The sequence below is a fragment of the Streptomyces sp. A0958 genome (assembly GCF_004795035.1).
GTDB lineage: Bacteria > Actinomycetota > Actinomycetes > Streptomycetales > Streptomycetaceae > Streptomyces.
Window position 1 is genome coordinate 1 of the sequence record NZ_SSBK01000042.1, and the last position, 48086, is coordinate 48086.

Sequence of the window (48086 nt, forward strand, 5' to 3'; positions counted from 1 at the left end):
AACGCCCGGTTACATTCCGAACCCGGAAGCTAAGCCTTTCAGCGCCGATGGTACTGCAGGGGGGACCCTGTGGGAGAGTAGGACGCCGCCGAACTCCTTTTAGGAAGAGCCCCGTGCCCTTGTGGCATGGGGCTCTTCTGCGTTTCCGGACCGGTTGCGGTAGCGCCGGCGAGGAGTCGTGACGATGTGCCAGGTGGTTTTGCGCACCCCTCGAACCAGGGTATGCTTTAGCTCGTTGCCGCAGGGCAGCAAGGCCCCAATAGCTCAGTCGGTAGAGCGTCTCCATGGTAAGGAGAAGGTCTGCGGTTCGATTCCGCATTGGGGCTCGGACATGCGAAAGGCCCCCGCCGAACGGCGGGGGCCTTTCGCATGTGCGGAAGCGGACTACGGGGCCGGGTGAGGCTCCGGGACGCGCATCGTCAGGATGGCCATGTCGTCCGACGGCGGATCTGCGGCGAAGCGCTCGACGGCCCGGAGAATGCGTCCGGCCACCGCCCCGGCCGTGAGACCCGTGCAGTGGGCCAGCACCTCCGCCAGGCCGTCGTCGCCGAGCATGCGCGTACCCTCCCGGCGTTCCGTCACGCCGTCCGTGACACACAGCAGGACATCGCCCGGCTCCAGGGTCAACGTCTGCTCGTACAGCTCCAGATCCTCCAGGACGCCCAGCAGTGGCTGAGGGTCCGCCGCCGGCTCGACCGAGCCGTCCTGGCGCAGACGCAGCGGCAACGGGTGACCGGCGCAGACGACCTTCAGCAGGGCGCTGCCGTCCTCCTGCGGCCACAGCTCCCCGTAGAGAAGCGTGAGGAAGCGGCTGCGGGAACCCTCGTCCAGGATGGCCGCGTTGAGCCGCTCCAGGACCGCGGGGCCGGCGAAGCCCTCCCGGGCCAGCAGGCGCAGCGCATGGCGGGCCAGGCCCGTCACGGCCGCCGCCTCCGGCCCCGTACCGCAGACGTCGCCGATGGCGAAGCCGTAGGCGCCGTCCCGGATCGGGAAGACGTCGTAGAAGTCGCCGCCCACCTCGTTGCCCTCGCCGGCCGCACGGTAGATGACGTCGACCTCGACGTTGGGGATCTTGGGCAGGCCCGGCGGCAGGAGGCTGCGCTGGAGGGACTGGCTGATCGCCGTGCGCTCCGAGTAGAGGCGGGCGTTGTCCAGGGCCAGGGCCGCCCGGCGGGACAGGTCCTCGGCCAGTTCCAGGATCTCCTGGCGGAAGTGGTCGTCGGACGGCTTGCCGAGCGTGAGCATGCCGATGACCCGGTTGCGGGCGACGAGCGGCAGGACCACCGTCTCCCCGCCCACCGCGGCGGCCGTGGCCAGCGTCGTACGGGTGCCCGAGTTGAGGCCGCCCGGGTCGCCGATGCCGATACTGCGCATCGAGGTCCGCAGCGCGGCCTCGTGGGCGGCCTCCGAGGGTGCCGGCCAGACGCGGGCGCCCGGGGCCGGCACCGGTTCCGGCGGGTCGATCCGGGTGAGCAGCGCCTTGAGGCCGTCGATGCGGTCCTCGTCCTCGTGCAGCACGTAGGAGAGTTCCGGCTCCGACGACTGGTCGGCGATCGTGTAGACGGCGCACCACGTCGCCAGGGTCGGGACCGTCATCTGGGCCATCAGCGCCAGTGTCTGGTCCCGGTCCAGGGTGCCCGCCAGCAGGTCCGACGCCTCGACCAGGAAGGACAGCGAGCCGCGGCGCAGCCGCTCCAACTCTCCCAGGCGCGCCGACTCGACCGCCAGGGCGATCCGGTCAGCGGCGAACTGGAGACGCAGGGCCTCCTCGTTCGAATACCGGCCGGCGGCCTCGGCGGCGACGCCCAGCGAGCCCGTGAGGCGCCCCTCGACCTTCAGCGGGACCGTCACCACCGAACGCATGCCGGTGTTGCCGAGCAGCGGGACGGCGCCCGGCACGGCGTCCAGGTCCTCGTGGACGGCGGGCATCCGGGCGGAGCCGTACCGTCCGGTGCCGGCCTCGACGGGGACGCGGGCGAAGCGCTGGCGGGCGGAGGGCAGACCGGTCGTGGCCCGTACCTCCAGCTCGGTCTCGTCGTCCGTCGCCAGCAGCAGGAAGGCGGCGTCGGCGTCGAGCATGTCGCGCGCCCGTTCGACGGTGCGCTGGAGCAGGCCGTCGAGGTCGTCGGGGGCGGGGGAGCCGATGAACACCTCGAAGGGGTCCGTCTTGCGGCTCTCGGCGGCGTCCGAGACCGGGGCGCGTACCGGGGACTGGAGGACCGCGCGCTCGTAGTCGCGCACCAGCAGGCAGACCGTCGACGGCTCGCCCTGCGTATCGCGTACCCGCAGGTGGGAGCCGTAGACCGGGATGGTGCGGCCGTCGGCGCCCCGGATGCCGTAGCTGCCCTCCCAGCGGGAGAGGCGCAGGGCGTCGGCGATGCCCGTGTTGGTGCCGGGGGTCTGCGGCCAGGCGGTGAAGTCGGTGAGCTGCTTGCCGACGACCTGGTCCGCCGTGTACCCGAACAGGTATGCGGCGTCGTCGTTCCACGCGGCGACGGCGCCCGTGCTGTCGATCTGGACGACGGCGACCCGGACGCGTTCGTCGGCGACCGGGAGCAGACCGACGGGCAGGAGCGGGCCGGCGGAGCGGATGCCCACCGGGCGGTCGGGAAGGTCGAGCTGGAACCAGACATGTTTGCGGGCGGGGGAGTATTCGACGCCCCACCGGGAAGCCAGCGCCGCGCACAGCAGCAGTCCGCGGCCGTTCTCGCTGTCGGAGCTGCCGAAGTTCAGCCCGGCCGACTGGAGCGGGATCTCGCGTTCCGGATAGTGGTCGGAGATCTCCACCCGGACGCCGTCCTCCGTGCGCAGGCAAAGCACGTCGGCCGCCGTGCCGGCGTGGACCACCGCGTTGGTGACGAGTTCGCTGGTCAGGACGACGGCGTCATCCACGACGTCGGTGTATCCCCACCCCTGGAGCGTGTCGCGGACAAAGGCACGGGCCGTCGCGACGGAGCGCGCCACCGGGTCGAAGGTGGCAGCCGCACGCGCCGTGATCACAGCACTCCCCATATGGTGTCTCGTCGCTTCCCCGAGTCCTGTGCCCGTTTCTCGCCGCTTCGATTCGCCTGCCAGGCTAGACGCTCCCCGCGCGCACCGGATACACGAGGGCCGACTTCGGACAGGCACGGGCGGGAACGGAACGCCGGCCGACAAGGCCGGGCTTCCCTCGGGAGGGACGGGGGACAACCATGGGAGGTTGCACCCCGACCGGTTCCCGCCTGGTACGTTTCAACGATTTGACGTCCGCATGGTCACCCGTCGACGGTGGGCTGTGGCGGTGAGCCAGGGAAGTTCTGGGCAAGCTCTCGGACGAGGTCCTAGCTAGATGGTCAACCCCTGCGGGAGGGACACGGTGGAGTCTGACGTGGCGGCGCGGGGATCAGGCACGCGCAGTAGAGGCGGACAGTCCGTGAAGAAGCAGCGCAATGGAACCGTCGAGGTCGACGCCGCGGCGCTCCACAGACTGCTGGCCGGTCTGGTCGCCATGCGCGACGGAAACTTCCGCAGGCGGGTCACCGTCTCCGGTGAAGGCGTGATGGCGGAGCTCGCCGCGGTCTTCAACGAGGTCGCCGACCGCAATGTGCACCTCACGGGCGAGCTGGCGCGGGTGCGGCGCGTGGTCGGCCGGGAGGGCAAGCTCACCGAGCGGCTGGAGACGGGTGCCTGCGAGGGTTCCTGGGCGGCCGCCATCGACGCCTCCAACGAGCTGGTGGACGATCTCGCGCGGCCGGTCTCCGAGGTCGGGCGGGTGCTGTCGGCCGTGGCCGACGGCGACCTCGAACAGCGGATGGAGCTCCGTTCCCACACGGCGGACGAGACGGTACGGCCGCTGCGCGGCGAATTCCTGAAGGTCGCCCGTACCGTCAACAACCTGGTCGACCAGCTGTCGGCGTTCACCGAGCAGGTGACGCGGGTCGCGGTCGAGGTGGGGACCGAGGGCAAGCTCGGCGGCCAGGCGCAGGTGCGCGGGATGTCCGGGTCGTGGAAGGACCTCACGGACTCCGTCAACACCATGGCGTACCGGCTGACCGCGCAGGTGCGCGACATCGCCCTGGTGACGACGGCGGTCGCCAAGGGCGACCTGTCGCGGAAGGTCACCGTCCATGTCGCCGGCGAGATGCTCCAGCTGAAGAACACCGTCAACACGATGGTCGACCAGCTGTCGTCGTTCTCCTCCGAGGTGACCCGTGTCGCCCGCGAGGTGGGTACGGAGGGCGAGCTGGGCGGTCAGGCCACGGTGCCGGGCGTGGCCGGGGTGTGGAAGGACCTCACGGACTCCGTCAACACCATGGCCGGGAACCTCACCTCCCAGGTGCGCGGCATCGCGGAGGTGACGACGGCCGTCGCCAACGGTGACCTGTCGCAGAAGGTGCAGGTGAGTGCGCGCGGCGAGGTCGCCCAGCTCGCCGAGACGATCAACCAGATGACCGAGACGCTGCGCACCTTCGCGGACGAGGTCACCCGCGTGGCCAGCGAGGTCGGTGGCGAGGGCCTGCTCGGCGGCCAGGCGCAGGTGCCGGGCGCGGCCGGTACGTGGAAGGACCTCACCGACTCGGTGAACACGGTCTTCCGCAACCTGACGACCCAGGTGCGTGACATCGCCCAGGTGACCACGGCGGTCGCCAGCGGTGACATGACGCAGAAGGTCACCGTCAATGTGGCCGGCGAGATGCTGGAGCTGAAGAACACCGTCAACACGATGGTGGACCAGCTCCAGTCCTTCGGTTCGGAAGTGACGCGGGTGGCCCGGGAGGTCGGCGTCGAGGGCCGGCTCGGCGGCCAGGCCGAGGTGCCCGGCGCGGCGGGTACGTGGAAGGACCTCACGGACTCCGTGAACACGGCCTTCCGGAACCTGACCGGTCAGGTGCGTGACATCGCGCAGGTGACGACGGCGGTGGCCAACGGCGACCTGTCGCAGAAGGTCACCGTTGATGTCGCGGGCGAGATGCTGGAGCTGAAGAACACCGTCAACACGATGGTGGCTCAGCTGTCCTCGTTCGCCGACCAGGTGACGCGGATGGCGCGGGACGTGGGCACCGAGGGCCGCCTCGGCGGTCAGGCGCGGGTCGACGGCGTCTCCGGTACGTGGAAGGAGCTCACGGACTCCGTCAACTTCATGGCGGGGAACCTGACCTCCCAGGTGCGCCAGATCGCGCAGGTCACGACGGCGGTGGCGCGGGGCGACCTGTCGCAGAAGATCGACGTGGACGCGCGCGGTGAGATCCTGGAGCTGAAGAACACCATCAACACGATGGTCGACCAGCTCTCCGCCTTCGCCGAGCAGGTGACGCGGGTGGCCCGCGAGGTGGGTACGGACGGGCGCCTCGGCGGTCAGGCGCAGGTGCCCGGCGTGGCCGGTGTGTGGCGTGATCTGACGGACTCGGTGAACGGCATGGCGGGGAACCTCACCGCTCAGGTCCGTAACATCGCGCAGGTCGCCACCGCGGTGGCGCGCGGTGACCTGTCGCAGAAGATCGACGTGGACGCGCGCGGCGAGATCCTGGAGCTGAAGAACACCCTCAACACCATGGTCGACCAGCTCTCGAACTTCGCGGAGCAGGTGACGCGGGTGGCCCGGGAGGTGGGTACGGAGGGCATTCTCGGCGGTCAGGCCGAGGTGCAGGGGGTGTCCGGTACGTGGAAGGACCTCACGCAGTCCGTCAACGGCATGGCGAACAACCTCACCCTTCAGGTGCGCAACATCGCCGAGGTCACCACGGCGGTCGCCAACGGTGACCTCTCGAAGAAGATCACCGTCGACGCCAAGGGCGAGATCCTCGAACTGGTGACGACGGTCAACACGATGGTCGACCAGCTGCTCAACTTCGCGGACGAGGTGACCCGGGTCGCCCGCGAGGTGGGTACCGAGGGCATCCTCGGCGGTCAGGCGCGGGTGCGCGGCGCGACGGGCATCTGGAAGGACCTCAGCGACAACGTCAACCTGATGGCCAACAACCTGACCAGTCAGGTGCGCAACATCTCCCGGGTCTCGTCCGCGGTTGCCAACGGCGACCTGACGAAGAAGGTCACCGTGGAGGCGCGCGGTGAGGTGGCCGAGCTGGCCGACACCGTCAACACGATGGTGACGACGCTGTCCTCGTTCGCGGACGAGGTGACCCGCGTCGCCCGCGAGGTGGGTACGGAGGGCGAGCTGGGTGGCCAGGCGCGCGTCCCGGGCGTCTCGGGTACGTGGAAGGACCTCACCGAGTCCGTGAACTCGATGGCGTCCAATCTGACGGGCCAGGTGCGCCAGATCGCCACCGTCACCACCGCCATCGCCAAGGGCGACCTCACCAAGAAGATCGACATCGACGCGCGCGGTGAGATCCAGGAGCTGAAGAACACCATCAACACGATGGTCGACCAGCTGTCCTCGTTCGCGGAGCAGGTGACCCGGGTCGCCCGCGAGGTGGGCACCGAGGGCCAGCTCGGCGGCCAGGCGCGGGTGCGGGACGTGGACGGCACCTGGCGCGACCTCACCGAGTCGGTGAACGAGATGGCCGGAAACCTGACCCGTCAGGTGCGGGCCATCGCGGCCGTCGCCACGGCGGTGACCCGGGGCGATCTCAACCTCAAGATCGACGTGGACGCGGCGGGCGAGATCCAGGCCCTCCAGGACAACATCAACACGATGATCGCGAACCTGCGCGACACCACCGCCACCAACAAGGAGCAGGACTGGCTCAAGGGCAACCTCGCCCGGATCTCCGGTCTGATGCAGGGCCGGCGCGACCTCGACGACGTCGCCTCGCTGATCATGAGCGAGCTGACCCCGGTCGTCTCCGCGCAGCATGGCGCGTTCTTCCTGGCCACGGCCACCGGCGAGACCGACGCGCTGGGCGGCGAGGGTGACCGGGAGGGGGCGTACGAGCTGCGCATGCGGGGCAGCTACGGCTACTCGGCGGGCTCCATGCCCACGTCCTTCCGGCCGGGGGAGACGCTGATCGGCACGGCCGCCGAGGAGAAGCGGACGATCCAGGTGGACAACGTTCCGCCGGGCTACCTGAAGATCTCCTCCGGGCTCGGCGAGGCACCGCCCGCCCATGTGATCGTGCTGCCGGTGCTCTTCGAGGGCAAGGTGCTCGGCGTGATCGAACTGGCCTCGTTCCAGCCGTTCACGCACATCCAGCGGGACTTCCTCAACCAGCTCGCCGAAATGATCGCGACGAGCGTCAACACCATCAGCGTCAACACGACGACCGAGAAGCTGCTGGAGCAGTCCCAGGAACTGACCGAGCAATTGCGCGACCGCTCGCAGGAATTGGAGAACCGGCAGAAGGCCCTCCAGGCGTCCAACGCCGAACTGGAGGAGAAGGCCGAGCTGCTGGCCCGGCAGAACCGCGACATCGAGGTCAAGAACACCGAGATCGAGGAGGCGCGGCAGGTCTTGGAGGAGCGCGCCGAACAGCTGGCCGTCTCGATGCGCTACAAGTCCGAGTTCCTGGCGAACATGTCGCACGAGCTGCGCACGCCGCTGAACTCGCTGCTCATCCTGGCCAAGTTGCTGGCGGACAACGCCGAGGGCAATCTCTCGCCGAAGCAGGTGGAATTCGCCGAGACGATCCACGGGGCCGGTTCGGACCTGCTCCAGCTGATCAACGACATCCTCGACCTGTCGAAGGTCGAGGCGGGCAAGATGGACGTCAGCCCGACCCGGATCGCCCTGGTGCAGCTGGTCGACTACGTGGAGGCGACGTTCAGGCCGCTCACCGCGGAGAAGGGGCTGGATTTCTCCGTACGCGTGTCGCCGGAGCTGCCGGCCACGCTGCACACCGACGAGCAGCGGTTGCTCCAGGTGCTGCGCAACCTGCTTTCCAACGCGGTGAAGTTCACCGACAGCGGCGCCGTCGAGCTGGTGATCCGGCACGCCGGTCAGGAGGTGCCGGACGCCATCCGCGAGCAGTTGCTGGAGGCGGGTTCGCTGCGGGACGCGGACAGCGACCTGATCGCCTTCTCGGTGACCGACACGGGCATCGGGATCGCGGCGAGCAAGATGCGGGTGATCTTCGAGGCGTTCAAGCAGGCGGACGGTACGACCAGCCGCAAGTACGGCGGCACGGGCCTCGGCCTCTCCATCAGCCGCGAGATCGCACGGCTGCTGGGCGGTGAGATCCACGCGGCGAGCGAGCCGGGCCGCGGCTCGACGTTCACGCTGTACCTGCCGCTGCACCCGAGCGAACTCCCGCCGCAGGGCTACCCGCAGCTCGGCCCCGGGCCCGCCGAGGGCCAGACCGGCGCGGTCGAGGGCGGCCGGGCGCCGGAAGCCGGACAGGTGTACGTGCCGGGCACCCCGGACGTCGCACAGGCCGTGCCGGGGCCGGGCGGCGGGCAGGAGGCCGGTGGCGCGGCGGGGCTGCTGAGGCGCCGTCGCAAGGCGCTGGGCGGCGGGCAGCAGCCGCCTGCGCTGCCGCCGCGTCCCGCCGCTCCCGCTCCGCAGCAGGTGCCGGCCGCGGGACAGGAGTCGTGGGCGCTCGGCGGGCAGGACGAGCCGGAGGCGCGCAGGACGTTCCGGTTCAGCGGCGAGAAGGTGCTGATCGTCGACGACGACATCCGCAACGTCTTCGCGCTCACCAGCGTGCTGGAGCAGCACGGGCTGACGGTCCTCTACGCCGAGAACGGGCGTGAGGGCATCGAAGTCCTGGAGCAGCACGACGATGTGACGGTCGTGCTGATGGACATCATGATGCCGGAGATGGACGGTTACGCGACGACCTCGGCGATCCGCAGGATGCCGCAGTTCTCGGGCCTGCCGATCGTGGCGCTGACCGCGAAGGCGATGAAGGGCGACCGGGAGAAGGCGCTCGAGTCGGGTGCGTCGGACTATGTCACCAAGCCGGTCGACCCTGACCATCTGCTTTCGGTCATGGAGCAATGGATGCGCGGAGAGTGATCGCTACTGAGCGAATCCAGGATGATTTGTTGATCGGCTGTGTCCGAAGAAGTGTGGCAACGCGGATTACGGGGAACCTTCTGATCTCCCGCCGCGTTTTCGGTACGTGCACAGTGACATCGCGGTGACAGGGTGTGGTGACCGCCGGGGTGCGGTTACCATGACCGGCACAAGGACGGACGGCGTAAGGGAGTCGTCCCTTGGGGCGGCGCCCGGTGCGATTCCGGGGCGAGGAGGACGGGCCATGGTGCAGAAGGCCAAGATCCTCCTGGTCGATGACCGGCCGGAGAATCTGCTGGCGCTGGAGGCCATCCTCTCTGCGCTCGATCAGACACTGGTACGGGCATCGTCAGGGGAGGAGGCGCTCAAAGCGCTGCTCACGGACGACTTCGCGGTCATTCTGCTGGACGTCCAGATGCCAGGCATGGACGGTTTTGAAACCGCCGCGCACATCAAGCGACGGGAGCGGACCCGGGACATCCCGATCATCTTCCTCACCGCGATCAACCACGGCCCGCACCACACCTTCCGGGGTTACGCGGCCGGCGCGGTGGACTACATCTCGAAGCCGTTCGACCCGTGGGTGCTGCGGGCCAAGGTCTCGGTCTTCGTCGAGCTGTACATGAAGAACTGCCAGCTCCGGGAGCAGGCGGCGCTGCTGCGGCTCCAGCTGGAGGGCGGCGGCAACGCGAACGCCCAGCAGGAGAAGGAGCCCGCCGGTCTGCTGGCCGAGCTCTCCGCACGGCTCGCGGCCGTCGAGGAGCAGGCGGAGGCGCTGTCCAAGCAGCTCGACGACGAGTCGGCGGACGCCGGAGCGGTGGCCACGGCCGCCCATCTCGAACGGAAACTGACCGGCCTGCGCCGGGCGCTGGACGCCCTGGAGCCGGGCACCGGCGGCGCCTCGGCGCCCGTTCCCTCGTAACGGCGGCGCGGCGCACCCGTCCTGCGGGCGGGGCCTCTTGGGGCGGGTGCGGGGACAACTGGGCGGCGGTCGCGGGTGTTCGGCGTGCGCGTGCCGGTGAGGGCGCGTCAGTTTGCGGCCACCGCAGGGCGACACGGACGGGTGAACCCGTGCGCGCACGTGTTCACCGGCGTGGACACCGGTAACCTCGGCCTCATGGCCTCACGTACGTCCGGCAAGGGTTCCCAGGGCACGGCGGGCACCGCGAAGCGCGTCGGCGGTGGCCCGGGCCCGGCGAAGAAAGCCGCGCCCGCCAAGAAGACCGCAGCCAGGAAGACCGCTCCCGCGAAGAAGGCGCCCGCCAAGAAGACGGCGGCCAAGAAGGCCGCCCCGCCACCGGCGCCGTCCCCCACCAACGGGGTGTACCGGCTGGCGCGGGCCGTCTGGCTCGGCGCGGCCCACGGCGTCGGCGCGATGTTCCGCGGCATAGGGCGCGGCGCCAAGGGGCTCGACCCCGCCCACCGCAAGGACGGCGTCGCGCTGCTGCTGCTCGGCCTCGCGCTGATCGTCGCCGCGGGCACCTGGTCGAACCTGCGCGGTCCCGTCGGTGACCTCGTGGAGATGCTCGTGACCGGCGCCTTCGGCCGGCTCGACCTGCTCGTACCGATACTGCTGGGCGCCATCGCCGTGCGGCTGATCCTCTATCCGGAGAAGCCGGAGGCCAACGGCCGCATCGTCATCGGTCTTTCCGCCCTGGTCATCGGCGTGCTCGGCCAGGTCCACATCGCCTGCGGATCGCCCGGGCGCGACGAGGGCACCGAGGCCATGCAGGACGCCGGCGGGCTCATCGGCTGGGCCGCGTCCAAGCCGCTGATCTTCGCCATGGGCGAGGTGCTGGCCGTCCCCCTGCTCCTGCTGCTCACCGTCTTCGGCCTGCTGGTCGTCACGGCGACCCCGGTGAACGCCATCCCGCAGCGGCTGCGGCTGCTCGGCGTCAAGCTCGGGATCATCGAGTCGGCCCCCGACCCCATGGCGCAGGAGGAGGGAGACGACGAGCGGTACGAGGAGCAGTGGCGCGAGGCGCTGCCCGCCCGCTCGCGCCGCTCCCCGGCGCGCCGCACGGAGGCGTCCGAGGAGTACGACCCGGACCTGGCGGAGACCGAGGCGCTGACCAAGCGCCGCAGGCCGCGCAGGCCCTCGGTGCAGCCCGCGATGAACCGCACGATGGACGCGGTGGACGTGGCGGCCGCCGCTGCCGCCGCGCTCGACGGGGCCGTGCTCAACGGCATGCCGCCCTCGCCGGTCGTCGCCGATCTGACCCAGGGTGTCTCGGTGGACCGCGAGCGTGCGAGCACGCCGGTGCCGGGGGCCAGGGAGGCGGGGCCGGCCGCGAGGCCCGCCGGGAAACCGGCCGAGTCCGCCCCGGCCGGTGGCGTACCCGATCTGACCAAGCCGGCCCCCGACCGCTCGGAGTCGCAGCCGCTGCCCGCCCGCGCCGAGCAGCTCCAGCTCTCCGGTGACATCACCTACGCGCTGCCCTCGCTCGACCTGCTGGAGCGCGGCGGGCCCGGCAAGACGCGCAGCGCCGCCAACGACGCGATCGTCGCCTCGCTGACCAACGTCTTCACCGAGTTCAAGGTCGACGCCGCCGTCACCGGCTTCACCCGGGGGCCGACGGTGACGCGGTACGAGGTGGAGCTCGGCCCGGCCGTGAAGGTCGAGCGGATCACGGCGCTCGCCAAGAACATCGCGTACGCCGTCGCCAGCCCCGACGTCCGCATCATCTCGCCGATTCCGGGGAAGTCCGCGGTCGGCATCGAGATCCCCAACTCGGACCGCGAGATGGTCAACCTCGGCGACGTGCTGCGGCTCGCGGACGCGGCGGAGGACGACCACCCGATGCTGGTCGCGCTCGGCAAGAACGTCGAGGGCGGCTACGAGATGGCCAATCTCGCGAAGATGCCGCACGTCCTGGTGGCCGGTGCGACCGGTTCCGGAAAGTCCTCCTGCATCAACTGCCTGATCACCTCGGTCATGGTGCGGGCGACGCCGGAGGACGTCCGCATGGTCCTGGTCGACCCCAAGCGCGTCGAGCTGACCGCGTACGAGGGCATCCCGCACCTGATCACGCCGATCATCACCAACCCCAAGAAGGCCGCCGAGGCCCTTCAGTGGGTCGTACGGGAGATGGATCTGCGCTACGACGACCTCGCGGCGTTCGGCTACCGGCACATCGACGACTTCAACCACGCGGTGCGCACCGGCAAGCTCAAGACGCCCGAGGGCAGCGAACGGGAGCTCACGCCGTACCCGTATCTGCTGGTGATCGTCGACGAGCTGGCCGACCTGATGATGGTCGCCCCGCGCGACGTCGAGGACTCGATCGTCCGCATCACCCAGCTGGCCCGCGCCGCCGGTATCCATCTGGTCCTCGCCACGCAGCGCCCCTCGGTGGACGTCGTCACCGGTCTGATCAAGGCGAACGTGCCCTCCCGGCTCGCCTTCGCCACCTCCTCGCTCGCCGACAGCCGCGTCATCCTGGACCAGCCCGGAGCCGAGAAGCTCATCGGGAAGGGTGACGGGCTGTTCCTGCCGATGGGGGCGAACAAGCCGACCCGTATGCAGGGCGCCTTCGTCACCGAGGACGAGGTCGCGGCGGTGGTCCAGCACTGCAAGGACCAGATGGCCCCCGTCTTCCGCGACGACGTGGTGGTCGGCACGAAGCAGAAGAAGGAGATCGACGAGGACATCGGCGACGACCTGGACCTGCTGTGCCAGGCCGCAGAGCTGGTCGTCTCCACCCAGTTCGGGTCGACCTCGATGCTCCAGCGCAAGCTGCGCGTCGGCTTCGCCAAGGCGGGCCGCCTGATGGACCTGATGGAGTCGCGCAACATCGTCGGGCCGAGCGAGGGCTCCAAGGCCCGCGACGTCCTCGTGAAACCCGACGAGCTCGACGGAGTGTTGGCACAGATCCGCGGGGAAACCGCTTCGTAAGGGTTTTCCGGGCAACCGTTTCGCCGGGCCGTACGTCAAGGTGAGGGGAGGGACAGAACGTCCTTCCCCGGGGCAGCCCGGCGAAACCGGCTCTGTTCGAATCTGATGGCGTACAAAGTGCTCCCGCCCGGTTGCCCCTCCCTTTCGTACCCCCCCTAGACTGAACACCCAGCAGGTGGCTCACGCTCGAAAGGCGCCCCCGTGTCCATCGGCAACCCCCCCGAAGACGACCGGCCTTCGATCGGCCGAGTGCTTCAGCAGGCTCGTATCGCCGCAGGTCTCACGGTCGAAGAGGTCAGCACGTCCACCCGGGTGCGCATCCCCATCGTGCACGCGATCGAGCAGGACGACTTCTCCCGCTGCGGCGGCGACGTGTACGCCCGCGGCCACATCCGAACGCTGGCGCGTGCCGTCGGCGCCGACCCGGAGCCCCTGGTCACGCAGTACGACGCCGAGCACGGCGGCCGTCCCGCGCCCACTCCGGCGGCGCCCCTGTTCGAGGCCGAGCGCATCCGTTCCGAACCCCGCCGGCCCAACTGGACGGCGGCCATGGTCGCGGCGATCGTCGCCGTGGTCGGCTTCGTCGGCTTCACCTTCTTCAAGGGCGGTGACGAGCCCTCGACCGCCGGCCGTGTCGCCGAGGGCCCGACGTCCGACAAGATCGCCCCGAAGCCCTCCACCAGCAAGCCCGCCGACCCCAAGCCGGCCCCCTCCGACAGCGCGATCGCCGCCGCGCCCCAGGACAAGGTCACGGTCAAGCTCAGCGCCACCCAGGGCAAGAGCTGGATCTCGGCCAAGGACCACAACGGCCGGTCCCTCTTCGACGGAACGCTTCAGCAGGGCGAGTCGAAGACCTTCCAGGACAAGGAGCGCGTCGACCTCGTCCTCGGCAACGCCGGATCGATCGAGCTGTTCGTCAACGGCAAGAAGGTCGAGGACCAGTTCCAGCCCGGACAGGTCGAGCGGCTCTCGTACACCAAGGGCGACCCCGAGGTCGGCTGACCGCCCACTCCGGAAACTCTGCGGCGCGGCGAGCGCCCGGCCACCGTGCCGGGCGCTCGCCGTCTTTGTCGCTCCCTGTGACGGAGGAACCCTGCGCGGCGGGGTCAGTGCCGGGACAAAGTAGTCTTGAGTCCATGCCCGAACGCCGTACCGTCGCCCTTGTCACTCTTGGCTGCGCCCGTAACGAGGTGGACTCGGAGGAGCTTGCAGGCCGCTTGGCAGCGGACGGCTGGGAGCTCGTCGAGAACGCCTCCGATGCCGATGTCGCCGTGGTCAACACCTGTGGGTTCGTCGAAGCCGCCAAGAAGGACTCCGTCGATGCCCTGCTCGAAGCCAATGATCTGAAGGACCACGGCCGCACCCAGGCCGTCGTCGCCGTCGGCTGCATGGCCGAGCGCTACGGCAAGGACCTCGCCGAGGCCCTGCCCGAGGCGGACGGTGTCCTCGGTTTCGACGACTACACGGACATCTCCGACCGCCTCCAGACCATCCTCAGCGGCGGCATCCACGCCTCCCACACCCCCCGCGACCGCCGCAAGCTGCTGCCGATCAGCCCGGCCGAACGGCAGGACGCCGCGGTCTCCCTGCCCGGCCACGCGCAGGAGGCCGCCCCCGCGCCCGCCGACCTCCCGGAGGGTGTCGCCCCGGTCTCCGGGCCGCGCGCGCCCCTGCGCCGGCGGCTGGGCACCAGCCCCGTCGCCTCGGTCAAGCTGGCCTCCGGCTGCGACCGCCGCTGCTCCTTCTGCGCCATCCCGTCCTTCCGCGGCTCCTTCATCTCCCGGCGCCCCTCGGACGTGCTCGGCGAGACCCGCTGGCTGGCCGAGCAGGGCGTCAAGGAGGTCATGCTCGTCTCCGAGAACAACACCTCGTACGGCAAGGACCTCGGTGACATCCGTCTCCTGGAGACGCTGCTGCCCGAACTCGCGGACGTCGACGGCATCGAGCGCGTCCGGGTCAGCTATCTGCAGCCCGCCGAGATGCGGCCCGGCCTGATCGACGTCCTCACCTCGACGCCCAAGGTCGCGCCCTACTTCGACCTGTCCTTCCAGCACTCCGCGCCCGGCGTGCTGCGGGCGATGCGCCGCTTCGGTGACACCGACCGCTTCCTGGAGCTGCTGGACACCATCCGGAGCAAGGCGCCGCAGGCAGGGGCCCGCTCCAACTTCATCGTGGGCTTCCCCGGCGAGACCGAGGACGACCTCGCGGAGCTGGAACGGTTCCTCACCGGGGCGCGCCTCGACGCCATCGGCGTCTTCGGCTACTCCGACGAGGAGGGCACCGAAGCGGTCGGCTACGGGAACAAGCTGGACGCCGACGTCATCGCGGAGCGCCTCGCGCACATCTCGCAGCTCGCCGAGGAGCTGACCTCGCAGCGGGCCGAGGAGCGCCTCGGGGAATCGCTCCAGGTGCTGGTCGAGTCCGTCGAACCCACCGAGGACGAGCCGCGCCCCATCGGCCGCGCCGCGCACCAGGCACCCGAAACGGACGGCCAGGTGCTCTTCACCACACGCGAGGGCCTTGTCCCGGGCCGTATGGTCGAGGCAAAGGTGGTGGGCACCGAAGGCGTGGACCTGATCGCCGAGTGCAGTGAGCTCGTGGAGGTAGCCAGATGACCGGAGTCCCGGCGTCCGCGGCGGGCGGCTCCGGCTCGACGCCGGTCCGCGGCGGAAAGCTGGGCGCCGCCGCGGTCAATCAGGCCAGTCTCTGGAACATCGCCAATCTTCTGACGATGGCCCGGCTCGCGCTCGTCCCCGGCTTCGTGGTGCTGCTGCTCCACAACGGCGGATACGACCCGGCCTGGCGTTCCTTCGCCTGGGCCGCCTTCGCCGTCGCCATGATCACCGACCTGTTCGACGGGCATCTGGCGCGCACGTACAACCTGGTCACCGACTTCGGGAAGATCGCCGACCCGATAGCGGACAAGGCGATCATGGGCGCGGCCCTGATCTGTCTGTCGTACCTCGGCGACCTGCCCTGGTGGGTCACGGGCGTGATCCTCTTCCGCGAGCTCGGTATCACGCTGATGCGGTTCTGGGTGATCCGGCACGGGGTCATTCCGGCCAGTCGCGGCGGCAAGATGAAGACGCTGGCGCAGGGCACGGCCGTCGGGATGTATGTGCTGGCCCTGACCGGGCCGCTGGCCACCCTGCGCTTCTGGGTGATGGCGGTGGCCGTCGTGCTGACGGTCGTCACCGGCCTCGACTACATCCGTCAGGCCGTGGTGCTGCGGCGCCAGGGGCTGGCTGCGGAGCGCGCGGCCGAGGAGCAGCAGGGCGCCTCCGACGGCGCCGATCCGGTCGCCGGGGCGGCCGGGGCCCGTGGTGCGGCGGAGGCCGAGTGGTGACTGCCGCGGGCCGGGTGCTGCGGCTGCTCGTCGCGCGGGGGGAGACCCTCGCCGTCGCGGAGTCGCTGACCGGCGGCCTGGTCGCGGCCGAACTGACGTCCGTGCCGGGCGCCTCACAGGCCTTCCGAGGGTCGGTCACGGCTTACGCGACCCCCCTCAAGAGTGAAGTCCTGGGAGTGGACGCGGCCCTTCTCGCGGAGCGCGGGGCGGTGGACGCCGAGGTCGCGCGCCAGATGGCCGCAGGCGTGCGCCGGGTTCTGGGCGCAGACTGGGGAGTGGCGACCACCGGAGTCGCCGGCCCCGAGCCGCAGGACGGACAGCCCGTCGGAACCGTCTTCGTCGCGGTCAGCGGCCCGCAGGGCAACGGGAAAGTGGCCGCACTGCGGTTGAACGGCGACCGGGCGGACATCCGTAAGGAGAGCGTACGAAGCGCGCTCGACCTGCTCTCAGGCGAACTTCATGAGAATGCGAGCGCACAGGATACGGAAGAGAACGGGGAGAATTGATGTTTGCAGCCCTGAGTGAACACGACATCGCTCCCCGCACGGCCGCAGCGCTAGGCGGTACGGTGGGGCGTGAAGGATGCGGCTACGCGGTCCGAGGAGGGAGCCACCGATGATTCTGCTCCGTCGCCTGCTGGGTGACGTGCTGCGTCGGCAGCGCCAGCGCCAAGGCCGTACTCTGCGCGAAGTCTCCTCGTCCGCCCGAGTTTCGCTCGGCTATCTCTCCGAGGTGGAGCGGGGGCAGAAGGAGGCATCCTCCGAACTGCTCTCCGCCATTTGCGACGCGCTTGACGTACGGATGTCCGAGCTCATGCGTGAAGTGAGCGATGAGCTGTCCCTGGCCGAACTGGCCGAGTCGGCAGCGGCCGGCGATCCGGTCCCTGTACCGGTGCGCCCCATGCTCAACTCCGTCTCCGTAACTTCGGTGGCGGGTGTACCGACGGGGCGGGTGACCATCAAGGCGCCCGCGGAAGCGGTGGACGTCGTCGCCGCCTGATCCGTTCGGTCCGGTGTGAAGCCGGAGCCCCGGTTCCCCCCTCGTGGGGCGGACCGGGGCTTCTGCGTGCCCGGGGTGGTGTGGCTTCCGCGTGTCCGGTGGTGTGGCTTCTGCGTGTCCGGGGTGGTCTCCGGCGGTCGACCCGGTGTCGTGTCCGGGGCCGGGTCTGCGTGGACTTTTGCCCGCTGTGTGTCAGCGGGGCGATGGGGGGCAGGTGCGTGGATGAGACCGAGGAACAATCCGGTGCGATCCCGTACAGAGACTTCCTCGAATGACCGTTTTGCTTCGTTTGTGCCATCGTGGTGGTGCTGAACGGAACGGATTCCAGATCGGAGACGTGCATGTCTGTGGTGAAGAGCCCGCTGTCCGAGACCGACCTCAAGACTGTCGGGGATGCGCTCCAGGGGGCGCTGGTGGACCTCGTAGACCTGTCTCTGGTGGCCAAGCAGGTCCACTGGAACGTGGTGGGGCCGCGCTTCAGGTCCGTGCACCTCCAGCTCGACGACGTCGTCGACACCGCCCGCCAGCACTCGGACACGGTCGCCGAACGGGCCTCCGCGCTCGGAGTCAACCCGGACGGGCGAGCCGCGACGATCGCCAAGAGCACGGCCATCGAGTCCCGCTCCTCCGAGGGCTGGATCAAGGACGTGGACGCGGTGAAGACCCTGATCGACGCCCTCGGCGTGGTGATCGGGCGGATGCGGGAGCGGATCGAGGCGACCGAGACCCCCGACCCGGTCAGCCAGGACATCCTGATCACGCTGACCGCCGATCTCGAGAAGCACGCGTGGATGTTCCAGGCCGAGAACGCCTGAGCCGATACCCGCGGTGCCCGCAGTGGCACCGTTCTCTCCAATGGAGGAGTGACCCATGAGTGACGAAAGCGCGAAGGAAAAGATCACCGGCAAGGCGAAGGAAGCCATGGGCAAGATGACCGGCGACCGTCGCAAGGAGGCCGAGGGCAAGACGGACCAGGCGAAGGGCAAGGCCAAGGGAGCCATGGGCGACGCTCGCGACCAGGCGGACGGCGTCAAGGACTCCCTGGCCGGCGACGACAAGGACTGACCCGTCCCTGGCGAGCCCCCACCGTGCGCGGTGGGGGCTCCGCGCTGGGCAGGGCATCCGCGCTGGGCAGGGCATCCGCGCTGGGCAGGGCATCCGCGCTGGGCAGGGCATCCGCGCTGGGCAGCAGCGCATGCGCTCTGGGCAGGGTTCTGGTTCGTGTCGGTGGTGAGACGGGCGCGGGCGCGGTGGTGCGGTGCTGCGCGTGTATGTGTGGGCGCGGGTGTTTCCGTCCGGGAGCCGCCCGGTGGGGCGGCGGTGGTGCGCGACCGCCCCGCGCGCGCCGGTGTGCACCGGTGCGCTCTCGCCCCTGGTGAGCGGGCCGGACTAAGGTCTTTCGTTTGGATCAGGCCGGAGGAGGCAGCCATGGTGCGGCGATGGGTGCCGGCGCTCGTTCTCTGCGGTGTGTGGTGGTGGGCCGTGCTGCGGCTCGTCCTGGAGCCGGCGCACGCCGGGCTGGTCGAGGGAACGGTGGCGGCGGGTGGATGGGGGCTGAGCCTCCTGCCGGTACATGTGGCCGCGACCGCCAGGCCCATGGGCATCTTCGACGCCGGAACGGGTCTGCTGCGGCGCGGTACGGCGTGGGCGCGCAGGACGGGGCAGGACTGGCGGCGGAGGCTGGTCAGGTAGGGGTCGGGCCGGACTGGCAGCGGGGGCACCAGTAGGCGGGGCGGCCGTCCTGCTCGGCCGCGCGGATCGGTGTTCCGCAGCGCAGGCAGGGACGGTGCGTCCGGCCGTAGACCCAGAGGTTCTCGCTCGGCCGGCGCATACGGGATGCCGTGGCGGTACGGGGACGGGCGCCGACGGTCGTGACGCGGGTGGGACGGTCACGGTTGGCGTCGAGGAGCTGCCGGGCCGTGGTGACCAGGAGGGCGGCCGTCGGGGCGGGCAGCTCGCCGATGGGGAGCCACGGGGTGGCGCGCGCCAGGAAGCAGAGCTCGGCCTTGTAGATGTTTCCGATGCCGGCCAGGTTGCGCTGGTCGAGCAGGGCCTCGCCGAGGGGGCGTGCGGGCTCGGCGAGCAGGTTGCGCAGCGCCGTGTCGGCGTCCCAGTCCGGGCCCAGTAGGTCCGGGCCGAGGTGGCCGACCACCTGCTCCTCGTCCCGGGTGTGCAGGAGATCGAGGACCGGGAGGCGGTAGCCGACGGCGGTGTGCGCCTCGTTGCCCAGGACGGCCCGGATCTGGTGGCCCGGGCCGCCGCGCCAGCGCTCGCCCGGGGCGTAGACGCGCCAGGCCCCGTCCATCCGTAGGTGGCTGTGCAGGGTGAGGCCGCCCTCGATGCGGGTCAGCAGGTGCTTGCCCCGCGCGGAGCAGTCCAGGACGGATCGGCCGGTGAGGTCGGCGGTGGCGAACCGGGGGACGCGGAGGTCGGACGTGGTGAGGACACGGTCGGCGAGCGCGCTGTGCAGCCGTTTCGCGGTCTGTAGGACGGTGTCTCCTTCGGGCATGCCTCCATGATGCGGCGGCGGGGTGGGAGCGGGGCGGGCGTTTCATGTTTCATGCGCGGTCTGCGGGACGGGCTTTGCGGGTGCGGTGTGCGGGACGGACTGTAGGTGTGCGGGACGGGCTGTACAGGTGCGGCGCGCTGGGCGGCCGCGGTGGGGCCTTCGGCACGGTGCCGGCCCGGTGCGTTTACGTGGCGCGGAGGCGCAGGCCCCTCGGGGTGGCCAGGAAGCCGGCCGCCTCCAGCGTGCGGCCCAGGGGCGAGGTGAGGGACGAGGCGCCGTTGGTGCGCTCTACGGTCACCGTGCCGAGGGCCCCGGCGCGGGCGGCCGAGGCCAGCGCCCCGGCTGCCGCCCGGAGCGCAGGGTCGTCCGGATCGGTCGGCCAGGCCAGCAGGGTCTTGCCGCCGCGCTCCATGTACAGCGTCAGCTCGCCGTCGACCAGGACGACGAGCGAGCCCGCTTTGCGGCCCGGTTTGTGCCCGGCCCCGGCCGGCGGCTCCGGCCACGGCAGGGCGGCGCCATAGGCATTCGCCGGGTCCGCGGCCGCCAGGACGAGGGCGCGGGGGTCCGCGCCGGGCTCCGTACGGTCGCGGGCGGTGGAGACCGCGCGGAGCCGGTCGACCGCGCCGTCCATCGCGAACTGCGCGGCCCCCAGTCCCTCCACGACATAGCCGCGGCGCGCCTGGCCGTTGTCCTCGAAGGCCGACAGCACCCGGTACGCCGCCGAGAAGCCGCCCTCGACGCCCTCCGCCTGGACCGCGCCCCGGGTCACCACCCCGTGCCGGTCCAGCAGGGTGCGGGCCAGGGCGTGGGCCCGGTGCGTGGGGTCGGGCTCGGCGGCCGGCAGCAGGGACCAGCGGCCGGACACCGTGGGCGGGCCGGTGCGCGAGGTGGGGCGTGCCGCCGCCGTCAGCGTGCCGTAACGGCCGCGCGGGACATTGCGTCGGGCGCGGTGCGCGGTCGACCCCGCCGTACGGCCCGAGCCCAGGAGGGAGCGGAGCGGCGCGAGGGTGTCGTTGGTGAGCCGGCCCGACCAGGCGAGATCCCACACGGCGTCCGCCAGTTGCGGATCGGTGCAGTCCGGATGGGTGGTGGCCCGGACCTGGTCGGCGATCTGGCGGAAGAAGAGGCCGTACCCGCCGCCGAGCGCGGTCAGCACGGACTCGTGCAGCGCGCTCAGTTCGAGAGGGCGCGGCGGAGGCAGGAGGAGGGGCGCGCTGTCGGCCAGGTAGAGGGAGAGCCAGCCGTCCTTGCCGGGCAGGGCTCCCGCCCCGGCCCACACGACCTCGCCCGTGGTGGTCAGCTCGTCCAGGAGCGCGGGCGAGTAGCCGGTGACGCGGCTGGGAAGGACGAGCCGTTCCAGTGCGGAGGCGGGGACGGGCGCGCCCTGAAGCTGCTCGATGGCGCGGGCCAGGCCGTCGATTCCGCGCAGGCTGTTGCCGCCGAGATGCTGCCACTGGGGCAGGAATCCGGCCAGGGCGGCGGGCGGGACCGGCTCCAGCTCATGCCGGAGCGCGGCCAGCGACCGGCGCCGCAGCCGCCGCAGCACCGTGGCGTCGCACCACTCCTGGCCGATACCGGCGGGGTGGAATTCGCCCTGGACGATCCGGCCCGAGGCGGCGAGCCGTTGCAGCGCCCCGTCGGTGACGGCCGTGCCGAGGCCGAACCGGGCGGCCGCCGCGGTGGAGGTGAACGGGCCGTGCGTACGGGCGTAGCGGGCGAGGAGATCGCCGAGGGGGTCCTTCACCGGTTCGGTGAACGCTTCGGGAACGCCGACCGGGAGCGCCGTGCCCAGGGCGTCGCGCAGCCGGCCCGCGTCCTCGATCGCCGCCCAGTGGGCCGCGCCGGCGATCCGGACCCGGATGGCCCGGCGGGCCGACTCCAGCTCCTGCGCCCAGGGCGGCTCGGCCCCGCGCTCGGCCAGCTCCTCGTCGGTGAGCGGGCCGAGGACCCGCAGCAGATCCGCGACGCCCTCGACGTCCTTGATCCGGCGGTCGTCCGCCAGCCACTGGAGTTCCCGCTCCAGCTCCGTCAGGACGTCGGCGTCGAGCAGTTCGCGCAGCTCCGCCCGGCCCAGCAGCTCGGCCAGCAGCCGGGAGTCGAGCGAGAGCGCGGCGGCGCGCCGCTCGGCGAGCGGCGAGTCGCCCTCGTACAGGAACTGGGCGACGTATCCGAACAGGAGCGAGCGGGCGAACGGCGAGGGTTCCGGTGTGGTGACCTCTACGAGACGGATGCGCCGGGCCTCCAGGTCGCCCATCACCTCCGTGAGCCCCGGGACGTCGAAGACGTCCTGGAGGCATTCGCGGACCGCTTCGAGAACGATGGGGAAGGAACCGAACTCGGAGGCGACCTGGAGGAGCTGCGCCGCCCGCTGGCGCTGCTGCCAGAGCGGGGTGCGTTTGCCGGGGCTGCGGCGGGGCAGCAGCAGCGCCCGGGCCGCGCACTCGCGGAACCGTGAGGCGAACAGGGCGGAACCGCCGACCTGGTCGGTGACGATCTGCGCGATCTCGCCCTTGTCGAAGGCGACGTCGGCGGCGCCGACCGGGGGCTGGTCGCCGTCGAAGGCGGTGTTGGCCGGGGAGAGCGGTGCCGGGGCCCCCTGGGCGGGGTCCTGGACCGGGTCCTGCGCCGGGTCGAAGTCGAGGAGGTCCAGGCCCATCATGTCGGCGTCGGGCAGCCTCAGCACGATGCCGTCGTCGGCATGCATGACCTGCGCGTCCATCCCGTACCGCTCGGCGAGGCGGGCGCTGAGCGCGAGCGCCCACGGGGCGTGCACCTGGGCACCGAACGGGGAGTGCACGACGACGCGCCAGTCGCCCAGCTCGTCGCGGAAGCGCTCGACCAGGATGGTCCGGTCGTCCGGCACATGGCCGCAGGCCCGGCGCTGCTCGTCGAGGTACGCCAGGACGTTGTCCACGGCCCAGGTGTCCAGGCCCGCGGCGAGCAGGCGGTCGCGCGCGTCCTGCGGGGACAGCCCGCCGAGCTCGCGCAGGAAGGCTCCCAGGGCGCGGCCCAGCTCCAGGGGGCGGCCCAGCTGGTCGCCCTTCCAGAACGGCAGCCGTCCGGGGACGCCGGGCGCGGGCGAGACGAGGACCCGGTCGCGGGTGATGTCCTCGATACGCCAGGAGGTGGTGCCCAGCGTGAAGACGTCGCCGACCCGGGACTCGTAGACCATCTCCTCGTCCAGCTCCCCGACCCGGCCGCCGCCCTTCTTGGGGTCGGCGCCGGCGAGGAAGACCCCGAAGAGGCCCCGGTCGGGGATGGTCCCGCCGGAGGTGACGGCGAGGCGCTGGGCGCCGGGGCGGCCGGTGACCGTACCGGCGACGCGGTCCCAGACGACGCGGGGGCGCAGCTCCGCGAAGGCGTCGGACGGATAGCGGCCGGCGAGCATGTCGAGCACCGCGGTGAATGCCGACTCGGGGAGTGAGGCGAAGGGGGCGGCCCGCCGGACCACCGCGAGCAGGTCGTCCACCTGCCAGCTGTCCAGGGCGACCATCGCGACCAGCTGCTGGGCCAGCACGTCCAGCGGATTGGACGGGACGCGCAGCGCCTCGATGGAGCCCGTGCGCATCCGCTCGGTGACCACGGCCGCCTGCACCAGGTCGCCGCGGTACTTCGGGAAGACGACGCCGGTGGAGACCGCGCCCACCTGGTGGCCGGCGCGGCCGACCCGTTGCAGCCCTGAGGCGACCGAGGGCGGCGACTCGACCTGGATCACCAGGTCGACGGCGCCCATGTCGATGCCCAGCTCCAGACTGGACGTGGCGACCACCGCGGGCAGCCGGCCAGCCTTGAGGTCCTCCTCGACCTGGGCGCGCTGCTCCTTGGAGACCGACCCGTGGTGGGCTCGGGCGAGCAGGGCGGGGGCGCCCTTGGCGGCGCCGGATTCCGCCATGATCTCCGCGGGGGAGTGGGCCTCCGGCATGGTCTCGCCGGTGGCTCTCTCGTACGCGATCTCGTTGAGCCGGTTGCACAGGCGCTCCGCGAGGCGGCGGGAGTTGGCGAAGACGATGGTGGAGCGGTGCGCCTGGACGAGGTCAGCGATCCGCTCCTCCACATGCGGCCAGATCGACGGCTTCTCGGCCTGCCCGGAGGAGTCGTCGGTGGCGGGGGAGCCGCCCAGCTCGCCCAGGTCCTCGACCGGTACGACCACCGACAGGTCGAACTGCTTGCTGGACGGCGGCTGGACGATCTCCGCCTTGCGCCGCGGGGAGAGGAAGCGCGCGACCTCGTCGACCGGCCGGACCGTGGCCGAGAGCCCGATCCGCCGGGCCGGCCGCGGCAGCAGCTCGTCCAGACGCTCCAGCGACACGGCGAGATGGGCGCCCCGCTTGGTGCCCGCCACCGCGTGCACCTCGTCCAGGATCACCGTCTCGATGCCGGCCAGTGCTTCCCGGGCCGAGGACGTCAGCATCAGGAAGAGCGATTCGGGGGTGGTGATCAGGATGTCCGGGGGGCGGGTCGCCATCGAGCGGCGCTCGGCGGCGGGGGTGTCACCCGACCTGATGCCCACGCGGACCTCGGGCTCGGGCAGCCCCTGGCGCACCGACTCCTGGCGGATGCCGGTCAGCGGCGAGCGGAGGTTGCGCTCCACGTCGACCGCGAGCGCCTTGAGGGGCGACACGTACAGCACGCGGCAGCGCTTCTTCGCCTCGGCGGGCGGCGGGACGGCGGCCAGCCGGTCCAGCGCGGCGAGGAAGGCGGCCAGCGTCTTGCCCGAGCCGGTCGGCGCGACGACCAGCACGTCCGACCCCTCGCCGATCGCCCGCCAGGCGCCTTCCTGCGCGGCGGTCGGCGCGCTGAAGGCCCCCGTGAACCAGCTGCGGGTCGCGGGGGAGAAGGAATCGAGTGCGGAGCCGGTCATGTCCCCCATCGTGCACCCCGCCACTGACAACGGCCGTGGCAACCGCCGCGCAGCCCCTCGCACCTGCGGTCGGACCGCCCGCGAGCTGCGAGAATCCGAGCATGGCAGGAGCACAGCAACCGGCGGAGTGGGCGAGGCACTGGAGCTACGCGGAGCTGCCCGACCTCGACCTGCTGCGCGCCCGCTACATCCGCCACACCTTCCCGCGCCACAGCCACGAGGGCTACGTCTTCGCCACCGTCAGCCACGGTGTCGAGGACATCGGAACGCCCGCCGGGACCTTGCACGCGGGCCCCGGCACCGTCGTCATGATCAACCCGGAGGTGCCGCACACCGCCCGGGCCGGCGTCCCCGAGGGCTGGGTGTACGCCACGCTCTACCCGTCCGCGCGGGTCGTCAACGACATCGCCGCCGATATGACGAACCTGCGCGGCACCGTCGGCTTCACCGAGACCGGGGTGGCCGATCCGCACGCGGCCCGGCTCATAGGCGAGGTCCACCGGGCGGCGGAGGAGGGCAACGCACTGGCCGCCGACAGCATGCTGCGCGTCGCCGTCGTCCGCCTGCTCACCCGGTACGGCAGCACCTTCCCCACGCCCGCACCCCGGGCGGCGGGGGCGCGCGACGCGGCGCGTGCCCGGGCCCTGCTGGAGTCCCGGATGGCCGACCCGCCCACCCTGGAGGCGCTGGCCACCGAGCTGGGCACGAGTCCCTTCGCCCTGCTGCGCGCGTTCAGGAAGCAGTACGGCATGCCCCCGCACACCTGGCTCACCGACGCCCGGGTGCGGCGCGCGCGCCGGATGCTCGACGCCGGCACGGCCCCGGCGCTCGCGGCCACAGAAGTGGGCTTCACCGATCAGCCGCATCTCAACCGTCACTTCACCCGGATCGTGGGTGTACCACCCGGCGCCTACCGGCGCGAACGCGCAAGAACGTACAAGACCGGTCCCGAACGGCCCCGGTAGCGTGCCCGACGTGGCAGAACAGTCAGCACCCCTTCGCACCACCGCCGACCCGGCCGGCGGCAGCACGCTCGCCGCCGGGACCAAACCCGACGCGGCCGTCGTACGGGACGCACTCGGCGTCGGCATAGCCGTCGGCCTCTCCGGCTTCGCCTTCGGCGTCACCTCGGCGGGCTCGGGCCTGAGCCTGCTCCAGACGTGCGCGCTCAGCCTGCTCGTCTTCACCGGCGCCTCCCAGTTCGCCCTGGTCGGCGCGCTCGCCGCGGGCGGCAACCCGTACACCGCGGCCGCCGGCGCCTTCTTCCTCGGCGTACGCAACGCCTTCTACGGTCTGCGGCTGTCACAGCTCCTCGCCCTGCCGCGTGCCCTGCGCCCGCTCGCCGCCCAGTGGGTCATCGACGAGACGACCGCCGTGACGCTGGCCCAGCCCACCCGGCGGGCGGCGCGTATCGGCTTCACCGTCACCGGGCTCACCCTCTACGTGCTGTGGAACCTGACCACACTGCTGGGCGCTCTGGGGGCCGAGGCGCTCGGCGACACGGACGCCTGGGGGCTGGACGCGGCCAGCCCCGCCGTGTTCCTCGCCCTGCTCGCCCCGATGCTGAAGTCCACGACCGAGCGGGTCACCGCGGCTCTCGCCGTTCTGCTCGCCCTCGGCCTGCTGCCGGTGCTGCCGGCGGGGGTGCCGGTTCTGCTGTCCGCCCTCGCCGCGCCCGTTGTCCTGTTCCTGATGGGGCGCGCCAAGGGCGGCGGTACCGGGGCGGGAACGGCCGAAGCGAAGGACGCGGGCCCGACCCGCGCGGAGGAGGACCGATGAACGTCTGGATCGCCATCGCGCTGACCGCTGTCGGCTGCTACCTCGCCAAACTGCTCGGCCTCCTGGTACCCGCGGGCGCTCTGGAGCGCCCCCTCGTCCAGCGGCTCGCCGCGCTGCTGCCGGTGGCCCTGCTGGCGGCCCTCACCGCCCAGCAGACCTTCGGCGACGGACAGCACCTGACGCTGGACGCCAGGGGCGCGGGGCTCGCGGCGGCGGCGCTCGCCCTCGTCCTGCGCGCCCCCTTCCTGGTTGTCGTGGGCGGGGCCGTCGCCGTCACCGCCGGAGTGCGCGCGCTGGGTTAGCCCTGGGCGAGGGATGTGAGAGGGAGTGGTGCAGGGGCCACGGTGTAAGGGGCACGCCCCATGGACCGTGCCCCTTACCCACGCGCCCTGCGGGGCGCGCCCGGCCCCTCAGTCCAGGCCGCGTCCGTGTGCCCGCAGGGTCTGCAACGCCCTGAGGGTCACCAGGGGCCGCCCCTCCAGCGCCGTTCCCGGGGCCCATTGCCGCCAGGTCACCGGCCAGCCGCCGTCCGCTTCCTGCGCGGCCGCGAGATGGTCCAGCGAGCGGTCCATCTCGGCGTCGGTGAACCAGCGGCGGGCCAGCGATTCGGGTGTACGGGCGTAGTCGTAGGGGAAGTGCTGCTCGCCCGGCGCGTAGCCGGCCGCCACCGGGTACTCCGCGCGCCGCTCCGGATCGAGCACGGCGAGCCGCTGGTCGCGCACCAGCCGTCCCAGCCGTTCGGCGGCGGCCTCGGCCCGGCCCCGGTCCGGCACCCCGTCGAGGAAGGCGACCGCGGCCTCGATCTCGTACGGATGCGACACGTCCAGGGCGTCGACGGCCGCCCAGCAGAAGTCGGTGGCCCGGAAGAGCCAGGCGTGCCACACCGCGTTGCGGTGCAGCAGCCCGACGACGGGGCCGGTGGCCAGCAGCTCGGCCGGCGGGTCGTCGACGATCGGGATGAAGGGGGCCGCCGGATAGCCGCGCTGCGAGGGAAGCAGGGCGGGCAGGGCCCCCTCCTTCGTCGAGACCTCGGTCAGATACCGGCAGATCCGCTCCACCCGGGGACCGTCGCAGCGGCCGATGGAGTCGAGGACGCTCAGCGCATGGGCGGTGTGCAGCGGCTGACTGACGGGGCCGCGCAGATCGGGTTCGAGCGCGTGGCCGTAACCGCCGTCCTCATTGGCGTAGGCGGCGAGTGCCGTCTCCACGGCGTCCGCGCCTCCCGCTAAGAATTGATGGGCGAACCGCCGCTGTTCGAGGACACGGGCCGTGAGCCAGACGAACTGCTCGGCGCGGTCGAGGGGACTTGTTCCAGTTCCAGCCATGGACCGACCGTAGGGCGTCGGGCGCCCTCGCAGGGCCGGGCGGCCTCCCGCACCCTCTGGAGCGGGATACTGAGGTCATGCGGTTGACGATTTTCTGGGAACGGATGGCGGACCACTTCGGCGCGGCCTACGCGGACTCCTTCGCACGCGACCACGTGATGGCCGAGCTCGGCGGACGCACGGTGCGGCAGGCGCTGGCCGCGGGCTGGGAGGCCAAGGACGTCTGGCGCGCTGTCTGCGCGGCGGTGGACATCCCCGCGGACAAGCGCTGACGCCCGTGAGCCCCGGTGCGGCGAGGGGCCGGGCGTCCGGGGTGCGCGACGGGTTGTCGTACGCGTAGGCGAGACTGGCACCGTGGCACCGACAGACGAGACCGCTCAGACCCAACCTCCCCACACGCCGCCCGTTCCGCCGGCCGCGCCACCGGTCGTGCCGCCCGGCTCCGGACCGGCCCGCATGCCCGCCTGGCTGCCGCGCGCCATGGTGCTCGCGCTGGCGCTCTACGCCTGCTTCCGGCTCGGCAGCTGGGCGTTCGACCAGCTCATCGGCCTGTTGATCAATGTGCTGATCTCCTTCTTCCTGGCGCTCGCCGTCGAGCCCGCGGTGAGCCGGATGTCGGCCGGCGGCATGCGCCGGGGCTTCGCCACCTTCCTGGTCTTCCTCGTCGTGCTGATCGCCGGTGCCGGATTCGTCTTCCTGCTCGGATCGATGCTCGCGGGCCAGATCGTCGACATGGTGGCGGACTTCCCGAAGTACCTCGACTCGGTGATCAACTGGGTCAACCAGACCTTCCACACGGAGCTCTCACGGGTCCAGGTCCAGGACAGCCTGCTGCACTCCGACTGGCTGCAGAAGTACGTCCAGAACAGCGCGACCGGCGTGCTCGACGTGTCCACCACGGTCCTCGGGGGCCTCTTCCGGCTGCTGACGATCTTCCTGTTCTCCTTCTACTTCGCGGCCGACGGCCCCAGGCTGCGCCGCGCGCTGTGCTCCGTACTGCCGCCCGCCCGCCAGGCCGAGGTGCTGCGGGCCTGGGAGATCGCGGTCGGCAAGACCGGCGGCTATCTCTACTCGCGCGGTCTGATGGCGCTCATCTCGGCAGTCGCGCACTACATCCCGCTGATGGTCCTCGGAGTGCCGTACGCACCGGCGCTCGCGATCTGGGTCGGACTCGTCTCCCAGTTCATCCCCACGATCGGCACCTATCTCGCGGGCGCCCTGCCGATGCTGATCGCGTTCACCGTCGATCCCTGGTACGCGGTCTGGGTCCTCGGGTTCGTCGTGGTGTACCAGCAGTTCGAGAACTATGTGCTGCAGCCGAAGCTGACCGCCAAGACGGTCGACATCCACCCCGCGGTGGCGTTCGGCTCGGTCATCGCCGGTACGGCGCTGATGGGCGCCGTCGGCGCGCTGATCGCCATCCCGGCCGTGGCCACGCTCCAGGCATTCCTGGGTGCCTACGTGAAGCGGTACGACGTCACGGACGATCCGCGCGTTCACGGCGGCCGCCCCGGGGTACGGGGAGAACCCCTCTGGACGCGCCTGCGGCGGCTGGTCACCGCCCCCGCGAGCAGCGGGGACCCGGAGCCGGAGGGCCGGCGGCCGGAGGACCCGCAGGAGCCGGAGGGGCGTACCGGGCCTGGCGCCTGAGGGCCGGGGCCAGGCGGCGTGGTGCGCTTGACACTGAAATCGAACATCCATTCTCATGGGATTCCGGCCGGGTTTTCCCCCCGGGCCCGACCGTGGAGTTGTCCACAGGCCGGGAGGACGTCGAGGCCCATTGTCAGTGGCAGGGGTTAGCGTCTTTGACGTGAAGCGATCGACTCAAGCAAATCGGGTGGAACCCATGGCAGGAACCGACCGCGAGAAGGCGTTGGACGCCGCACTCGCACAGATTGAACGGCAATTCGGCAAGGGCGCGGTGATGCGCCTCGGCGAGCGGCCGAACGAGCCCATCGAGGTGATCCCCACCGGGTCCACCGCGCTCGACGTCGCGCTCGGCGTCGGCGGTCTGCCGCGCGGCCGCGTGGTGGAGGTGTACGGACCGGAGTCCTCCGGTAAGACGACGCTGACGCTGCACGCCGTGGCGAACGCGCAGAAGCTCGGCGGCTCGGTGGCCTTCATCGACGCGGAGCACGCCCTCGACCCCGAGTACGCGAAGAAGCTCGGCGTCGACATTGACAACCTCATCCTGTCCCAGCCGGACAACGGTGAGCAGGCCCTTGAGATCGTCGACATGCTGGTCCGCTCGGGCGCTCTCGACCTGATCGTCATCGACTCCGTCGCGGCCCTCGTGCCGCGCGCGGAGATCGAGGGTGAGATGGGCGACTCGCACGTGGGTCTCCAGGCCCGCCTGATGAGCCAGGCGCTCCGGAAGATCACCAGCGCGCTCAACCAGTCCAAGACCACCGCGATCTTCATCAACCAGCTCCGCGAGAAGATCGGTGTGATGTTCGGCTCGCCGGAGACCACCACCGGTGGCCGCGCGCTCAAGTTCTACGCCTCGGTGCGCCTCGACATCCGCCGGATCGAGACGCTCAAGGACGGCACCGACGCGGTCGGCAACCGCACCCGCGTCAAGGTCGTGAAGAACAAGGTCGCGCCGCCCTTCAAGCAGGCCGAGTTCGACATCCTCTACGGCCAGGGCATCAGCCGCGAGGGCGGCCTGATCGACATGGGCGTGGAGCACGGCTTCGTCCGCAAGGCCGGCGCCTGGTACACGTACGAGGGCGATCAGCTCGGCCAGGGCAAGGAGAACGCCCGCAACTTCCTCAAGGACAACCCCGACCTCGCCAACGAGATCGAGAAGAAGATCCTGGTGAAGCTGGGCGTCGGGGTCCAGCCCGAGGAGGCCTCCGCCGAGCCCGGTGCGGACGCGGCAGGCGCGGCGGCTCCGGCCGACGCGACTGCGAAGCCGGTGGCCGCTCCGGCCGGCAAGACCAAGCCGGCCAAGGCGGCCGCGGCCAAGAGCTAGACCGTGACGCGTCGTACGCAGTGGCCGGACAGCGCCGCCGACCCCGGCGCGGGCTCCGGATTCGGTGAGGGGGCGGGGCGCCGTTCCCGCTCCCGGTCCAGTGACAGCGGTTCCCCCTCCTCGTCGAGGGCCGAGAAGGGGGAACCGCGCGACCCCGTCGAGCAGGCACGCAACATCTGCCTGCGACTGCTCACCGGCACACCGCGCACCCGTAAGCAGCTTGCGGACGCCCTGCGCAAGCGGGAGATCCCGGACGAGGCGGCCGAGGAAGTGCTGTCCCGCTTCGAGGACGTCGGCCTGATCGACGACGCCGCGTTCGCCGGTGCCTGGGTGGAGTCCCGGCACCACGGCCGCGGTCTCGCCCGCCGCGCGCTCGTCCGTGAGCTGCGGACCAAGGGCGTGGACGCCACGGTGATCGACGAAGCCGTCGGGCAGCTCGACTCCGAACAGGAGGAGGAGACCGCTCGAGAGCTGGTCGCCCGCAAGCTCCGGTCCACCCGGGGACTGGACCGCGACAAACGACTGCGCCGCCTCGCGGGCATGCTCGCCCGCAAGGGGTACGGCGAGGGGATGGCCCTGCGCGTGGTGCGCCGGGCGCTGGAGGAAGAGGGGGAGGACACGGAGGGGCTGGACGAGCCGTTCTGACCCGGACCGCCGTCCACTGACCGGCTCACCGCTGAGCCGGTTGGCCAAGGGGGAACGACCGGCTGTCACGGGGGCAGCCGGCACGGACCGGCTGTCATCGTCCGGCTGTCACTGTCACGGGGAAGCCGTCGAGGCGCACGGTCACTGGCCGCCTGCCACGGACGGGCTGTCGGGGCAGCCGTCACGGGGCAGCTGTCACTGGCCGGCGCGGGTTGCGCGGCCGATGGCGGCGTCGATCAGGGCGAGGGCGTCGGCGGCGGTGCGCCCCGGGTAGCGGTTCCACGGGCCGATCAGCCCGGTCCAGCCCTGGGAGCGCAGCTCGGCGATCAGCCAGGCACCGGCCCGGTCGACCGTGTCCGCCGAGCCGTAGCCCAGGCGGTGGGCGGTGAGCATGGCACCGCAGACGCAGCGTGCGCCCCGGGCGTTGCGGAGCCGGTAGGGGGTGTTCTGCCAGCCCCACTCGGTGAGGATCTGCCGGGCGTGGGCGAGGTGGACGGACGGCCGCACCTCGGGCTGTCCGATGCGCCGCCACGTGTGGAGCCGGTCGGGCAGCATCGCACCGATCCGGCCGGGAAGCGGACGTTCGCGGGGTGCGGCGGGGGGCAGGGCACGGACCGTGTCGGTGATCAGCTGGTCCACCGGTACGGACAGCAGGGCGCGCCAGTCGGCAGGGGGCCTCGGCGCCTCCGGCCGCGGGTCGGTGGGGGAGACGGGGCAAGGGGAGCCGGGGGCGGGAGCATCGACGGGGTCGGGGGCGGTGAGGTCCCAGCCCGTGACGATCTGCTGCCAGGCCTCCGTGTCGTGGAGACGTGCGGCCTGGGCGTCGAGTCCGTCGGGGGTGAGGGCGGTGGTGGGCATCGGTGCGTGCTCCCCGTCGTAGCGGTCCGCCGTCCTGGCGGTCCGGCGGTGCTCGCCGTTGAGGCGAATGTCCGTCCGGTGACCGGATCGCTCCACCGGAGCGACGCCATACGGGTGTGTCGCGGCGCATTCCGGTCAGGGAAGCGCCCCTCGCAGGGGCCCGCACTGCCCGTACGGGCTGTACGCCCGCACGGTCCATACGGTTCGTACGGGGGACAACCCCCGTACGAAGACGCCGGAGTGCTCCAGTGCACAGATGCCTGTGCACAGAGCAGTGTGTGACGCATGCCAGAGAAGCCCGGTGGTACCGAGATCACGGAGCTGGCCGCCCTCAAGGCGCTCGCCCAGCCACGACGCCAGCAGATCCTTCAGCACCTCACGCTGCACGGCCCCGCGACGTCCGCGATCCTCGCCCGTGCTCTCGGTCTGAACACCGGCGCGACCAGCTATCACCTGCGCGAACTGGCCCGCTACGGCTTCGTGGCCGACACCGATCCGCAGGAGCCCGCCGGGCGCCGGGCCAGGTGGTGGCGGGCCGTCCCGGGCGACCGCCGGTTCCCGCCACCGTCACGCAGGACGCCCGAGCTGCGGCTCGTCATGGACGAGCTGAACCGCCATGCGTACGCCGCCGACCTCGCCCTCTTCGAGCGGCTCCAGCGCGAGAGCGCGAAAGCGGCGGAGCAGGCGGCGGACGGGCAGGCGGTGGACGCGGATGCGAGCGGGGCAGGCGCGGACGAGTGGGCCGATGCCTTCGCGTACTCGCGTGGAGCCCTGCGCCTCACCCCGCCCGAACTCCGCTCGTTCTTCGAGGAGTACATCGCCCTCATGAACCGCTACAAGCGCACCGAAGCCGACACCCCGCCGGACGCGCGCACGGTCCACACCCGCCTGCTCGCCTTCCCGGACCCGGGCCTGGACCCGGACCCGGGCCCGGACAGGGAAGCCTCCGGCCCCGACGCGCACCCCGCCCGCACCGACCGACCGGAGACGGACGCCTCATGATGCTGCGCTATGCCCTGCGGACGATCAGGCACCGCAAGGCCGGATTCCTCGGAGCCTTCCTCGCCCTCATGTGCGCCGCCGCCCTGGTCACCGCCTGCGGCACCCTGCTGGAGACCGGCCTGCGCGGACGGATCGCCACCGAGCGGTACGCGGCCACCCCGCTGCTCGTCTCCGCCGACCAGAACGTCCACCGCACGACCGTCAAGCACAAGGGCAACGGCAAGACGAAGGTCAAGCACAAGGCGAAGCCGGTCGCCGAACGGGCCTGGCTCCCTGCCGCCACCGCCGACCGGATACGCACCCTGCCGGGTGTGCGTACCGTCGTCCCCGAACTGACCTTCCTGGCCCAGCCGCTCGGCCTTCCCGGTCGCGGGGGAGACGGCGAGGTCCCCTCCTACGGACACGCCTGGACGTCCGCCCCGCTCACCCCCTTCGCTCTGACCGCGGGCAAGCCCCCCGCCTCCGCCGACGACGTGGTGATCGACCGTGCCCTCGCCGACCGGGCGGGCCTCGCGACCGGGGACCACATCACCGTGCAGTCGACCCGGGCCCCTCACACGTACCGCGTCAGCGGCATCGCCGCGCCCCAGGGGCAGGGCGGACTCCGGCAGCAGACCTCGTTGTTCTTCTCCCCCGCCGAGGCCGAACGCCTCGCCGACCGCACGGGTCGGGTCACCGCGCTCGGCGTGCTGCCCACGCCCGGCACGGACATCGGCCGGCTGAAGCAGCGGGTCACCGCCGCCCTCAAGGGCACCACCGCGCAAGTGGCGACCGGTGACGGGCGCGGGCCGGTCGAATTCCTCGACGCCGCGGGCGCCCGGGTCAAGCTGGTCTCGATGGGCGGGGCCATGGGCGGCACCTCACTGCTGGTCGCGGTGCTCGTCGTCGTCGGGACGTTCGCGCTCTCCGTCCAGCAGCGCCACCGCGAGCTGGCCCTGCTCCGTACCATCGCTGCCACCTCGCGGCAGGTCCGCCGGCTGCTGGGCCGCGAGGCCCTGGTCGTCGGGGCCTTCGCCGGTGTCCTCGGCGCCCTTGCCGGACTGCCGCTCGCCGGATGGCTGCACAGCCGGTTCACCGGCATGGGTGTGGTCCCGCCGACCCTGGAGCGGACGGCCGGTCTCCTGCCCGCCTGCGCCGCCGTCGCCGTCACGCTCCTGGGCGCCTGGGCCGCCGCCCGGATCTCGGGCCGGCGCATAGCGGGACTGCGCCCGGCCGAGGCCATGGCCGAGTCCGCGGTCGAGCGCGGCCGCCCGGCGAGGGGGCGCATGCTCGCCGGACTGCTCCTGCTCGCGGGCGGCGGTGCACTGGTCGGCGTGCTGAGCGTGCTGCGCACCGAGGCCGCCTCGACCCCGGTCACCTTCCTCGCCGTTGTGGTGCTGGCCACGGCGGTCTCGCTGCTCGGCCCGCTCCTCGTCCGTGCCGCAGCCTTCCTGACGGCGGGTGTGCTCCGTCGGACGGGCCCCATGAGCACCCTGGCTACCGCCAACATCCGCGGGAAGGCCACCCGGATGGCCTCCGTCGTCACGCCGCTCACCCTGCTCATCGGTATGACCTGCACGGTTCTCTTCCTCCAGCCCACCATCAGCGACGCCGCCCGCACCCAGGCCAGGGAGGGCACCCGGGCCACCTGGGTGCTCGGCGCTCAAGGGCCAGGGGTTCCGGCGGCGGCCACCGAGGCCGTCCGCGCGACGCCCGGTGTCACCGCCGCCACTGAGGTGGTCCGCACCACCGTGCGGGTCGGGCTGGAGAAGTACACCGCGCAGGGCGTCACCGGGGCGGGTCTCACCCGCACCTGGGACCCGGGCGTGACGAGCGGCTCCCTCGCCGCGTTCGCCGCGAACGAGCGGTCCGCCGCGATCAGCGAACTGGCCGCCGACCGCCTCGGGCTGCACCCGGGCAGCGAACTCGCACTGCACCTCGGCGACGGCACCCCCGCCACCCTCACCGTCGCCGCCGTCTACCGCAGCGGACTCGGCTTCGGTGACCTGACCCTGCCGCACGACCTGGTCGTCCAGCACATGGACAACCCCCTGGCCACGACGGTCCTGGTGGCCGGAGAGGCGTCCGGTCGTGCACTGTCCGCCGCGGTGAGCGAGTACCCCGGCGTCACGGTCGTCGCTCCGGCCGTCGCGGACCGGCTCCAGGCGGACCGCGAGCAGCAGAACGCCGAGGTCAACCTCCTGGCCATGGGACTGGTCCTCGCCTTCACCGCCATCGCCGTCGTCAACACGCTCGCCATGTCGGTGTCCGAGCGGTTCAGGGAGTTCGCGCTGCTCCGGCTGGCCGGCGCCACACGCCGTCAGGTGTTGCGGATGCTCCGTACCGAGACCCTGTCGGTCCTGATCGTCGCCACCGCACTCGGCACCGGCATCGCGCTCGCCGTCCTGACCGCCTTCAGCATCGGGATGACCGGCAGCGCGGCGCCCGGCCTCCTCCCGCTGGTCTACGGGACCGTGGTGGGCGCCGCCGCCCTGCTCGCCCTGGCCGCCACCGCCCTGTCCGGCCGGCTGGCCCTGCGAGCCCGCCCGGTGGAGGTCGCCACCAGCCGGTGACGGGGGACGGCCGGGGCGGTTGTCGGCCGCCCCAGCCGGTGGGAGCGGTCGATAACCGCCCCATCCCCGGTCGATAAGCGCCCCCCTCACTCCTCGACCGGCAGTCCCGCCGCCCGCCAGGCCTGGAAGCCGCCCGCCAGGTCCGTCGCCCGGTACAGCCCGAGCCGGTGCAGGGACTCGACGGCGAGGCTCGACGCGTAGCCCTCGTTGCAGATCACCACCACCCGCAGGCCGTGGCTCACGGCCTCCGGGGCGCGATGGCTTCCCCGCGGGTCCAGCCGCCATTCCAGCTCGTTGCGTTCGACGACCAGCGCCCCCGGGATCAGCCCGTCACGCTCGCGGAGTTCCGCGTAACGGATGTCCACGAGCAGGGCCCCCTCGGAGGCCGCCGCCCACGCCTCCCGCGGGCCGAGCTGTACGTAACCGGCCCTGACCCGCTCCAGCAGCTCGTCGATTCCGGCCGGGCCGCTGTCGCCCTCGTGCGGTGCGTGGCTCACTGCCAGTCCTCCGGGCGCTCGGTCTGCTCCAGGCGGAGCACGGCGCCGGCGCGGCTGTAGCGACGGATCTGCGGCAGGGGCGGGTAGTACGCGTGGACGGAGACGGCGTGCTCCGAGACGGACTCGTTCAGCACCTCGTGGACGTGGTGCCGGCCGAAGGCCCTGCCCCGGCCCGCTGTCAGCTCCCGGGTGCGGTCGATGTCCTCGGCCAGTTCCAGGGTCTTCCAGCCGTCGGTGGGCAGCCGGGCGGCGAGGGAGTGCTCCCTGAGGGTGCCGGCCGCGGTGAGGAAGGCGCCGATCGAGTCGGCGTGGTCGTGCCATCCGGTGCCGGTGCCCGGCGGCCAGCCGATCAGCCACGCCTCGCTGCCACCGGGACCGTCGAGCCTGATCCAGGTCCGGCCCTCGGGGTCGAGGGGAAGGGAGGCGACGAGTGCGGTGTCCTCGGCGGTGCGGCGGACGAAGTCGAGCAGTTCCGCCGCGGTCGGGGCCGGAGCGGACGGGGGTACGGGCACGGAAAGCGGAGAGGGAGAAGCAGACACGGGGAGCCGTCCTGTGGTTCGCGCGGATACCCCGCCGCACGGCACAGCACACGCGGCGAAGGCAGGAGAAGCGGGATTCAGCAGGACGGGTGACACACGCAGCCCGCATAGCGGAGCAGGTCCATATGGACCCTCCGCCACAGGCGCACATCGGTGTCGGTCATGCCCGGGAGTAGACCATGTGCGCCTGCGAGCGTCAATTGACGTCTGCGGTGCGGTCGGAGCGAACCGAGGTCCGGGCCGCGCCGCCGCGCGCCGCGTCCGCCGCCGCGAAGAGCTCCGCAGGCCGTACCCCGCCGAACGACTCCACGAGATGGCCGTCCGGCCTGACCAGCAGGACCGTGTGCGCGGAGGCCCCCGGATAGCTCTCGGTCACCAGCAGCTCGGCCTTCACCGGCAAGGCCGACACGGCCTCCACCAGCCGGGGCATCACTCCGGCGCGCATCCAATGCCGCCGGTCCCACACCCCGGTTCCCGGCGCCACGAGCACCACCAGCAGATGCCCCTGCCCCAGCCGCTCCCGCAGCCGCACCGGGGTGCCGTCGGGCGCGGTGACCCGTACATCGGCCACCGGCGCACCGGGGGGCGTACCGACAGACGCGTGCGCCTCGGCGCGCGGGGGCGCAAGGGGGGACAGGGAGTAGGAAGGGGGCGCACCGAGGGGGCCACAGCCCAGATGTCCGTCCGCGAGCAGCGAGTCGTGCCCCCGTGCGCTCCCCGGGACCAGGGTCCGCAGCCCTCCGCCGCCCCGCAGTATCGGCAGGGACTGGTCGGCGGCGCGCAGTCGCGAGGCGACGGCGGCCCGGCGTTCGGCCTGGTAGCTGTCGAGGAGCACGTCGGACGCGCCGTGGTGCCAGGCCAGGGCCAGTTTCCAGGCCAGGTTCTCGGCGTCCCGCAGGCCCTCGTCGAGCCCCTGCGTGCCCAGGGCGCCCAGCAGATGGGCGGCGTCCCCGGCCAGGAACGCCCGCTTCACCCGCCACCGGCGGGCCAGCCGGTGGTGGAGCGTGTAGACCCCGGTGTCCAGCAGCTCGTACGGGGGAGTCTCGCCGCACCAGCCCGCCAGGGTGTCCCGGACCCGTGTGACGAGGGCGTCCGGCGTGACCAGTTCGCCGCGCGCGGGCAGCAGCCAGTCCAGCCGCCAGACGTCGTCCGGCAGTGGCCGCGCGGTGACCTCGGCGCCACCGGTCCGCCACGGCGGCGACCGGTGCAGTACGGCCTCGCCGGGCCAGGGCAGCTCGGTGCGCAGCGCCGCCACGGCGTGCCGTTCCACCGCCGTACGGCCGGGAAACCGGATGTCGAGGAGTTTGCGTACGGTGGAGCGGGCACCGTCGCAGCCCACCAGGTAACTCCCGCGCCACCAGGTCGAACCCGGCTCCCTGGTGTGCACGGTGACCCCGGCCGGGTCCTGCTCCAGCGTGTCGATCCGGCCGAGCTTGGCGCTCTGCACCAGCTCCTGCGCGGACACCGCGTCACGCAGCCCCCGCACCAGCGCGTGCTGCGGCACATGGACGGGCGCGGCCGGCGCGTCGCCGCCGGGCACGGGCTCACCGAGCGGCAGCTCGCGTACCAGCTGCTTGCGCCGCAGGGACCGCCAGCCGGACCAGCGCAGCCCCTCGTCGTGCAGCGTCTTGCAGCCGAGCCGCTCCAGAAAGGCGGCGGTGTCCTCGCGCAGCACGACCGTGCGGGCGGGGCGGGTCTCGTCCTTGGCGGGGTCCTCGTCGAGGAGCACGCACGGCACGCCCTGCCCGGCGAGGGCGAGCGAGAGCGCCAGGCCGACCGGCCCGGCACCCACGATGATCACCGGGTCCACGGCGCGTCCCCCGTCAGGAGTCCGGTGAAACGGAACAGGAGGTGCGCGGGCGTCGAAGGGGATGCGGCGGCATAGGGGGCTCGGTGCGCGATCACAGAACGTATGCAACCTACTGCCGGTGCTTGCGTCAAGCGACGCCGGAACGCGGCGAGGGGCGGTGGCAGGTGCGCCGCCGCCCCTCGCGGGCGTCCTACGACGAGCTGTCAGACGGCGCGCCCGTCATCCGTGTTGAGCGCCGGCGCATCGATCGCCTCCAGATCGCCCCCCGGGCCGGTGCCGAGCACCGCGCCCGTGCTCTTCTTCCCGCGCCGGAGCCGCCGCTCCAGCCAGCTCGCGAACGAGGTGAGGGCGTAGTTCAGAGCGAGGTAGATCACCGCGACGATGGTGAAACACGCGATGGTGTTGGAGCCGTAGTTCGCGGACATCGGCCGCACGGCCGCCAGCAGTTCGGGGAAGCTGAGCACCGCGCCACCGAGGGCGGTGTCCTTCACGATCACCACGAGCTGGCTGACGATCGCGGGCAGCATGGCGGTGACGGCCTGCGGCAGCAGCACGAAGACCATCGTCTGGCCCTTGCGCATACCGATCGCCTTGGCCGCGTCCGTCTGGCCGCGCGGAAGCGTCAGGATGCCCGCCCGAACGATCTCGGCGAGCACCGAGGCGTTGTAGAGCACCAGGCCGGTCACCACGGCGTACAGCAGACGGGTGTCCGGGTCGAGCTCGGTGTACTCCGAGTACGCCTGGTTCGCGATGACCATCAGGAGCAGCACGGGAATGGCGCGGAAGAACTCCACGACCACCCCACCCGGAACCCGGACCCACCGGTGGTCCGAGAGCCGGCCGATACCGAACAACGCGCCCAGCGGCAGAGCGATGATCAGAGCGAAGAACGCCGCCTTGATCGTGTTCTGGAAGCCGGGCCAGATGAAGGTCTCCCAGGGCTGGGCGCTGGTGAAGAACGGCTTCCACTTGATCCAGTCGAGCTGGTGCTTCTCGGCGAGGCCGTCGTAGACCCACCACAGCACCGCCGCGGCGGCCAGCACGAAGAGGACCGTGTAGAGGATGTTGCGCCGCTTGGCGCGGGGCCCCTGGGCGTCGTAGAGGACGGAACTCATCGCTTCACCGCCACCTTCTTGGCCACCCAGCCGAGGATGAGACCGGTCGGAAGGGTCAGGATGACGAAACCGAGGGCGAAGATGCCCGAGATCAGCAGCAGCTGCGCCTCGTTCTCGATCATGCCCTTCATCAGGTACGAGGCTTCCGCCACCCCGATCGCGGAGGCGACGGTGGTGTTCTTCGTCAGTGCGATGAGCACGTTGGACAGCGGGTTGACCACCGAACGGAACGCCTGCGGGAGGATGATCAGCCGCAGGACCTGAGTGAAGCTGAGCCCGAGCGCCCGCGCCGCCTCGGCCTGGCCGACCGGAACCGTGTTGATGCCGGAGCGCAGGGCCTCGCACACGAACGCCGCGGTGTAGAGGATGAAGGAGAGCACCGCGAGCCGGAAGTTGATGCCCTTGATATCGGTGCCGCCGAGGGCGATGTTGAGTGTCGAGTACAGGCCCAGCGAGGCGAACATAATGATCACGGTCAGCGGAATGTTCCGGATCACGTTCACATAGCCGGTCGCGAAACCGCGCATCAGAGGGACCGGGCTGACCTTCATGCCGGCCAGCAGCGTTCCCCATATGAGGGAGCCGAGGGCGGAGTAGACGGTGAGCTTCACCGTCACCCAGAAGGCCCCCAGCAGGTCGTAACCATCAAGAAAGTCGAACACGATCTCCCGTGCTTCCGCGTGTAGGAGGGCGCGGCGCGCCGCCGTTCAGCGGCGGCGCGCCCGGTCAGCCCTGCTTCACTTGACGACGTCGCCGATCTTCGGGGCGGGCTCGTTCTTGTAGTTCGCGGGGCCGAAGTTGGCCTCCACGGCCTTGTCCCACGAACCGTCCGAGACCATCTTGGTCAGCGCGTCGTTGATCTTCTTCTTGAGGTCGGCGTCGCCCTTCTTCAGGCCGATGCCGTAGTTCTCGTTGGTCATCTTGAAGCCGGCCAGCTTGAACTTGCCCTTGTTGGCGTCCTGCGCGGCGTAGCCGGCCAGGATGTCGTCGTCGGTGGTCAGCGCGTCGACGACCTTGTTCTCCAGGCCGGTCAGGCACTCGGAGTAGCCGCCGTACTCCTGGAGCTGCGCCTTCGGCGCCAGCGTGTCGTGGATGTTCTGAGCCGAGGTCGAGCCGGCGACCGAGCAGAGCTTCTTGTTGTTCAGGTCCTCGGGCGACTTGATCGAGTTGTCGTCCGCGCGGATCAGGATGTCCTGGTGGGCGAGAAGGTACGGACCGGCGAAGTCGACCTTCTTCAGACGCTCGTCGTTGATCGAGTAGGAGGCGGCGATGAACTTCACGTCACCGCGCGAGATCGCCGTCTCGCGGTCGGCGCTCTTGGTCTCCTTGAACTCGATGTCCTTGGCGTCGTAGCCGAGTTCCTTGGCGACGTACGTGGCGACGTCGACGTCGAAGCCGGTGAACTTGCCGTCCGGGGTCTTCAGACCCAGACCCGGCTGGTCGATCTTGATGCCGATCGTGATCTTCTTGCTGCCGCCCGAACCGGACGAGTCGTCCTTGTCGTCGGAACCACAGGCGGTGGCGGTCAGGGCGAGGGCGAGCACGGCGGCCGAGGCGGCGGTGACCTTACGAAGCTGCATGGTGAAATTCCCTAGAGTTGACGCGATGTGAGTGATCAGCAGATACGGAAGCCGGCGCTGAAGGCTCCATCAGTGGTGAAGGATCTTCGACAGGAAGTCCTTGGCCCGGTCACTGCGCGGGTTGCTGAAGAACTGGTCGGGCGTGGCCTCTTCGACGATCTTTCCGTCCGCCATGAAGACGACGCGGTTGGCCGCGGAGCGGGCGAAGCCCATCTCGTGGGTGACGACGACCATCGTCATGCCCTCGCGGGCGAGCTGCTGCATGACCTCCAGCACCTCGTTGATCATCTCCGGGTCGAGCGCCGAGGTCGGCTCGTCGAAGAGCATGACCTTCGGGTCCATCGCCAGGGCCCGGGCGATCGCCACACGCTGCTGCTGGCCGCCGGAGAGCTGCGAGGGGTACTTGTCGGCCTGGGTTCCGACGCCCACCCGGTCGAGCAGTGAACGCGCCTTGTCCTCGGCCGCCTTCTTGTCCGTCTTGCGGACCTTGAGCTGGCCCAGCATCACGTTCTCGAGGACCGTCTTGTGGGCGAAGAGATTGAACGACTGGAAGACCATGCCGACATCGGCGCGCAGCCGCGCCAGCTCCTTGCCCTCCTCGGGCAGAGGCTTCCCGTCGATCGAGATCGCGCCCGAGTCGATCGTCTCCAAGCGGTTGATCGTGCGGCACAGCGTGGACTTACCGGACCCGGAAGGCCCGATGACGACCACGACCTCGCCGCGGGCGATCGTCAGGTCGATGTCCTGGAGCACATGCAGCGCGCCGAAGTGCTTGTTGACGTTGCTCAGCACAACCAGTTCGCCGCCGGGCGCGGGTGCAGCGTCCTCGGCGCCCTTGGTCACTGAAACTCCGCTCATCGGCTTCTTGCTCCGTCCTCCTCGGTTGGGAAGGACCCTAGTGACGCAGTGCTACGAACGTCATTACATCTGAGCGGAAATTGAGCATAACGATCCGGCGGCAACCGGACACTCCGCGTGAAGGGGACGTCACGCCGGTCGCGCCGGCCGTACCGGGTGCATAACGGAAACCCGGATACATCGGACAGGCACTTGACTGGCCCACCCGTCATCGGCGTGGATGCCCTGGTACACCCCTACGTAAAACGCCCCGCCACGGGGAAGTAACCGGGGGCGTACACGACCGTACGAACAGACCACGGGCCAGACGCCACACATCAGAGGGGGGCCATGAGACTGCTGCTCGTCGAGGACGACAACCACGTCGCCGCCGCCCTGTCCGCGATCCTCGCCCGGCACGGCTTCCAGGTGGTCCACGCCCGCAGCGGCGACGAGGCCCTGCAGGCGCTCCTGCCCGCCGACACGGAACCCTTCGGCGTCGTACTCCTCGACCTCGGGCTGCCCGACCAGGACGGCTACGAGGTGTGCGGCAAGATCCGCAAGCGCAGTGCCGTACCGGTGATCATGGTGACCGCCCGGGCCGACGTACGCTCCCGCATCCACGGCCTCAACCTCGGCGCCGACGACTACGTGACCAAGCCGTACGACACCGGCGAGCTGCTGGCCCGTATCCACGCCGTCAGCCGGCGCAAGGCGAGCAACGAGGACACCGCGCCCACACCCGTCGCCGCACTGCGCCTGGGACACGTGCACATCGAGCTGCCGACCCGCAGGGTCAGCGTCGACGGGAGCGAAGTACAGCTCACCCGCAAGGAGTTCGATCTGCTCGCCCTGCTCGCCCAGCGGCCCGGTGTGGTCTTTCGCCGCGAACAGATCATCAGCGAGGTGTGGCGCACCAGCTGGGAGGGAACGGGACGCACGTTGGAGGTGCACGTCGCCTCGCTGCGTTCCAAACTGCGGCTGCCCGCACTGATCGAGACGGTGCGCGGGGTCGGCTACCGCCTCGTCTCGCCGTCCGCGTAGAGGCGTGCGTCCCCGGTGCGTACCCGGCTGCTCCCGCTGCTCATCATCCTGATGGCGAGTGTCCTGCTCGCGCTCGGCTTCCCGCTGGCCGTCAGCGTGGCCGCGGCCGAGCAGCAGCGCGTCGTTATCGACCGCATCGACGACACGGCACGCTTCGCCGCGCTCGCCCAGTTCATCACCGAGCGCACCAGCGGCTACGACGAACGGCGCCGCACGCTCCAGACCGAGCTGGAGACGTACGACTCGGTGTACGGCATCCGGGCCGGCGTCTTCTACCGCGACGACTCCGCCATGGCGAAGGCCCCGGACACCTGGCGGCTCCCGGTCGAGGGCGAGGGGCGCGCCGCGTTCAGCGAGGCGCTGCTCGGCCGCCGCAGCCACGACCCGCCGCAGGTCTGGCCCTGGCAGGACGGCCGTGTGATCGTCGCCTCGCCCGTCGTACGGGACGGCGACGTGATCGCGGTCGTCGTCATCGACTCGCCCACCGGCCAGATGCGCGCCGACACGATCCGCGGCTGGCTGCTGATCGCGGCGGGCGAGGCGGTCGCGATGCTGGTGGCCGTCGGCGCCGCGATCCGCCTCACCGGCTGGGTGCTGCTGCCGGTCAAGACGCTGGACGCGGCCGCCCACGACATCGCCAGCGGCCGGATGCGGTCCCGGGTCGCGGCTTCCGGCGGGCCCCCGGAACTCAGGCGGCTGGCCCGTTCGTTCAACGAGATGGCCGACAACGTCGAGGACGTGCTGGAGCAGCAGCGCGCCTTCGTCGCCGACGCCTCCCACCAGTTGCGCAACCCGCTGGCCGCGCTGCTGCTGCGCATCGAGCTCCTCGCCCTCGAACTCCCCGAGGGCAACGAGGAGATCGCCTCCGTGCGCACCGAGGGCCGGCGCCTCGGGCAGGTCCTGGACGACCTGCTCGACCTGGCGCTGGCCGAGCACGCCGAGACCGACCTCCAGCTCACGGACATCGGCGCGCTCACGGCCGAACGGGTCGCGTCCTGGCGGCCGGTGGCCGAGGAGAAGGGGGTACGGCTCCGGGCCGACGGGCCGCCCGCCGTCACGGCGTGGGCCGACCCCATCGCCCTGTCCAGCGCCCTCGACGCCATCATCGACAACGCCCTCAAGTTCACACCCGCCGACGAGGAGGTCCGCGTCACGGTCGCCTCCGGCAGCCGGTACGTCACGGTCGTCGTCGCCGACAGCGGCCCCGGCCTCACCGAGCAGGAGCTGGAGCGGGTCGGCGACCGTTTCTGGCGCAGCTCCCAGCACCAGAACATCCAGGGATCGGGCCTCGGTCTCTCCATCTCCCAGGCGCTCCTGGCGGCGGGCGGCGGCTCCCTCTCGTTCGCGCGCAAGGAGCCGAAGGGGCTGAGCGTCACGGTCTCGGTGCCGCGCCACGCCCCGAACGGCTGACGCCACGCCCGCACGGTCGGAACCCTCTACGGCTTGACCGAGCGGTAGTAGCGCTTGGCCCCTTCGTGAAGCGGGAGCGGGTCGGTGTAGATGGCCGTCCGCAGGTCCACCAGCTGCGCCGCGTGCACCTCGCGCCCGATGCGGTCGCGGCTGTCGATCACGGTCCGGGTGAACGCCTCCGTCATCGCCGCGTCGGTGCGGTCCGTGGTGACCAGCACGTTGGCGACCGCCACCGTGGGGACGGCCTGCCCCTGCTGCGCGTTGTGGTAGGCGTCGGCGGGCATCACGGCCGAACGGTAGTAGCGGGTGGAGCCGCCCGCCGCCTGGAGCTGCTTGATGAGCGGTTCCTCCAGCGGGATCAGCCGGATCGGGAACCGGTCCGACAGGTCGGCCACCGCCGTCGTGGGCAGCCCGCCGGACCAGAAGAACGCGTCGAGCTTCCCCTCCTCCAGCAGCTTCGGCATCGTGTCGATGCCCGCGGGCACCGCCGTCACGTCCTCGACGGGGTCCAGCCCCGCGGCCGTCATCAAACGGTCGGCGACCAGCTTCACCCCCGACCCCGGCTGCCCCACCGCGACCGTCCTGCCCCGCAGATCCGCCACGCTCCGGATGTCCGAACCGCGCTCCACGACCAGCTGTATGTAGTCGTCGTACAGCCGCACACAGCCGCGCAGCCGCTCGTAGCCGGGCTTGCGGGCGCGCAGATAGGTGGCGACGGCGTCGGTGGTGGCGATGGTGAAGTCGGCCTTCCCCGTCGCGACCCGGGAGATGTTCTGCTGCGAACCCTCGCTCGTCTGGAGCTGTATCGACACCTGGGGCAGATCCTTGGCGAGGGCCCCCTTCAGCCGCTCCCCGTAACGCTGGTAGACGCCGCTGCGCACCCCGGTGCTGAACGACAGCGTGCCGGTCGGCGCCGGGTCCCTGAGGGGGAGCAGCCACCAGAGCAGCAGCCCGAGCACGACGACGAGGACGGCGCCCGCCCGCAGGGAGCGACGCCGGCCGATTCGGGACAGGGCCGGGAGCATGGCGGCGATCCTGCCAGGTGATTCCCGGCCCTGGCCAGGGGCGCCGTCGGATCGCCCGGCCGGTGCACGGCCCCGGACCCCGCCCGAGGCAGAGGGGGTCCGGGCAGCGCCTACCCTTGTCGCATGAGCAGCGGCAACCGGAGCGAAGCAGTGGACGTCAGAAAAAGCTATGAGGTGCGCACCTACGGGTGCCAGATGAACGTCCACGACTCCGAGCGCTTGTCGGGGCTCCTGGAGGACGCCGGTTACGTCCGCGCGCCCGAGGGCGCCGACGGCGACGCCGACGTCGTCGTCTTCAACACCTGCGCGGTACGCGAGAACGCCGACAACAAGCTCTACGGCAACCTCGGCCGGCTCGCCCCGATGAAGACCAAGCGCCCCGGGATGCAGATCGCGGTCGGCGGCTGCCTCGCCCAGAAGGACCGCGACACCATCGTCCAGCGGGCGCCCTGGGTCGACGTCGTCTTCGGTACGCACAACATCGGCAAGCTGCCCGTGCTGCTGGAGCGCGCCCGGGTCCAGGAAGAGGCGCAGATCGAGATCGCCGAATCCCTGGAGGCATTCCCCTCGACGCTCCCCACCCGCCGCGAGTCCGCGTACGCCGCGTGGGTCTCCATCTCCGTGGGCTGCAACAACACCTGCACCTTCTGCATCGTCCCGGCCCTGCGCGGGAAGGAGAAGGACCGCCGCACCGGCGACATCCTCGCCGAGATCGAGGCCCTGGTCGCCGAGGGCGTCTCCGAGATCACCCTGCTCGGCCAGAACGTCAACGCGTACGGCTCCGACATCGGCGACCGCGAGGCCTTCTCCAAGCTGCTGCGCGCCTGCGGGAAGATCGAGGGCCTGGAGCGCGTCCGCTTCACCTCGCCGCACCCGCGCGACTTCACCGACGACGTCATCGCCGCCATGGCCGAGACGCCGAACGTGATGCCACAGCTGCACATGCCGATGCAGTCCGGTTCGGACAAGGTCCTCAAGGCGATGCGCCGCTCCTACCGGCAGGAACGCTTCCTCGGCATCATCGAGAAGGTGCGCGCCGCGATGCCCGACGCCGCGATCTCCACCGACATCATCGTCGGCTTCCCCGGCGAGACCGAGGAGGACTTCGAGCAGACCATGCACGCGGTCCGCGAGGCGCGCTTCGCGAACGCCTTCACCTTCCAGTACTCCAAGCGCCCCGGGACGCCCGCCGCCGACATGGACGGGCAGATCCCCAAGGAGGTCGTCCAGGAGCGGTACATGCGCCTGTCCGCCCTCCAGGAGGAGATCTCCTGGTCGGAGAACAAGAAGCAGGTCGGCCGCACCCTGGAGGTCATGGTCGCCGAGGGCGAGGGCCGCAAGGACGGCGCCACCCACCGGCTGTCCGGCCGCGCCCCCGACAACCGCCTCGTCCACTTCACCAAGCCGGACCAGGACGTGCGCCCCGGCGACGTGGTGACCGTCGAGATCAGCTACGCCGCCCCGCACCACCTGCTCGCCGAGGGCGTCCCCGTCGCCGTGCGCAGGACCCGGTCGGGCGACGCCTGGGAGAAGCGCAACGCGGCCCCGGCCGCCCAGCCCGCCGGCGTCATGCTGGGCCTGCCCGGCATCGGCGCCCCGGCACCCCTGCCCGCGACGGCAGCCCCGGGCTGCGGCTGCGACTGACGGACGGACCGGGACGGGCGCGGGGTCCGTACACCGGTGTGTGTGGCCGGGAGAGGGTCCGCAGTACGCTGCCGATCATGCTTGTCGCCGCCGCTGTCTGTCCCTGCCCGCCGCTGCTCGTCCCCGATGTCGCCGCCGGCGCGGCGCCCGAGCTCGATGCCGCCAGAACCGCGTGCACCGACGCCCTGGGCGTGCTCGCGGCCTCCCGGCCCGACCTCCTGGTCGTGATCGGCCCGGCGGAGCGGACCGGGTGCGGCACCCACCCGGAGGGGGCCACCGGCGGCTTCCGCGAGTTCGGCGTCGACCTGGACGTACGGCTCGGCCGGGACCGGGGCACACCGGCCGGCCGCCCGCTGCCGCCGTCGCTCGCGGTGGGCGCCTGGCTGCTGGCCCGCACCGGATGGGCGGACGCCCCCGTCGAGGGGCTGGGCGTGGGTGAGCCGCTGGAGACCGCGCGCTGCACGGAGACCGGGCGGGAGCTGGCCCGCCGGGCGGACCGGGTCGCGCTGCTGGTGATGGGCGACGGCAGCGCCTGCCGCACCGTGAAGGCCCCCGGCTACCTGGACGAACGTGCCGCCGAGTTCGACGCGGCGGCCGCACGCGCCCTGGGCGCCGCCGACCCGGCCGCGCTCGCCGCGCTCGACGAAGCACTGGCGTACGAACTCAAGGCCGCGGGCCGCGCGCCCTGGCAGGTGCTCGCGGGGGCGGCCGAGGGGGCCGGTCTGGCCGGCCGGCTGCTGTACGACGACGCGCCCTACGGGGTGGGCTACCTGGTCGCCGCCTGGTCCTGAACCTCACACGTGAGGGGGCCCGGAGACAATCGGACGCTGTTGGTTAATTCGGGCCTGTGCGTGACGTCGGCTCCCAAGATCTGGTTGTGGTCTTGGGAGCCGGCGTTGTCGTATGGGGTGGGTGTCGATGTCTTTGCAGCCGAAGGGGCCGGGGGA

The 48086-nt window shown here is 71.4% G+C and carries 37 protein-coding genes, 1 tRNA gene and 1 rRNA gene; 26 read left to right on the top strand and 13 right to left on the bottom strand.

Going from position 1 to position 48086, the window contains the following annotated elements:
* Together rrf and E6P78_RS28385 are read left to right on the top strand one after the other, a co-directional pair.
* Positions 1 to 94: ribosomal RNA gene (rrf, locus tag E6P78_RS28380) — 5S ribosomal RNA — on the top strand; the annotation flags it as partial.
* Positions 95 to 253: 159 nt separating this feature from the next.
* Positions 254 to 326 (top strand) — tRNA-Thr (locus tag E6P78_RS28385).
* A gap of 58 nt (positions 327 to 384) precedes the next feature.
* Here the strand turns inward: E6P78_RS28385 and E6P78_RS28390 are convergent.
* Entirely contained in the window at positions 385 to 3000 is a 2616-nt protein-coding gene (locus E6P78_RS28390; RefSeq protein ID WP_136206504.1) for a SpoIIE family protein phosphatase, read from the bottom strand.
* 412 nt (positions 3001 to 3412) lie between these two features.
* Between E6P78_RS28390 and E6P78_RS28395 the strand changes: the two genes are divergently transcribed.
* From E6P78_RS28395 to E6P78_RS28445, 11 genes are all read left to right on the top strand, one after another.
* Positions 3413 to 8893 (top strand): HAMP domain-containing protein, encoded by a 5481-nt coding sequence (locus E6P78_RS28395; RefSeq protein WP_206307939.1) that lies wholly within the window; start codon positions 3413 to 3415, stop codon positions 8891 to 8893.
* Positions 8894 to 9137: 244 nt separating this feature from the next.
* Positions 9138 to 9815 (top strand): response regulator, encoded by a 678-nt coding sequence (locus E6P78_RS28400; RefSeq protein WP_136206505.1) that lies wholly within the window; start codon positions 9138 to 9140, stop codon positions 9813 to 9815.
* Between the two features lie 195 nt (positions 9816 to 10010).
* Positions 10011 to 12788, top strand: coding sequence for a DNA translocase FtsK (locus E6P78_RS28405; RefSeq protein WP_136206506.1), 2778 nt, complete (start codon positions 10011 to 10013; stop codon positions 12786 to 12788).
* 201 nt (positions 12789 to 12989) lie between these two features.
* Positions 12990 to 13790, top strand: coding sequence for a helix-turn-helix domain-containing protein (locus E6P78_RS28410; RefSeq protein ID WP_136206507.1), 801 nt, complete (start codon positions 12990 to 12992; stop codon positions 13788 to 13790).
* Positions 13791 to 13924: 134 nt separating this feature from the next.
* Positions 13925 to 15403 carry a 30S ribosomal protein S12 methylthiotransferase RimO gene (rimO, locus tag E6P78_RS28415; protein WP_136206508.1) on the top strand — a complete coding sequence of 493 codons (1479 nt, stop codon included), beginning with the start codon at positions 13925 to 13927 and terminating at the stop codon, positions 15401 to 15403.
* Positions 15400 to 16134, top strand: a complete 735-nt coding sequence (pgsA, locus tag E6P78_RS28420) for a CDP-diacylglycerol--glycerol-3-phosphate 3-phosphatidyltransferase (protein WP_136206509.1) — start codon at positions 15400 to 15402, stop codon at positions 16132 to 16134. The genes rimO and pgsA overlap by 4 nt, the downstream gene beginning before the upstream one ends.
* Entirely contained in the window at positions 16131 to 16640 is a 510-nt protein-coding gene (locus tag E6P78_RS28425; protein ID WP_136206536.1) for a nicotinamide-nucleotide amidohydrolase family protein, read from the top strand. Before pgsA ends, E6P78_RS28425 begins: the two co-directional genes overlap by 4 nt.
* 109 nt (positions 16641 to 16749) lie before the next feature.
* Entirely contained in the window at positions 16750 to 17133 is a 384-nt protein-coding gene (locus tag E6P78_RS28430) for a helix-turn-helix transcriptional regulator (RefSeq protein WP_030927058.1), read from the top strand.
* Between the two features lie 341 nt (positions 17134 to 17474).
* Positions 17475 to 17948: a DNA starvation/stationary phase protection protein gene (locus tag E6P78_RS28435; RefSeq protein ID WP_136206510.1), complete on the top strand. Its 474-nt coding sequence runs from the start codon at positions 17475 to 17477 to the stop codon at positions 17946 to 17948.
* A gap of 55 nt (positions 17949 to 18003) precedes the next feature.
* Positions 18004 to 18198 (top strand): CsbD family protein, encoded by a 195-nt coding sequence (locus E6P78_RS28440; protein WP_136206511.1) that lies wholly within the window; start codon positions 18004 to 18006, stop codon positions 18196 to 18198.
* 363 nt (positions 18199 to 18561) lie between these two features.
* Positions 18562 to 18825 (top strand): hypothetical protein, encoded by a 264-nt coding sequence (locus tag E6P78_RS28445; protein ID WP_136206512.1) that lies wholly within the window; start codon positions 18562 to 18564, stop codon positions 18823 to 18825.
* On the opposite strand, the gene E6P78_RS28450 is transcribed toward E6P78_RS28445, so the two are convergent.
* Together E6P78_RS28450 and E6P78_RS28455 are read right to left on the bottom strand one after the other, a co-directional pair.
* Complete coding sequence (locus tag E6P78_RS28450) at positions 18818 to 19642, bottom strand: DNA-formamidopyrimidine glycosylase family protein (RefSeq protein WP_136206513.1); 825 nt, start codon at positions 19640 to 19642, stop codon at positions 18818 to 18820. The genes E6P78_RS28445 and E6P78_RS28450 overlap by 8 nt on opposite strands.
* 184 nt (positions 19643 to 19826) lie before the next feature.
* On the bottom strand, positions 19827 to 24503 hold the full coding sequence (locus tag E6P78_RS28455; protein WP_136206514.1) for a DEAD/DEAH box helicase: 4677 nt from the start codon (positions 24501 to 24503) through the stop codon (positions 19827 to 19829).
* Positions 24504 to 24604: 101 nt separating this feature from the next.
* Between E6P78_RS28455 and E6P78_RS28460 the strand changes: the two genes are divergently transcribed.
* From E6P78_RS28460 to E6P78_RS28470, 3 genes are read left to right on the top strand one after another with little or no spacing between them, the layout of a single operon-like run.
* On the top strand, positions 24605 to 25468 hold the full coding sequence (locus tag E6P78_RS28460) for an AraC family transcriptional regulator (RefSeq protein ID WP_136206515.1): 864 nt from the start codon (positions 24605 to 24607) through the stop codon (positions 25466 to 25468).
* A gap of 10 nt (positions 25469 to 25478) precedes the next feature.
* Positions 25479 to 26282: an AzlC family ABC transporter permease gene (locus E6P78_RS28465; RefSeq protein WP_136206516.1), complete on the top strand. Its 804-nt coding sequence runs from the start codon at positions 25479 to 25481 to the stop codon at positions 26280 to 26282.
* Entirely contained in the window at positions 26279 to 26584 is a 306-nt protein-coding gene (locus E6P78_RS28470; protein WP_136206517.1) for an AzlD domain-containing protein, read from the top strand. The genes E6P78_RS28465 and E6P78_RS28470 overlap by 4 nt, the downstream gene beginning before the upstream one ends.
* 108 nt (positions 26585 to 26692) lie before the next feature.
* Here E6P78_RS28470 and E6P78_RS28475 read toward each other — a convergent pair whose 3' ends face one another.
* Complete coding sequence (locus E6P78_RS28475) at positions 26693 to 27607, bottom strand: hypothetical protein (protein ID WP_136206518.1); 915 nt, start codon at positions 27605 to 27607, stop codon at positions 26693 to 26695.
* Positions 27608 to 27684: 77 nt separating this feature from the next.
* On the opposite strand from E6P78_RS28475, the gene E6P78_RS28480 reads away from it, so the two are divergent.
* From E6P78_RS28480 to recX, 4 genes are all read left to right on the top strand, one after another.
* The gene (locus E6P78_RS28480) at positions 27685 to 27879 is read left to right on the top strand and encodes a DUF3046 domain-containing protein (RefSeq protein WP_136206519.1); all 195 of its coding nucleotides are present in this window, start codon (positions 27685 to 27687) and stop codon (positions 27877 to 27879) included.
* 184 nt (positions 27880 to 28063) lie between these two features.
* Positions 28064 to 29257, top strand: coding sequence for an AI-2E family transporter (locus tag E6P78_RS28485; protein ID WP_136206537.1), 1194 nt, complete (start codon positions 28064 to 28066; stop codon positions 29255 to 29257).
* A gap of 196 nt (positions 29258 to 29453) precedes the next feature.
* The gene (gene recA / locus E6P78_RS28490; RefSeq protein WP_136206520.1) at positions 29454 to 30581 is read left to right on the top strand and encodes a recombinase RecA; all 1128 of its coding nucleotides are present in this window, start codon (positions 29454 to 29456) and stop codon (positions 30579 to 30581) included.
* Positions 30582 to 30584: 3 nt separating this feature from the next.
* On the top strand, positions 30585 to 31226 hold the full coding sequence (gene recX / locus E6P78_RS28495; protein WP_136206521.1) for a recombination regulator RecX: 642 nt from the start codon (positions 30585 to 30587) through the stop codon (positions 31224 to 31226).
* Between the two features lie 195 nt (positions 31227 to 31421).
* On the opposite strand, the gene E6P78_RS28500 is transcribed toward recX, so the two are convergent.
* Complete coding sequence (locus E6P78_RS28500; RefSeq protein WP_136206538.1) at positions 31422 to 32084, bottom strand: hypothetical protein; 663 nt, start codon at positions 32082 to 32084, stop codon at positions 31422 to 31424.
* 285 nt (positions 32085 to 32369) lie between these two features.
* Between E6P78_RS28500 and E6P78_RS28505 the strand changes: the two genes are divergently transcribed.
* Positions 32370 to 33086: a helix-turn-helix domain-containing protein gene (locus E6P78_RS28505; protein ID WP_136206522.1), complete on the top strand. Its 717-nt coding sequence runs from the start codon at positions 32370 to 32372 to the stop codon at positions 33084 to 33086.
* The gene (locus E6P78_RS28510; protein WP_136206523.1) at positions 33083 to 35638 is read left to right on the top strand and encodes an FtsX-like permease family protein; all 2556 of its coding nucleotides are present in this window, start codon (positions 33083 to 33085) and stop codon (positions 35636 to 35638) included. Before E6P78_RS28505 ends, E6P78_RS28510 begins: the two co-directional genes overlap by 4 nt.
* Positions 35639 to 35724: 86 nt before the next feature.
* Here E6P78_RS28510 and E6P78_RS28515 read toward each other — a convergent pair whose 3' ends face one another.
* The 7 genes from E6P78_RS28515 to E6P78_RS28545 all read right to left on the bottom strand — a co-directional run bounded on the left by E6P78_RS28515 (position 35725) and on the right by E6P78_RS28545 (position 42037).
* Complete coding sequence (locus E6P78_RS28515; RefSeq protein WP_136206524.1) at positions 35725 to 36135, bottom strand: rhodanese-like domain-containing protein; 411 nt, start codon at positions 36133 to 36135, stop codon at positions 35725 to 35727.
* The gene (locus E6P78_RS28520) at positions 36132 to 36647 is read right to left on the bottom strand and encodes a cysteine dioxygenase (RefSeq protein WP_206307940.1); all 516 of its coding nucleotides are present in this window, start codon (positions 36645 to 36647) and stop codon (positions 36132 to 36134) included. The genes E6P78_RS28515 and E6P78_RS28520 overlap by 4 nt, the downstream gene beginning before the upstream one ends.
* 223 nt (positions 36648 to 36870) lie before the next feature.
* Positions 36871 to 38484 (bottom strand): FAD-dependent monooxygenase, encoded by a 1614-nt coding sequence (locus E6P78_RS28525; RefSeq protein ID WP_136206526.1) that lies wholly within the window; start codon positions 38482 to 38484, stop codon positions 36871 to 36873.
* Positions 38485 to 38687: 203 nt separating this feature from the next.
* Positions 38688 to 39599 (bottom strand): amino acid ABC transporter permease, encoded by a 912-nt coding sequence (locus E6P78_RS28530; RefSeq protein ID WP_136206527.1) that lies wholly within the window; start codon positions 39597 to 39599, stop codon positions 38688 to 38690.
* Positions 39596 to 40261: an amino acid ABC transporter permease gene (locus E6P78_RS28535; protein WP_136206528.1), complete on the bottom strand. Its 666-nt coding sequence runs from the start codon at positions 40259 to 40261 to the stop codon at positions 39596 to 39598. The genes E6P78_RS28530 and E6P78_RS28535 overlap by 4 nt, the downstream gene beginning before the upstream one ends.
* A 75-nt stretch (positions 40262 to 40336) precedes the next feature.
* Positions 40337 to 41179, bottom strand: coding sequence for a glutamate ABC transporter substrate-binding protein (locus E6P78_RS28540; RefSeq protein WP_136206529.1), 843 nt, complete (start codon positions 41177 to 41179; stop codon positions 40337 to 40339).
* A 69-nt stretch (positions 41180 to 41248) separates the two neighbouring features.
* A complete protein-coding gene (locus tag E6P78_RS28545; RefSeq protein ID WP_136206530.1) occupies positions 41249 to 42037 on the bottom strand; it encodes an amino acid ABC transporter ATP-binding protein in 789 nt (262 codons plus the stop codon).
* Positions 42038 to 42367: 330 nt separating this feature from the next.
* Between E6P78_RS28545 and E6P78_RS28550 the strand changes: the two genes are divergently transcribed.
* Entirely contained in the window at positions 42368 to 43060 is a 693-nt protein-coding gene (locus tag E6P78_RS28550; protein WP_136206531.1) for a response regulator transcription factor, read from the top strand.
* A gap of 15 nt (positions 43061 to 43075) precedes the next feature.
* Positions 43076 to 44470 (top strand): HAMP domain-containing sensor histidine kinase, encoded by a 1395-nt coding sequence (locus E6P78_RS28555; RefSeq protein ID WP_136206532.1) that lies wholly within the window; start codon positions 43076 to 43078, stop codon positions 44468 to 44470.
* Positions 44471 to 44496: 26 nt separating this feature from the next.
* Here E6P78_RS28555 and E6P78_RS28560 read toward each other — a convergent pair whose 3' ends face one another.
* Positions 44497 to 45495 carry a TAXI family TRAP transporter solute-binding subunit gene (locus tag E6P78_RS28560; RefSeq protein WP_136206533.1) on the bottom strand — a complete coding sequence of 333 codons (999 nt, stop codon included), beginning with the start codon at positions 45493 to 45495 and terminating at the stop codon, positions 44497 to 44499.
* A 123-nt stretch (positions 45496 to 45618) separates the two neighbouring features.
* On the opposite strand from E6P78_RS28560, the gene miaB reads away from it, so the two are divergent.
* Positions 45619 to 47139 carry a tRNA (N6-isopentenyl adenosine(37)-C2)-methylthiotransferase MiaB gene (miaB, locus tag E6P78_RS28565; RefSeq protein WP_206307941.1) on the top strand — a complete coding sequence of 507 codons (1521 nt, stop codon included), beginning with the start codon at positions 45619 to 45621 and terminating at the stop codon, positions 47137 to 47139.
* A gap of 77 nt (positions 47140 to 47216) precedes the next feature.
* Positions 47217 to 47930, top strand: a complete 714-nt coding sequence (locus E6P78_RS28570; RefSeq protein WP_136206534.1) for a class III extradiol dioxygenase subunit B-like domain-containing protein — start codon at positions 47217 to 47219, stop codon at positions 47928 to 47930.
* Positions 47931 to 48086 lie beyond the last annotated feature (156 nt).

Coding starts and splice junctions, on each gene's coding strand:
- E6P78_RS28400 (WP_136206505.1), top strand. CDS start 9,138: ATGGTGCAGAAGGCCAAGATCCTCCTGGTCGATGACCGGCCGGAGAAT.
- E6P78_RS28405 (WP_136206506.1), top strand. CDS start 10,011: ATGGCCTCACGTACGTCCGGCAAGGGTTCCCAGGGCACGGCGGGCACC.
- rimO (WP_136206508.1), top strand. CDS start 13,925: ATGCCCGAACGCCGTACCGTCGCCCTTGTCACTCTTGGCTGCGCCCGT.
- pgsA (WP_136206509.1), top strand. CDS start 15,400: ATGACCGGAGTCCCGGCGTCCGCGGCGGGCGGCTCCGGCTCGACGCCG.
- E6P78_RS28430 (WP_030927058.1), top strand. CDS start 16,750: ATGATTCTGCTCCGTCGCCTGCTGGGTGACGTGCTGCGTCGGCAGCGC.
- E6P78_RS28435 (WP_136206510.1), top strand. CDS start 17,475: ATGTCTGTGGTGAAGAGCCCGCTGTCCGAGACCGACCTCAAGACTGTC.
- E6P78_RS28440 (WP_136206511.1), top strand. CDS start 18,004: ATGAGTGACGAAAGCGCGAAGGAAAAGATCACCGGCAAGGCGAAGGAA.
- E6P78_RS28445 (WP_136206512.1), top strand. CDS start 18,562: ATGGTGCGGCGATGGGTGCCGGCGCTCGTTCTCTGCGGTGTGTGGTGG.
- E6P78_RS28450 (WP_136206513.1), bottom strand. CDS start 19,642: ATGCCCGAAGGAGACACCGTCCTACAGACCGCGAAACGGCTGCACAGC.
- E6P78_RS28455 (WP_136206514.1), bottom strand. CDS start 24,503: ATGACCGGCTCCGCACTCGATTCCTTCTCCCCCGCGACCCGCAGCTGG.
- E6P78_RS28460 (WP_136206515.1), top strand. CDS start 24,605: ATGGCAGGAGCACAGCAACCGGCGGAGTGGGCGAGGCACTGGAGCTAC.
- E6P78_RS28470 (WP_136206517.1), top strand. CDS start 26,279: ATGAACGTCTGGATCGCCATCGCGCTGACCGCTGTCGGCTGCTACCTC.
- E6P78_RS28475 (WP_136206518.1), bottom strand. CDS start 27,607: ATGGCTGGAACTGGAACAAGTCCCCTCGACCGCGCCGAGCAGTTCGTC.
- E6P78_RS28480 (WP_136206519.1), top strand. CDS start 27,685: ATGCGGTTGACGATTTTCTGGGAACGGATGGCGGACCACTTCGGCGCG.
- E6P78_RS28485 (WP_136206537.1), top strand. CDS start 28,064: ATGCCCGCCTGGCTGCCGCGCGCCATGGTGCTCGCGCTGGCGCTCTAC.
- recA (WP_136206520.1), top strand. CDS start 29,454: ATGGCAGGAACCGACCGCGAGAAGGCGTTGGACGCCGCACTCGCACAG.
- E6P78_RS28500 (WP_136206538.1), bottom strand. CDS start 32,084: ATGCCCACCACCGCCCTCACCCCCGACGGACTCGACGCCCAGGCCGCA.
- E6P78_RS28505 (WP_136206522.1), top strand. CDS start 32,370: ATGCCAGAGAAGCCCGGTGGTACCGAGATCACGGAGCTGGCCGCCCTC.
- E6P78_RS28510 (WP_136206523.1), top strand. CDS start 33,083: ATGATGCTGCGCTATGCCCTGCGGACGATCAGGCACCGCAAGGCCGGA.
- E6P78_RS28530 (WP_136206527.1), bottom strand. CDS start 39,599: ATGAGTTCCGTCCTCTACGACGCCCAGGGGCCCCGCGCCAAGCGGCGC.
- E6P78_RS28540 (WP_136206529.1), bottom strand. CDS start 41,179: ATGCAGCTTCGTAAGGTCACCGCCGCCTCGGCCGCCGTGCTCGCCCTC.
- E6P78_RS28545 (WP_136206530.1), bottom strand. CDS start 42,037: ATGAGCGGAGTTTCAGTGACCAAGGGCGCCGAGGACGCTGCACCCGCG.
- E6P78_RS28550 (WP_136206531.1), top strand. CDS start 42,368: ATGAGACTGCTGCTCGTCGAGGACGACAACCACGTCGCCGCCGCCCTG.
- E6P78_RS28560 (WP_136206533.1), bottom strand. CDS start 45,495: ATGCTCCCGGCCCTGTCCCGAATCGGCCGGCGTCGCTCCCTGCGGGCG.
- miaB (WP_206307941.1), top strand. CDS start 45,619: ATGAGCAGCGGCAACCGGAGCGAAGCAGTGGACGTCAGAAAAAGCTAT.
- E6P78_RS28570 (WP_136206534.1), top strand. CDS start 47,217: ATGCTTGTCGCCGCCGCTGTCTGTCCCTGCCCGCCGCTGCTCGTCCCC.